The sequence below is a fragment of the Hungatella hominis genome (assembly GCF_014288005.1).
GTDB lineage: Bacteria > Bacillota > Clostridia > Lachnospirales > Lachnospiraceae > Hungatella > Hungatella effluvii.
The window spans coordinates 346,029-403,699 of record NZ_JACOPB010000004.1 but is presented as its reverse complement, the minus strand read 5'-3'; the positions used below and the strand labels follow the sequence as shown (position 1 = coordinate 403,699).

46 protein-coding genes (2 of these 46 cut by a window edge) are annotated in these 57,671 nt (G+C 50.7%); 41 read left to right on the top strand and 5 right to left on the bottom strand.

The features are described 5' to 3' along the window. A protein-coding gene (locus tag H8S75_RS12280) for a glycoside hydrolase family 88 protein (protein ID WP_187021880.1) crosses the window boundary here: on the top strand, window positions 1–110 show its 3' portion. The gene continues 1,054 nt to the left of window position 1, outside the view; only the last 110 of its 1,164 coding nucleotides appear in the window; its start codon lies beyond the left edge, outside the window; its stop codon occupies window positions 108–110. Between the two features lie 13 nt (window positions 111–123). Beyond that, window positions 124–1,143, top strand: coding sequence for a hydroxyacid dehydrogenase (locus H8S75_RS12275; RefSeq protein ID WP_187021879.1), 1,020 nt, complete (start codon window positions 124–126; stop codon window positions 1,141–1,143). Window positions 1,144–1,211: 68 nt separating this feature from the next. Here H8S75_RS12275 and H8S75_RS12270 read toward each other — a convergent pair whose 3' ends face one another. Further along, complete coding sequence (locus tag H8S75_RS12270; protein ID WP_055657366.1) at window positions 1,212–2,006, bottom strand: ABC transporter permease; 795 nt, start codon at window positions 2,004–2,006, stop codon at window positions 1,212–1,214. After that, the gene (locus tag H8S75_RS12265; protein ID WP_002600721.1) at window positions 1,999–2,766 is read right to left on the bottom strand and encodes an ABC transporter ATP-binding protein; all 768 of its coding nucleotides are present in this window, start codon (window positions 2,764–2,766) and stop codon (window positions 1,999–2,001) included. The genes H8S75_RS12270 and H8S75_RS12265 overlap by 8 nt, the downstream gene beginning before the upstream one ends. A 397-nt stretch (window positions 2,767–3,163) precedes the next feature. Between H8S75_RS12265 and H8S75_RS12260 the strand changes: the two genes are divergently transcribed. The 18 genes from H8S75_RS12260 to H8S75_RS12175 all read left to right on the top strand — a co-directional run bounded on the left by H8S75_RS12260 (window position 3,164) and on the right by H8S75_RS12175 (window position 25,484). After that, window positions 3,164–3,943 carry a hypothetical protein gene (locus H8S75_RS12260; protein WP_187021878.1) on the top strand — a complete coding sequence of 260 codons (780 nt, stop codon included), beginning with the start codon at window positions 3,164–3,166 and terminating at the stop codon, window positions 3,941–3,943. 17 nt (window positions 3,944–3,960) lie between these two features. Next, on the top strand, window positions 3,961–8,145 hold the full coding sequence (locus H8S75_RS12255) for a right-handed parallel beta-helix repeat-containing protein (protein ID WP_187021877.1): 4,185 nt from the start codon (window positions 3,961–3,963) through the stop codon (window positions 8,143–8,145). A gap of 187 nt (window positions 8,146–8,332) precedes the next feature. Further along, window positions 8,333–9,019 carry a response regulator transcription factor gene (locus tag H8S75_RS12250; protein ID WP_002600717.1) on the top strand — a complete coding sequence of 229 codons (687 nt, stop codon included), beginning with the start codon at window positions 8,333–8,335 and terminating at the stop codon, window positions 9,017–9,019. Next, complete coding sequence (locus H8S75_RS12245) at window positions 9,012–10,358, top strand: HAMP domain-containing sensor histidine kinase (RefSeq protein WP_187021876.1); 1,347 nt, start codon at window positions 9,012–9,014, stop codon at window positions 10,356–10,358. The genes H8S75_RS12250 and H8S75_RS12245 overlap by 8 nt, the downstream gene beginning before the upstream one ends. Window positions 10,359–10,524: 166 nt before the next feature. After that, window positions 10,525–11,613, top strand: a complete 1,089-nt coding sequence (locus tag H8S75_RS12240) for an S-layer homology domain-containing protein (protein WP_243270249.1) — start codon at window positions 10,525–10,527, stop codon at window positions 11,611–11,613. Window positions 11,614–11,626: 13 nt separating this feature from the next. Beyond that, on the top strand, window positions 11,627–13,255 hold the full coding sequence (locus H8S75_RS12235; protein ID WP_187021874.1) for an efflux RND transporter periplasmic adaptor subunit: 1,629 nt from the start codon (window positions 11,627–11,629) through the stop codon (window positions 13,253–13,255). A gap of 19 nt (window positions 13,256–13,274) precedes the next feature. Continuing rightward, window positions 13,275–13,979 (top strand): ABC transporter ATP-binding protein, encoded by a 705-nt coding sequence (locus tag H8S75_RS12230; RefSeq protein ID WP_243270248.1) that lies wholly within the window; start codon window positions 13,275–13,277, stop codon window positions 13,977–13,979. Beyond that, on the top strand, window positions 13,963–15,141 hold the full coding sequence (locus H8S75_RS12225) for an ABC transporter permease (RefSeq protein WP_187021873.1): 1,179 nt from the start codon (window positions 13,963–13,965) through the stop codon (window positions 15,139–15,141). Before H8S75_RS12230 ends, H8S75_RS12225 begins: the two co-directional genes overlap by 17 nt. 207 nt (window positions 15,142–15,348) lie before the next feature. Beyond that, the gene (rimP, locus tag H8S75_RS12220) at window positions 15,349–15,816 is read left to right on the top strand and encodes a ribosome maturation factor RimP (protein ID WP_002600711.1); all 468 of its coding nucleotides are present in this window, start codon (window positions 15,349–15,351) and stop codon (window positions 15,814–15,816) included. Between the two features lie 34 nt (window positions 15,817–15,850). Next, window positions 15,851–17,071: a transcription termination factor NusA gene (nusA, locus tag H8S75_RS12215; protein WP_002600710.1), complete on the top strand. Its 1,221-nt coding sequence runs from the start codon at window positions 15,851–15,853 to the stop codon at window positions 17,069–17,071. Window positions 17,072–17,090: 19 nt separating this feature from the next. Beyond that, a complete protein-coding gene (rnpM, locus tag H8S75_RS12210) occupies window positions 17,091–17,360 on the top strand; it encodes an RNase P modulator RnpM (protein ID WP_002600709.1) in 270 nt (89 codons plus the stop codon). Then, entirely contained in the window at window positions 17,353–17,688 is a 336-nt protein-coding gene (locus H8S75_RS12205; protein WP_002600708.1) for a L7Ae/L30e/S12e/Gadd45 family ribosomal protein, read from the top strand. The genes rnpM and H8S75_RS12205 overlap by 8 nt, the downstream gene beginning before the upstream one ends. Then, window positions 17,675–21,097, top strand: a complete 3,423-nt coding sequence (gene infB / locus H8S75_RS12200; RefSeq protein WP_187021872.1) for a translation initiation factor IF-2 — start codon at window positions 17,675–17,677, stop codon at window positions 21,095–21,097. Before H8S75_RS12205 ends, infB begins: the two co-directional genes overlap by 14 nt. A 91-nt stretch (window positions 21,098–21,188) precedes the next feature. Continuing rightward, entirely contained in the window at window positions 21,189–21,551 is a 363-nt protein-coding gene (rbfA, locus tag H8S75_RS12195) for a 30S ribosome-binding factor RbfA (protein ID WP_187021871.1), read from the top strand. A gap of 11 nt (window positions 21,552–21,562) precedes the next feature. Then, window positions 21,563–22,522: a DHH family phosphoesterase gene (locus tag H8S75_RS12190; protein WP_002600704.1), complete on the top strand. Its 960-nt coding sequence runs from the start codon at window positions 21,563–21,565 to the stop codon at window positions 22,520–22,522. A gap of 2 nt (window positions 22,523–22,524) precedes the next feature. Then, window positions 22,525–23,430: a tRNA pseudouridine(55) synthase TruB gene (truB, locus tag H8S75_RS12185; RefSeq protein WP_187021870.1), complete on the top strand. Its 906-nt coding sequence runs from the start codon at window positions 22,525–22,527 to the stop codon at window positions 23,428–23,430. Beyond that, the gene (locus tag H8S75_RS12180; protein ID WP_187021924.1) at window positions 23,430–24,386 is read left to right on the top strand and encodes a bifunctional riboflavin kinase/FAD synthetase; all 957 of its coding nucleotides are present in this window, start codon (window positions 23,430–23,432) and stop codon (window positions 24,384–24,386) included. Before truB ends, H8S75_RS12180 begins: the two co-directional genes overlap by 1 nt. Window positions 24,387–24,431: 45 nt before the next feature. After that, window positions 24,432–25,484 carry a C40 family peptidase gene (locus H8S75_RS12175; RefSeq protein WP_187021869.1) on the top strand — a complete coding sequence of 351 codons (1,053 nt, stop codon included), beginning with the start codon at window positions 24,432–24,434 and terminating at the stop codon, window positions 25,482–25,484. 382 nt (window positions 25,485–25,866) lie between these two features. Here the strand turns inward: H8S75_RS12175 and pyrG are convergent, their stop codons facing one another. After that, the gene (gene pyrG / locus H8S75_RS12170) at window positions 25,867–27,507 is read right to left on the bottom strand and encodes a CTP synthase (RefSeq protein ID WP_187021868.1); all 1,641 of its coding nucleotides are present in this window, start codon (window positions 27,505–27,507) and stop codon (window positions 25,867–25,869) included. A 253-nt stretch (window positions 27,508–27,760) separates the two neighbouring features. Here pyrG and ftsH point away from each other — a divergent pair, with 253 nt between their 5' ends. From ftsH to H8S75_RS12110, 12 genes are all read left to right on the top strand, one after another. Then, on the top strand, window positions 27,761–29,821 hold the full coding sequence (ftsH, locus tag H8S75_RS12165; protein WP_187021867.1) for an ATP-dependent zinc metalloprotease FtsH: 2,061 nt from the start codon (window positions 27,761–27,763) through the stop codon (window positions 29,819–29,821). 384 nt (window positions 29,822–30,205) lie between these two features. Next, on the top strand, window positions 30,206–31,879 hold the full coding sequence (locus H8S75_RS12160; protein ID WP_187021866.1) for a sensor histidine kinase: 1,674 nt from the start codon (window positions 30,206–30,208) through the stop codon (window positions 31,877–31,879). A 14-nt stretch (window positions 31,880–31,893) separates the two neighbouring features. Continuing rightward, window positions 31,894–33,471: a helix-turn-helix domain-containing protein gene (locus H8S75_RS12155; protein ID WP_187021865.1), complete on the top strand. Its 1,578-nt coding sequence runs from the start codon at window positions 31,894–31,896 to the stop codon at window positions 33,469–33,471. Between the two features lie 201 nt (window positions 33,472–33,672). Beyond that, on the top strand, window positions 33,673–35,181 hold the full coding sequence (locus H8S75_RS12150; protein ID WP_187021864.1) for a sugar ABC transporter ATP-binding protein: 1,509 nt from the start codon (window positions 33,673–33,675) through the stop codon (window positions 35,179–35,181). Window positions 35,182–35,194: 13 nt separating this feature from the next. Continuing rightward, window positions 35,195–36,199: an ABC transporter permease gene (locus tag H8S75_RS12145; RefSeq protein ID WP_187021863.1), complete on the top strand. Its 1,005-nt coding sequence runs from the start codon at window positions 35,195–35,197 to the stop codon at window positions 36,197–36,199. Window positions 36,200–36,338: 139 nt separating this feature from the next. Next, window positions 36,339–37,649, top strand: coding sequence for an S-layer protein (locus tag H8S75_RS12140; RefSeq protein ID WP_187021862.1), 1,311 nt, complete (start codon window positions 36,339–36,341; stop codon window positions 37,647–37,649). A gap of 21 nt (window positions 37,650–37,670) precedes the next feature. Next, on the top strand, window positions 37,671–38,690 hold the full coding sequence (locus tag H8S75_RS12135; RefSeq protein WP_187021861.1) for an ABC transporter permease subunit: 1,020 nt from the start codon (window positions 37,671–37,673) through the stop codon (window positions 38,688–38,690). A 14-nt stretch (window positions 38,691–38,704) separates the two neighbouring features. Further along, window positions 38,705–40,246, top strand: coding sequence for a sulfatase (locus H8S75_RS12130; RefSeq protein ID WP_187021860.1), 1,542 nt, complete (start codon window positions 38,705–38,707; stop codon window positions 40,244–40,246). Beyond that, a complete protein-coding gene (locus H8S75_RS12125) occupies window positions 40,230–41,627 on the top strand; it encodes a family 43 glycosylhydrolase (protein ID WP_187021859.1) in 1,398 nt (465 codons plus the stop codon). Before H8S75_RS12130 ends, H8S75_RS12125 begins: the two co-directional genes overlap by 17 nt. Window positions 41,628–41,659: 32 nt before the next feature. Continuing rightward, a complete protein-coding gene (locus H8S75_RS12120) occupies window positions 41,660–43,210 on the top strand; it encodes a sulfatase family protein (RefSeq protein WP_187021858.1) in 1,551 nt (516 codons plus the stop codon). Further along, window positions 43,179–44,795 (top strand): sulfatase family protein, encoded by a 1,617-nt coding sequence (locus tag H8S75_RS12115; protein ID WP_187021857.1) that lies wholly within the window; start codon window positions 43,179–43,181, stop codon window positions 44,793–44,795. The genes H8S75_RS12120 and H8S75_RS12115 overlap by 32 nt, the downstream gene beginning before the upstream one ends. 128 nt (window positions 44,796–44,923) lie before the next feature. After that, window positions 44,924–45,781: a class I SAM-dependent methyltransferase gene (locus tag H8S75_RS12110; RefSeq protein ID WP_187021856.1), complete on the top strand. Its 858-nt coding sequence runs from the start codon at window positions 44,924–44,926 to the stop codon at window positions 45,779–45,781. Window positions 45,782–45,911: 130 nt separating this feature from the next. Here H8S75_RS12110 and H8S75_RS12105 read toward each other — a convergent pair whose 3' ends face one another. Further along, entirely contained in the window at window positions 45,912–46,766 is an 855-nt protein-coding gene (locus H8S75_RS12105; protein WP_243270247.1) for a helix-turn-helix domain-containing protein, read from the bottom strand. A gap of 169 nt (window positions 46,767–46,935) precedes the next feature. On the opposite strand from H8S75_RS12105, the gene H8S75_RS12100 reads away from it, so the two are divergent. The 4 genes from H8S75_RS12100 to H8S75_RS12085 are packed head-to-tail and all read left to right on the top strand — an operon-like array spanning window position 46,936 to window position 50,763. Continuing rightward, entirely contained in the window at window positions 46,936–47,694 is a 759-nt protein-coding gene (locus tag H8S75_RS12100) for a sugar phosphate isomerase/epimerase family protein (RefSeq protein WP_187021855.1), read from the top strand. A gap of 15 nt (window positions 47,695–47,709) precedes the next feature. Next, on the top strand, window positions 47,710–48,882 hold the full coding sequence (locus tag H8S75_RS12095; protein WP_187021854.1) for a Gfo/Idh/MocA family protein: 1,173 nt from the start codon (window positions 47,710–47,712) through the stop codon (window positions 48,880–48,882). Window positions 48,883–48,910: 28 nt separating this feature from the next. After that, window positions 48,911–49,924: a Gfo/Idh/MocA family protein gene (locus tag H8S75_RS12090; RefSeq protein ID WP_187021853.1), complete on the top strand. Its 1,014-nt coding sequence runs from the start codon at window positions 48,911–48,913 to the stop codon at window positions 49,922–49,924. Further along, a complete protein-coding gene (locus H8S75_RS12085) occupies window positions 49,918–50,763 on the top strand; it encodes a sugar phosphate isomerase/epimerase family protein (protein WP_187021852.1) in 846 nt (281 codons plus the stop codon). The genes H8S75_RS12090 and H8S75_RS12085 overlap by 7 nt, the downstream gene beginning before the upstream one ends. A 112-nt stretch (window positions 50,764–50,875) precedes the next feature. Here the strand turns inward: H8S75_RS12085 and H8S75_RS12080 are convergent, their stop codons facing one another. Next, window positions 50,876–52,282 (bottom strand): N-acetylmuramoyl-L-alanine amidase family protein, encoded by a 1,407-nt coding sequence (locus H8S75_RS12080; RefSeq protein ID WP_187021851.1) that lies wholly within the window; start codon window positions 52,280–52,282, stop codon window positions 50,876–50,878. 539 nt (window positions 52,283–52,821) lie between these two features. On the opposite strand from H8S75_RS12080, the gene H8S75_RS12075 reads away from it, so the two are divergent. The 5 genes from H8S75_RS12075 to H8S75_RS12055 form a co-directional block, all read left to right on the top strand. Beyond that, window positions 52,822–54,321, top strand: a complete 1,500-nt coding sequence (locus H8S75_RS12075) for a TRM11 family SAM-dependent methyltransferase (protein WP_187021850.1) — start codon at window positions 52,822–52,824, stop codon at window positions 54,319–54,321. A 184-nt stretch (window positions 54,322–54,505) separates the two neighbouring features. After that, a complete protein-coding gene (locus H8S75_RS12070) occupies window positions 54,506–55,522 on the top strand; it encodes a helix-turn-helix domain-containing protein (protein ID WP_187021849.1) in 1,017 nt (338 codons plus the stop codon). Between the two features lie 167 nt (window positions 55,523–55,689). After that, on the top strand, window positions 55,690–56,892 hold the full coding sequence (locus H8S75_RS12065; protein ID WP_187021848.1) for an acetate/propionate family kinase: 1,203 nt from the start codon (window positions 55,690–55,692) through the stop codon (window positions 56,890–56,892). Window positions 56,893–56,912: 20 nt separating this feature from the next. Then, the gene (locus H8S75_RS12060; RefSeq protein ID WP_055657406.1) at window positions 56,913–57,497 is read left to right on the top strand and encodes a sugar O-acetyltransferase; all 585 of its coding nucleotides are present in this window, start codon (window positions 56,913–56,915) and stop codon (window positions 57,495–57,497) included. Between the two features lie 147 nt (window positions 57,498–57,644). Next, a protein-coding gene (locus H8S75_RS12055) for a GGDEF domain-containing protein (protein WP_187021847.1) crosses the window boundary here: on the top strand, window positions 57,645–57,671 show its 5' end (the start). Its footprint extends 1,698 nt past the window's final position; 27 of the gene's 1,725 nt are visible here — the first part of the coding sequence; its start codon is at window positions 57,645–57,647; its stop codon lies beyond the right edge, outside the window.

Genomic DNA, 57,671 nt, shown 5'->3' with positions numbered 1-57,671 from the left:
CCGGTTCCTATCATAATGAAAAGGATCATGAAATGCCGATTATTTACGGGGACTATTTCTTTATAGAGGCAATGCTTAAGCTGAAGGGGCAGGACGTATTTCTGTGGTAGCAGGAGAGACACCATGGCAAACAAATCGGAGCAAATAAAAATTCTGGTCTCCATACCAGACGGAGAGGTGCGGGACAGCTTTTTTTCTGAAGAGCTGAGAGCACGTCTGGAGCGGCTGGGCTGTGTGGAATGGAACGCAAACGCAGAGCAGTACGGTGAAGAAGAACTGGCGGAGAAACTGAGAGGAGTCGATATATGTATCAGCGGCTGGGGGAATACGCCTTTTCATGAGAAGACATTGAAATATGCGGACAAACTGAAGCTGATCGCCCATATTGGCGGATCCGTGCGTCCTATGGTGGGAGACACGGCATTTGAGAGGGGGATCCGGGTCTGCAGCGGCAACCGGGTCTTCGCGGAGAGTGTGGCGGAAGGCGTCCTCGCTTATATGCTCTGCTCCCTAAGAAGAATCGGTGAGTATGAGGCCCGCATGGCTGCCGGTGAATGGCCTTCTCTTATCGGAACGCGGGGCCTTTTGGGCCGCAGCGTAGGGCTGGTGGGATACGGGATGATCGCGGAGTATCTCGTGAAATTTCTAAAGCCGTTCGGATGCAGGATCATGGTCTCATCCCGTCATATTTCTGCGGAAGAACTTGCTGAGGCAGGCATCGAGGCGGCGGCAGCGGAAGAAATCTTCCGAACCTGTGATATCGTTTCGCTTCACAGCAGTCTGACAGCGAGGACGAAGCACAGCATAGGGGCAGACCTTTTAAACAGCATGAAAGACGGCGCGCTGCTGGTCAATACGGCACGCGGCGCGCTGATCGATGAGGAGGCGCTGGTCTTAGTACTGCAGAAGAGACCGGTATGGGCGGCGCTTGACGTATTTGAAACAGAGCCGCTTCCCATGGACTCTCCGCTTCGGGAGTGTGAGAGAGTCCTTTTAATGCCTCATGCGGCGGGGCCTACGGCAGACAGACGGTATGTAGTCACCAGCCATGTGCTTGATGACATTGGGCGTTTCCTGAACGGGGAGCCGCTGGACTGCGAAATCGACTTTGCGAGAGCAGGGACGATGACGACAGTCGTGTAGAGAACGATAGAAGAGGGACTCAGAATCATCTTTTGACAGAGAGGATTCTGAGTCCTGATTTTTATCTTTTATTTCATCCGCTTCTCCAACACCGTAATCCCCTGATACAAAATTGCCGAAACAATACAAAGAATAACGATCGACATGACTACCAAATCCATCTTGAAGACCTGGCTGCCATAAATGATCAAATATCCAAGTCCCTTATTTGCCGCCAAAAATTCGCCGATTATAACGCCGACGAGGCAGAGTCCGATGTTTACCTTCATATTGCTGATAATCAGAGGCACGGAGCCGGGCAGCAGGACCTTAGTGAGTACATCTTTTTTGGTTCCGCCGAGGGAATAGATGAGCTTGATCTTATCCGGGTCTGTCTGCATGAAACCGGTGTGAAGCGTCATGATACAGCCAAAGACGGCCACAGAGATAGCGGCCACGATAATAGTCTTTATGTTGTTGCCCAGCCATACGATCAGGATTGGGGCCAGAGCCGATTTCGGAAGGCTGTTGAGCATGACGAGATAAGGCTCTAAAACCTCGGATACACTGCGGCTGGACCATAACAGAATCGCGGTCGCAAGACCGACCACGACGACGAGAGCAAAGCTTACCAGTGTTTCCATAACTGTGACGCCGGTATGGAGAAAGATTGTGCCATCCTTCACCATGCTTATAAAACAAATGGTCATTCTGGAGGGAGAACTGAAGATGAAATCATTGATAATGCCCAGTCTTGCGCACAGCTCCCACAGAGCGAGAAGGAGCACCAGCAGCATGATGCGCAGAATCCGGACATTCCGGCGGTGTAGCATTTCTTTAGCGATGAATTCCTGTTGTGCCAGTGTTGGATGTGTCTCAATCATGGGTCTGCAGCTCCTTCCATACCTGATTAAAATAAGTGGAGAATTCCGGAGTATTCCGGCGTTCCAACGGCCTTACATAGCCCTCTCCAAAGGAAACAGGGACGATGCCCTTCATTCTTCCCGGCCTGCTTGTCAGAATGATGACCCTGTCGGCGACACTGATGGCCTCCGATAAGTCATGAGTGATCAGAATGGCTGTCTTATGGGTACTTTTTATGATCGAACTGATATCATCGCAGACGGCCAGTCTCGTCTGGTAATCCAGAGCGGAAAATGGTTCGTCTAATAAAAGAAGGTCCGGTTCCAGGGCCAGTGTACGGACGAGAGCCGCACGCTGCCTCATACCTCCGGACAGCTCAGACGGACGGGCGTTTTTAAAAGCCTCAAGTCCGTAAGTATTTAACATCTCGTGTAATTTCTTTTTGGAACTGTCGTTCAGTTTCTTCTGAATCTCCAGCCCTAATTCGGCGTTGCTTAAGATGGTACGCCATTCGAATAAATGGTCCCGCTGCAGCATATATCCGATGCCCGCACCGGAATTTGTACGCGGGACTCCGTCAATGATAATTTCTCCTTCATCCGGTTCGATAAGACCGGATAACATGGACAGCAGGGTGGATTTACCACAGCCGGATGGCCCGACGATGGCAATGAATTCCCCGTTATCTACCGTAAATGATATATTGGAAAGGGCCAGAGTCTCACCCTCGAGGGAATGATAGGAGTAGCTGACCCCACAAACTTCCAGTTTTGGCTTCATGGGTCCTCCTTGTATAACAGATTTATCTGATATAGTGTTATGATATGTACAAAGTCCGGGAAGTTGCAAGTACGGAACAGAAGTTTGGAAGCGGGGTCAAAAAGGATCAGAGCAAAAGAGATGAAAAAGATAATTTAAAATAATAAGTAAATAATGCTAAAAAAGATTCAAAAAACATAGAAAAAGCTAGAAATATCAAAATCAATAAAATAAAAAAGCCTATATTAGTTTTAAAAAATAATTATATGACATACTGGGTCAACAATATAATTGTTCAAAATACACAAAAATACACTTGAAATATTAGGGAAATAAGCAATATCAATTTCATATCCTCTTCTTTATAATAATTATAAAAAATAATTAATTAAAATGAAAAAGAAAAGGGGAGGATGCCTTGTTTAAAAGAAGAACATACCTGGCAGTCTTTGCAGCAGTGGTTATGATATTTATTTTAGCAAAGCAGTTAAACGAAGAAAAGGCACCGCTTACCATAAATGGCGATCCGGTATCCGAAGAGGAGCTGGCTTTCCATGACGGCAGTCTGGAGCGCACAGTGCGGTCCAGGGAAATATGGAGCTGGGCGGCAGAAGGAGGTATGGCTGATGAGTTTTCCTATGATGATTTGATACAGTCATTGGAAAATGAAAATAGAGAGAGAAAGAAGCTTCAGTCTGAAGGCGGGGTCCTGTATGGCCCGGTTGAATATACGCCGCTTCAGTATTACCGCAGACTTACGGGGGAGCGGGAACGGATGCTGCGCACCCGCATTCTGGAGGAAATGGATTCATCTGAGCTGATCCGCTATTACGAAACTCATCAGGAAAATTATATGGACGTGGACACGATCGAAGCAGAATATACCATTCGGCAGGAGGGACGCACCATATACGAAGGAAATGTGGTTCTGGAGGCAGAAAGTATGCGTGGGCTATCGGAATCGGATGAAGAACTGGCAGAACATCTTCTGCAGTTGGAGGAAGGAGGACAGTATCGCTGGACTGGAAAAAATGGGGAAGACAAGCTGTTACATTGTGTCAGGAGAGAAAAGGGAAGAGTCATTCCATTTGAGGAAGTGGCAGGAGCGGTTGCGGATCAGTACGCCGCGGAACGGTTTGAACTGGAATTGACAAAGCGGATTGCGGACTGCAAAGTCAGTGACCGGAGGCAAAAATGAATAGCAGGAGGATGGATATGAGGTATACAGGGAGAAGAGTTTGCTGCGCACTGCTCAGTGCAGTGCTGATCACCGGGGGACTGCCGGGCGGTACAGGCGCCGCTGGATTTCCAGGGCGCATGACGGCCAGGGCGGCAGTTGTAACAGAGCGTCTTAAGGACGGAAAAGCAACTCCGTCAGAAGCGGGAGAAGCCACTCCGTCAGAGGCAGAGAAGGCCACCCCGTCAACAGCCATGAGGGCGGAGGCCATGACGCTTTCCCGAATTCTGATGGAAGAGACGTTTGACAACGGTGATGGCTGGAACGTCAATAACACGGCCGTGGTAACTTTCACCGGAGGGCAGGGTGTGATAAAGGGTGGCGGGCCCAATAACCGTATGGGGTCGAAGATGAAGATCCCGGCGAACGATTTTCTGTTGGAAGCGGATTTGATGATCGGAGGCGGAAATACGAACTGCAATGCGAAATTCGGATTTAAGGCGGCGGAAGGCTATGACGGGGACCGGCTGCAGCTGCGTTTTGATTTCCCGAGGAACCTGGTGTACCTGGAGAAAAATGGAGGAACCGTATATAATTCTGTTCATTTTCCGGCCTTAAATCAGGGAAAGTACCAGCTTGCCATAAAAGTAAGCGGAGGAAAGATTACCGCATACCTGGACGGTGAGGAAATCATTACAGCGGAGAATGATGAAATTGCGGAAATGGAGCAGGGCTATATCGTAATCGCGGGCCAGTATCCGGCCCAGGATTTTGCTGTGGACAATCTCGTGGTTTCCACAGATGAAGCGCCGCAGGGAGAAGAGTATACCGTCACTCTAAAAACAGTGACCGACGGAGTGGATGACCCGGCTGGAACAACCCGCGGCGGAACGCTGACAGCGGACCGGCAGACCGGCTACTCAGGGGATACGATCACACTGCAGGCAAAAGCGAAACACGGGTATGTATTTGATCATTACGCATCCTGGGGACAGGATGGGACACCGACGGACGGGCTGATGCCCATTATTAACCACAAGTTCCAGTTAAATGAAAAGTTTGGAAATGTGACGGTTGCTGCCTATTTTAAGACACGGGAGCCGGGAAAAGACGAGATTTTCTTCGATGACTTCGGAGCGGCGCTGAATGAAGACGGGCAGTATGGTTTCATCAAAGACGCAGATCGCGCAAAAATCACAGATGAGGAACTGATTCTGGATGCTCAGGCTGGAGAAGCCAACTGTGTTCTGGTGGATCCAGGCGTGTTCGATCAGCTGGCGAAAGGCGACGGCTACCGGATTTCCGTGGATGTACGCAGGGCCGGAGCCAACAACGGAACTCTCCAGATCGCCTTTGCAGGAAATGGAAAAGCGTTTGATGAACGTTATGTATTGGCGGTAAATTCCCAGGGAAGCGCCATGTTCCGAAGGTTTCAGGACGGTAAGAACGATGAATTGAAGAAATGTGCATTTCAGCTGACCAGTGCATTTTCCCATGTGGAGATCGAGGTAAATGACGGGAAAGCCGTACTTCTAATTGACGGAACAGAAAAAATGGTGTTGGAAGATAACAGTGGCGAATGGTCAGGCATGGCTCCCGGAGCGGGACTGTTTAATATGAGCGCCGGAGCACCGGTGATTTTTGACAACCTGATGATTGAACGGATTCTTCAGAAAAAAGATGTGGAAGTGGTTTCCGTTTACCAGGGTGAGGTGGATTCTGCATATAAAACAGGAGCGGCATCTGCAAATGTGAGTGAAGCCTCGGAGGGAGAGCAGATTACGCTGTCTTCTGTGGCCAAGGCGGGGTATCGTCTGAAGGAGTATCAGGTAGAGGGGGCCCCGGATGTCGGGGTGATTGGTGATACGCTTACCGTGCCGGCCGGGGATTACCAGACTCTGAGAATTATGGCGGTGTTTGAAGAAGATACGTTAAGGAATCCGCAGACCTTCTATATTGATTCAGAAACGGGAGATGATACCGCTGCAGGAATTTCTGAAGCGGAAGCATGGAAAACCCTCGGAAAAATGAAACAGTACGGCACCTTTGTTCCCGGTGACCAGATCCTTTTAAAACGCGGCAGCGTGTTCCGGGAGCAGCAGCTGGTATTTAACGGCATGGGCAGCGAAGCGGCGCCGATTATAATTGGCGCTTATGGTGAGGGAGAGCTGCCACGCCTTGACGGAGGAGGAGCGGTGGAAAATGTAATCTCTCTGTTTAATCAGGAGTACATAACCATATCTGATTTGGAAATTACCAACCTCTCTGCTGGATATCAGACTGATTTCGGGCTAAACAACAGCAATAACCGGTCAAAGGCTCTGAGGGCTGTAAACGTGTCCATCAAGGATTTCGGAACGGCGTCCGGTATATCGATTACGGACTGCTACATTCACGATATCAACGGCAATATTAACCTTAAATGGAACGGAGGTATTTTCTTCGATGTACAGGCGGATATCCGGGGCGGAAAGCTGACCGGAGTTCCGAGCAGATACGACGATGTGCTGATCGCCGGCTGTACCTTTGAACGTGTGGACAGATCGGGAATCAAGCTTGTCAGCTCTTCCTGGTGTAACCAGTGGGAGAAGAATTCTCCGGGAGTTCCGGTGAATTGGTATCCTTCCACCAATGTGGTGGTGAGAAACAATTATATGGAAAAGATCGGCGGCGACGGAATTACAGTGCGGGATACCGATGGGGCCCTGATTGAACACAATCTGGTGCGCGACTGCCGTTTCCAGAACACGGGCTATAATGTAGGAATCTGGCCATTTGAGGCGGCTAATACGGTGATTCAGTATAATGAAGCCTATGATACGCACAGTGTACAGGACGGCCAGGGGCTGGACTGCGATCACGCCTCCTCCAATTCTATCATGCAGTACAATTACAGCCATAATAATGAAGGCGGTTTTATGCTGATCATGGGAGGTTATCCCCACACGGGGGCTACAATCCGTTACAATATCAGCCAGAATGACAGGGACAAGGCCTTCGAGTTTGCCCAGGGATGTCCGAATGGAACGATGATCTACCAGAACACCATTTACTCGGACCGCACCATACCTAAAGGCGTTTTCTATCTGTCCAACACAGGCGCCGGTTTGGGCGTGAATGAAATCTATGCGTTCAACAATGTCTTCCAATATCCGGAGGGACAGGTATTCTACGGTGAAAGCGGAGATACGGCGAAACTGAAAGACCATTTAAAACTGTATAACAACGCTTATATAGGAGGAATGGAGGCACCGGCCGGAGATTCCAAGGCAATAAAAGCCGATGCGGCCGGGATGAAGGCCCCGGGCACTGCGCCGGAAATCAATCAGACGCAGCAGCCTGTGACAGGAAGTTCAGGCAAACTGGACGGCTATCAGCTGACCGAAGGTTCCATGCTGATTGACGCTGGCGTGACAATGGAAGAAGCGCTGATGTATTTCGGAGGCGGAGAACCGGTAGATGGAAGAGAGTATTCTCCGAGGGAACTATACGAGGAAGCCAAGAGCGGCAGAAGTATTGACTATGTGGTGGGGACGAATTTTCCGAAGATAGACGGCGCGGAATATAACAGGGATTTCTTTGGAAATGAGAACCTTGCCGGGCAGCGGCCGGATATCGGAGCGATGGAGTTTGGCGGAAAGACGCCGGGGAATCCGGATAACCCGGACAACCCAGATAACCCGGATAATCCAAGCAACCCGGATAAACCAGATAACCCAGGCAACCCGGATAATCCAAGCAACCCGGACAGTCCAGGTAACCCGGACAATCCAAGCAACCCGGATAATCCAAGCAACCCAGATAATCCGGACAACCCCAGCCCCCCAGCCCCTCCCTCCTCTGACAACGATTCCACCACCACCTCAGAGACCGGGAAAAATTCATCAAATTCCATTCCGGAATCGACAGGAAGCTGGACAAAATCGGAGCGCGGATGGAGCTTCTGTCACCCGGATGGAACGCCTTACCAGTCGGAGTGGATTTACAAAGGAAAGCAGTGGTACTGGGTCGGTGAAAACGGAATGATGGCGGAAGACTGGAAGTATATCGGCGGCTCGTGGTACTATTTCATGCCCCAGTCCGGGGCCCTGGCAACCGGCTGGATCAAGGCTGGAGAGCAATGGTACTATCTGGATGAAGACGGCCGCATGCTGGCAGACACGGTAACACCGGATGGATACCGTTTGGACAATACAGGAGCCTGGATCACAGAAAGCAGGTAACAGAATAGCAAAACCAGAATAGCAAAACCAAAATAGCAAAATCAATCCCCCAATCCCCGCGTAACGTTACCCGTCCCGCGGGGATTCCTGACAGATTTTATACTGCTTTCTTAAGAATGCTTAAGGATACGTCCGGGTAATGGAAAATAAAAGACAGCCGGGTTATAATTACCTCGGAGGTGCCGTGATGAAGAAAATACTATTTGCAGACGACGATCCTGAGATAAGAGAGGTTGTAAGAATATTACTGACGAGAGAGGGCTATGAGGTGGTGGAGGCCGTCAATGGAATCGAGGCGGTTGAAAAGGCGGATCACACGATTGATTTAATCATTCTGGACGTGATGATGCCGGGATGCTCCGGTGTGGAGGCGTGCGGGGAGATCAGAAAGAAATCATCGGCCCCCATCCTGTTTCTGACGGCCAAATCCAAGGACCGGGACAAGGAAGAGGGATTTGCGGCAGGAGGAGACGACTATCTGGTGAAGCCATTTTCCAGTGTGGAGTTAAAGGCCAGAGTCAATGCCATGCTGCGCCGCTACTGTGTATATAAAGGAAAGAAAGGAACGGAGAGAGAGGTGATCAGCCTGCCGGGGCTGGAAATCTTCGCAGATACGGAGGAGGTCAACAAGAACGGGGAACGGGTTCTGCTGACCGATATCGAGTACCGAATCCTGCTCCTTCTGGCAGAGAATCGAAAGAAGACGTATACCACACAGGACATTTATGAGGCGGTCTGGAATGAGCCGTTTCTATTTTCGTCGAACAACACCGTGATGGTCCATATCCGGAATCTGAGAAAAAAGCTGGAGGATGATCCCCAGAATCCGCGCTGCATCCGGAATGTGTGGGGAAAGGGGTACCGCATTGATTAAACGGCCCGGCAGAAAACAGAAAATATCATGGAAAAACAGACTTTGGGCGGAGCTAATGGCCTCGGTGGCCATCGCCATGGCGGCATCATTTCTTCTCTATATGGGAATACATACGACCGCCTATGACTGGATTGACAGGACGCAGAATACTCAGGAAGCCTATGTGCAGCAGAAGGTGCGGACAGAGGAAGCGCTGCAGCAGTATATTAAGGATAAGAACATCGCTCTCTCCGATTTGAGTCCTTTGGACGAGTGGGTCGAAAGGGAGGCGTATGTGGCGATGGTCATTTACCGTTTCGGGCGTGTAATCTATTCCTCGTATCCCTTCGATGTGGAAGATGTGATCGTTTCAGAAGAGGATGCGGCTGAGACGGAGGTCATGCCGGTGTCGGACGACAGCGCGTATACTTTTACTTTTGCAGACGGAACGGCGTCTGTGCTTTTGATGCCGTTCTATGAATACCGCTATTACCAGTGGGCGGACCGGATCTCTGTGATCTGTGGATTCCTGCTCTTTATTACCGTATTTCTGCATCTGATACAGAAAAAGACTTCCTACATCGAACTCCTGAAGAAGGAGCTTCAGATTCTGGAGGGCGGCCAGATGGAGTACGCTGTCTCCGTCAGGGGAAGCGACGAGCTGGGGGAACTGGCTGAAGGGATCAACCGGATGCGGATTTCCATCCTGGAGCGGGAGCAGAAGGAGGCGGAGGCCAGACAGGCCAATCAGGAACTGGTGACTGCCATGTCTCACGACCTGCGCTCCCCTCTCACGTCTCTGCTGGGATATCTGGAGCTGCTGGATGAGGAGGAGACGGAGGACGCCGCCCAGCAGAAGCATTTCATTGCTACCAGCCGGAAGAAGGCCATGCAGATCAAGGAGATGTCAGACCGTCTGTTTGAATATTTTCTTGTGTACGGCAGGGAGGAAAAACCGGCCATGGAGCCGGTGGACGGGTCGGCACTGTTCCAGCAGACGGTGGGAGAGAGCGCATTTGCACTGGAGGGCCGGGGATTTACGGTGGATTTTCAAATGGAGGAGATGGATGGGATCTACTACGTTTCCGTGGATTTATTCCGCAGGGTAGTGGACAACCTCTTTTCCAACTTGACGAAGTACGCTGCCAGGGAATACCCTGTTACGATTGCCTGTGTGCAGACAAAGGGAGGTGCCCGGCTTACGATCCACAACCGGAAAAGGACGGATGGCGCCCTGGTGGAGAGTTCAGGAATCGGCCTTAAGACGTGCAGAAAGATTATGAAGGAACACGAAGGCTCCTTCGATACAACAGAAGACGAAGACGGGTTTACCGCGACGCTGTTTTTACCAAAAGCTTAGCGCCGAGGAAAGAAAAAACGCCGGCTGAAATGGCTGAAAAGTCATTTCGGCCGGTGCTTTTTTAATTCTGAAGAAAACTGAATAAGAGGCTCAGATTATGGAAAAACGCTGCCTTACACGTTATAATGCAGATGAATTTATTCTGAGAAATGAGGGATTACAATTGATGAACAGACGATTATTTGCAGCTTCGACGGCAGCCTGTATCGTGGTTACAGCGGTATATCCGATGACCTCCCTGGCTGCCGTTAATATGGATTTGAAAAAGAAAGTAGTCGGCATGGCCGGGATCATGAACGTGACTAACACGGAAAAAAATGTTACCAGGGCAGAATATGCAAAGATGGTGGTGCTGGCCTCCCCTTACGGCAGCTCGGTGCCGCCGGAAGGCAGCAGCTCCGTATTCGCGGATGTCGGAAAGGATCACGCCTACGCCTCCTATATCAAAACAGCGGTGGAAAAAGGCTATATGACGGGCTATCTGGGAGGCGTGTTTAAACCGGACCAGAACGTCACACTTCAGGACGCGGTCAGAGGCATTCTGGCACTGCTGGGGTATAAGGATGAAGATTTTGCTGGCAGCCAGGCGGGAGGAAGGATATCCCAGTACCGCTTTTTGAAGCTTGACGAGAACGTGAACCGGGAAGCGGCAGAGCTGCTGGCGAGAGGGGACTGTATCAACCTGTTTTATAATCTGTTAAAGACAAAGCCGAAAGACAGCGGCGATATTTACGGCAAACTGTTCGGATGCGAACTGACCTCCGATGGAGAGATCAATCCTTTAAAGATGGCGGACAACGGTTTGAAGGGCCCCAAACTGGTTCGCAGTAAGAGAAGCTTATCCAGCTATATTCCATTTAAGCTGGATAAGGCCAATGTGTTTATCAACGGCGAGTCCTCCACGGTCTCGGCACTGAAAGACGCAGTGGAGAGCGGCGGCGCGGTGCTGCTTTACTATCACCCGGGATCAAAGAGCATCTGGGCCTACACGGAGGATTCGTCGGACAGCAGGCGCGGAATCGTCCGTGGAACGGTCTCCAACATCTATTATACCTCCGTGGACGTGATGTCACCCAGCGCCGTGATGCTGGAGGAAAGCGGGGAGCAGTATCTGCTTACCAGTTCGGAGATGCAGTTTGCGTTCTCCATGTACGGGAACGTCCGGGTCGGGGATACGGTCACGCTGGTCTATGAAAAGACTGTGAAAGAGGACGGAACAGAAACGTACACGGTATTGGATTATTTAGAAGACTGACAGGAGAACGGCCATGAAAAACAGGAAAAAGAAGAAAACGGTAATCATTGTGGCAGCGGCGTTTGCGCTTTTGGCAGCGGCGGGAACCGCGGCCTTAAGGAATCATGGGCGGAGCGCCGGGGCGGGAAAGGGGACTGAGGCGATGACCGCGCCGGTGACGCGGCAGGACATCAGCTCCAGACTCTCCTCCTCGGGAGTGCTGAAGCCGAGGAATTCCTATCAGGTATCCTCGCTGGTGGAGGGCGAGATCACCAGCGCCGATTTCGAGGTGGGGGATCAGGTGAAAAAGGGCCAGGTGCTTTACCGGATCGATGTGAGCAACATGGAGGAGGAGATGAAGTCCGCGCAGAACTCCGTGGAAAGAGCGGCGAGGAATCTAGAAGACGCCCAGAAGGACTATTCCAGAGCCCAGGGCCGGTTTAACGACGGTGTTTTCCGCTCCGGAGACAGCGGATATATCAAAAAGATATACATAAAAGCAGGCGAGACGGTGACCAGCGGAACGAAGATTGCGGATATTGAGGACGATTCCGTTATGCGGCTGAAGGTTCCTTTCCTTTCCGCGGAAGCGGCGGCCATCGGAGCGGGAAGTGCGGCCCTTGCCACTCTGTCTTCCACGGGAGAACAGATCCCGGGAACCGTGACCGCAGTCAGCGCAAAGGATGAGACGCTGACGGGCGGCCGGATTGTGCGCTATGTGACCATTGAGGCGGCCAATCCGGGCGGTTTAACCACGGAACAGTCGGCGGCCGCGACGGTGGGCGATTACAGCAGCAGCCTGGAAGGAACCTTCAGCCCGGTAGTCGAGACGATACTGAGTGCGGATTTGCCGGACAGCGTGACTGTGGAACAGCTCCTCGTCTTAGAGGGCGATTACGCGGCAAAGGGGACTCCCATCTTCCGTTTCGACCGGGAATCGGCGGATAAGCTGATGAGAAGCTTCCGGGAGAAGCTGGACAGCGCGAAGGATGCCATGGATTCCGCCAATAATAAGATCGAGAGCACGAAGAACAGCATGAATAACTACACCATCACGGCGCCCATATCGGGAACCGTCATCCGCAAGAACATGAAGGCCGGTGACAAGATCACCAGCAAGACAAGCGGCGACGGGGCGATGGCGGTGATTTACGACCTCTCCTCCATCACATTTTCCATGTCCATCGACGAGCTGGATGTATCGAAGGTGAAGGCAGGACAGACGGTGGAAATCACGGCGGAGGCGGCCGGCGATGCGGCCTTCCAGGGGACTGTGGAAAATGTGAGCCTGGAAAGCACCAATAACAACGGAATTACCACGTACCCCGTCTCCGTAGCGGTGAAGGACCCGAAGGGACTTCTGCCGGGAATGAACGTCAACGGAAAGATCCTTCTGGAGGAATCGAAGAATGCGCTGGTCATCCCGGCCGCCAGCCTGATGAGGGGAAATGTGGTCTATGTAAAGGACCCCTCGGTGAAGGAGGCGAAGGGGGAGGTGCCCGCCGGATTCAGAGAGGTGAAGGTGGAAACGGGAATCATGAACGACGAGCAGGTGGAGGTCACATCGGGTCTTTCAGAGGGGGATGAGGTCTACCTGGTTCAGGGCTTCGACAGTGCTCCAGGCAGCGAATATATGGGAGAAGAAATGGCGTTAGAGCCATAACAGGAAAGGAGGAACGGCTATGGGCCCTTTGATTGATTTACAGGATATCTATAAAATATACGAAATGGGGGATGAGGAGGTGCGGGCCAACGACGGCATTTCCCTCTCGATCGAAAAGGGAGAGATGACAGCTATTGTGGGAAAGTCGGGAAGCGGAAAATCCACGCTGATGAACATTATCGGAGCGCTGGATGTGCCCACCAGCGGGACGTACCATCTGGAAGGCGAGAACGTTGGGGAGATGACAGACAACCAGCTGGCAGATATCCGCAACCGCCTGATCGGCTTCATCTTTCAGCAGTACAATCTGCTGACGCGCAGCACGCTTCTGGAAAATGTGGAGCTGCCGCTCATCTACGCCGGAATTGACGGAGAAGAGCGGAGGGAGCGGGCCATGGCGTCACTGAAACGGGTGGGGCTGGCGGATAAGTATAAGAATCTGCCGGGCCAGCTGTCCGGAGGCCAGCAGCAGCGTGTCTCTATCGCCAGGGCGCTGGCGGGCAGTCCCTCCCTGATCCTGGCCGATGAGCCGACCGGAGCCCTGGATTCCAGAACGAGCCGGGAAGTTCTTGACTTTTTAAAGCAGCTGAACGAAGAAGGAAATACCATCGTGATGATTACCCACGACAACTCCATTGCCCTGGAGGCAAAGCGGGTGATCCGGATTCACGACGGCAGGATTAATTTTGATGGGGATGTGAACGACTATGCGGCAGTCATTTAAGATGGCAATCAAAAATATTCTGAGCAACAAGATGCGTTCCTTCCTGACCATGCTGGGAATCATCATTGGGGTTGCTTCGGTCATCATTCTGGTGGGGCTGGTGGAAGGGCAGATGAACTACATCAGAGCCAGCTTCTCAGACATGGGGACCAATCAGCTTCAGGTACAGCTGACCAATACACCTACCAGGTCAGTCTCCCCCCAGGACTTATATGCGTTTTACGATAAAAACAGGGCATATTATAAGGAGATATCTCCGCAGGTCCCTGTGAAGGCGACGATCAAGCATAAGACTGATAAGCTGACGAAAACCAGGATTTCCGGCGTCAGCGAGCAGTTTTACGGCATTGACGCGAAAAAACTGGAGGCGGGCCGGTATATCCAGTATTCGGATATCGCGTCGAGACAGCCGGTCTGTGTGCTGGGGTACTTCACCGCCACGCGCCTGTTTGGAAGCGCTGAGGCGGCGGTAGGGGAGAGCGTGCGGTTTGACGGAAATGTGGTCAAGGTGGTGGGCGTGCTGCAGCGCCGGGACAAAGACGAGCTAAAGCAGGGCGGTCCGGATGACCGTGCTCTTCTTCCGTATACCACGGCGCTCTTAATGAATCAGAATGCCGATGTCTCCGAGTATATCGTAACGGTGGATAAGGTGGAAGAGATTGCAGCGGCCAGAATCCTTCTGACCGTATTTCTTCAGGGGCAGTATAAATCGCCGGACTATTTCTATATCGGTTCCATGAGCGAGATGTTAAAATCCATGGAGTCCACCATGTCCATGATGTCCGCCGCACTTGGAGGAATCGCGGGGATTTCCCTTCTGGTGGCAGGCGTCGGCGTGATGAACATCATGCTGGTATCGGTGACGGAGCGGACGCGGGAAATCGGAATCAGAAAATCCCTGGGAGCGAAAAAATCCGTCATTCTTCAGCAGTTTGTCATTGAGGCGGCGGTCACCAGCTCCATCGGAGGTCTGGTGGGCATCGCACTGGGGTGCGTGATCACTCCGGCCGCGGGGAGTCTGATGCATATGAAGGCGTCCGCCACACTCCCGGCTGTTCTCGTTTCCTTTGGAGTTTCCGCGGCGATCGGCCTGGTCTTTGGGTATATGCCGGCGAGGCGGGCAGCAGGTTTAAATCCTATCGATGCGCTGCGGAGTGATTAATATTAATATAGGAAGAAAAAATTGCACACAGCGGACGCAAAATGAGGCGGAAATGGCATAAATACGCCGGTTTTACGGGGAAAGTTAAAAAAGACCTTGCAATGGCTGGAAAACAGTGCTATAATCGTACCGATAACATGATAGATGACTGATAAAGAGTGGGCGAGAGTCCACTCTTTCAATTTTGTGCAGAAAGGTGGGAAGAACATGACAAAAAAAGAGACCTATGAAAAGAAAACGGAAGACTATCTGCTTCCATTGATGGAAGAATATCATTTTGAACTGGTTGATGTGGAATATGTAAAAGAGGCGGGAAACTGGTATCTGCGTGCTTATATAGATAAAGAAGGCGGAATTACGGTTGATGACTGTGAGGTCGTCAGCAGAAGGCTGGGAGAATGGCTGGACGAGAAGGATTTTATCGAGGACAGCTATATTCTGGAAGTGAGTTCACCGGGGCTGGGAAGGCCGCTTAAGAAAGATAAGGACTTCGACAGAAGCATCGGAGAAGATGTGGATATTAAATTGTACAAACCGATGAATAAACAGAAGGATTATACGGGTACTTTAAAAGCATATGATAAAAATACCGTGACTGTCACGGTGGAAGACGGGACCGAGCTTGTATTTAACCGCCCGGAGATCGCATTAATCCGGCTGGCATTTGATTTCTAAACAGTATGATGGATGAGAGTAGGAGGATAAAAAAATGAATAAGGAACTGTTAGAAGCACTGAATATTCTGGAAAAAGAGAATAATATCAGCAAAGATACCCTGCTGGAGGCGATCGAGAATTCTCTTCTTACGGCGTGCAAGAACCACTTTGGCAAGGCAGACAATGTCAAGGTGAGCATGAACCGCGATACATGCGACTTTTCCGTTTACGCGGAGAAGGAAGTTGTGGAGGAAGTGGAAGACCCGCTGCTTCAGATCAGCCTCGCGGAAGCCAAGATGACGGATCCGAAATATGACGTGGGAGATATCGTACAGTGTCCGATCGATTCCAAGAAGTTTGGACGTATTGCCACACAGAATGCGAAGAATGTGATCCTCCAGAAGATCCGTGAGGAAGGAAGAAAAGCCCTGTATAACGACTGGTACTGCCAGGAGAAGGAAGTGGTTACCGGTATTGTACAGAGATATTTAGGGAAGAATGTCAGCATTAACTTAGGTAAGGTCGATGCCATTTTAAATGAGGCGGAGATGGTGAAGGGCGAGGTATTCAAGGCCACGGAGAGAATCAAGGTGTACGTTCTGGAGGTAAAGGATACTCCGAAGGGACCGAGGATTTCCGTATCGAGAACCCATCCGGATCTGGTAAAACGCTTATTTGAATCAGAAGTGGCAGAGGTAAAAGACGGAACGGTTGAGATGAAAGCCATTGCCAGAGAGGCAGGCTCCAGAACGAAGATTGCCGTTAAATCCAACGACCAGAATGTGGATCCGGTAGGCGCATGTGTCGGCTTGAACGGCGCGAGGGTGAATGCCATCGTGAATGAACTTCGCGGCGAAAAGATCGACATCATCAACTGGGACGACAACCCGGCATACTTAATTGAGAATGCATTAAGCCCGGCAAAGGTTATCTGCGTGGTGGCTGACGAGGATTCAAAGGAAGCTCAGGTTATCGTACCGGATTACCAGCTTTCCCTGGCAATCGGTAAAGAAGGCCAGAACGCGAGACTGGCAGCAAGGCTGACAGGATATAAGATTGATATCAAGAGTGAGACGCAGGCCAGAGAGATGGGATTATTCGAAGAGCTGGGTCTGGATTATCAGGAAGACGGAGGGTACGAGGATTACGAAAGCGATTATCAGGAAGATGGAGACACAGAATACCAGGAGGATTACCAGGAAGACGATCAGGAAGATTACCAGGACGGCGGCTTAGAGGAAGACAGCTTAGAGGAAGACAGCCAGGAAAAATAAAACGGGAAGTGATTGAAACGTGAGTACAAAGAAGATACCGCTCAGACAGTGTATCGGCTGTGGTGAGATGAAAAGTAAAAAAGAGATGATTCGTGTGCTTAAGACGGCGGAGGACGAGATTGTGCTGGATGCGACCGGACGGAAGAACGGGCGCGGCGCATATCTGTGTCCCTCCATGGACTGTTTTAAGAAAGCAGTTAAGAACAAGGGTCTGGAACGCTCCTTTAAGACGGCGATTCCAAAGGAAGTATACGAAACGTTGGAAAAGGAGATGGAGCAGCTTGGATGACAGACAGAAAGTTCTTAATCTGATTGGTCTGGCTACAAAGGCCGGGAAGACTGCAAGCGGAGAATTTATGACGGAGAAATCCGTGAAGAGTGGAAAGGCATTCCTGGTGATCGTGTCGGAGGAAGCATCTGACAATACCAGAAAAATGTTCACCAATATGTGTACTTACTATGAAGTTCCAATCTACTTTTTCGGTAAAAAGAGCGAGATCGGTCATGCAATGGGAAAGGAAATGAGAGCTTCCCTTGTCATTCTGGACGCGGGGTTCGCAAAAGCAGTCGTGAAACTATTGAATACAAATGGAGGTAGTAAGTATGAGAGTATATGATCTGGCAAAAGAACTGGGAAAAGACAGCAGTAAAGAGATACTGGATATCCTGGAAAAGCACGATATAAATTTAAAGAGTTCATCCAATATATCGGATGACCAGGCGTCTATCGTGAGAAAAGCGATGGGCGGAGCTGGAAAAAGCAGCGAAGGAAGGCAGAACACACCGGCGACCGAGAAAACGGCGGGTGATGACCCGGCCAGAACTGAAGCAGGCGCGGGTGAGCCGCACAAGAAGAAAATAGCAGCAGTTTTCCGTCCGCAGAACGCACAGATGAAGCCGCAGCGTCAGCAGGGCCAGGGAAACCGCGATGGAAGACCACAGGGACAGGGCTATCAGGGAAACCGCGACGGAAGACCACAGGGCCAGGGCTATCAGGGAAACCGCGACGGAAGACCGCAGGGCCAGGGCTATCAGGGAAACCGTGACGGAAGACCGCAGAATCAGGGCGGCAGCTATGAGCAGAGAACCGCTGGAAACACCACGGTATCCGGTCAGAGTGTCCAGCCACGTGAAGCAGCAGATAACACAGTAAATACGCAGCAGGCACCGCAGAGCCAGACAGCGCCGGTTCAGCCGGCTCAGACTCAGGCTCCGCAGACACAGGCACCCGCAGGCCAGTCACCGCAGGCGCAGCAGACCGATGCGCGTTCCGACCAGAATTCATCTGCAAGACCGCAGGGTCAGGGCTACCAGGGAAACCGCGACGGAAGACCGCAGGGCCAGGGCTACCAGGGAAACCGTGACGGAAGACCGCAGGGCCAGGGCTACCAGGGAAACCGTGACGGAAGACCGCAGGGCCAGGGCTACCAGGGCAATCGAGACGGAAGACCGCAGGGCCAGGGAGGCTACCAGGGCAATCGTGATGGAAGACCGCAGGGCCAGGGAGGTTACCAGGGCAACCGCGACGGAAGACCGCAGGGCCAGGGCTATCAGGGCAACCGAGACGGAAGACCGCAGGGCCAGGGAGGCTACCAGGGCAATCGCGACGGAAGACCGCAGGGCCAGGGAGGTTACCAGGGCAACCGAGACGGAAGACCGCAGGGCCAGGGAGGCTACCAGGGCAATCGCGACGGAAGACCGCAGGGCCAGGGAGGCTACCAGGGCAACCGAGACGGAAGACCGCAGGGCCAGGGAGGCTATCAGGGCAACCGAGACGGAAGACCGCAGGGCCAGGGAGGCTATCAGGGCAACCGAGACGGAAGACCGCAGGGCCAGGGAGGCTATCAGGGCAACCGAGACGGAAGACCGCAGGGCCAGGGAGGCTATCAGGGCAACCGAGACGGAAGACCGCAGGGCCAGGGAGGCTATCAGGGCAACCGAGACGGAAGACCGCAGGGCCAGGGAGGCTATCAGGGCAACCGTGATGGAAGACCGCAGGGCCAGGGAGGCTATCAGGGCAACCGCGATAATCGCGGAGGCAGACCGCAGGGACCGGGCGGACGTCCGGGAACGGGCAGAGACGGCGGAGCAAAATCCTTTGATACACCGATCCAGGCAAAACCAACGAGCAACAGAGGCAATAAAAACGCCTATAAGAACGATAGATTCGACAAGAGAGACAAGGACGACGACGCAAAGAAGAATCTGGGCAAAGGCGGCAAGTTTAAAGCGCCGATCCAGCCGCCGGCACATGAAGAGCCTAAGGTAGAGGTCGTTAAGACGATCATTCTTCCTGAGATCCTGACAATAAAGGAATTAGCGGAGAAGATGAAGCTTCAGCCGTCAGCAATCGTTAAAAAGCTGTTCCTGCAGGGCAAGATTGTAACCCTGAACCAGGAGATCGACTTCGATCAGGCGGAAGAGATCGCTATGGAATACGAAGTTCTCTGCGAAAAAGAAGTAAAAGTGGATGTCATCGAAGAGCTCTTAAAAGAGGATGAGGAGAACGAGGCGGATATGGTTGCCAGACCGCCGGTCGTATGCGTTATGGGCCACGTAGACCACGGTAAAACCTCTCTTCTTGATGCGATTCGTCAGACAAATGTTACCTCCAGAGAGGCCGGTGGTATCACACAGCATATCGGCGCCTACATGGTGGAAATTAACGGACAGAAGATCACCTTCTTAGACACACCAGGCCACGAGGCATTTACGGCCATGCGTATGAGAGGCGCTCAGTCCACAGATATCGCAATTCTGGTAGTCGCAGCGGACGACGGCGTGATGCCGCAGACCGTGGAGGCGATCAACCATGCGAAGGCGGCAGGTGTAGAGATTATTGTGGCAATCAATAAGATCGATAAGCCGAGTGCCAATGTTGACAAAGTAAAACAGGAATTATCCGAATACGAACTGATTCCGGAAGACTGGGGCGGCAGCACGGTTTTCGTACCGGTATCTGCTCACTCCAAGGAAGGGATTCCGGAGCTTCTGGAGATGATCCTTTTAACTGCGGAGGTGAAGGAGCTGAAGGCCAATCCGAACAGAACTGCCAGAGGTTTAATCATCGAGGCAGAGCTCGACAAGGGAAAAGGCCCGGTTGCCACCGTTCTGGTACAGAAGGGGGTTCTCCATGTAGGAGATACCGTTGCCGCAGGTTCCTGCTACGGAAAAGTCCGCGCCATGATGGATGACAAGGGCCGCAGAGTCAAAGAGGCCGGTCCATCCACTCCTGTGGAAATCCTGGGACTGAACGACGTTCCAAACGCAGGCGAGGTACTGGTAGGAACTGTAAACGAGAAGGAAGCGAGAAACTTCGCAGAGACATTTATCTCTGAAGGCAAGAATAAATTACTGGAAGATACAAAAGCTAAGTTATCACTGGATGACTTGTTCAGCCAGATCAAGGCCGGCAATATCAAGGAACTGCCGATCATCGTCAAGGCTGACGTACAGGGTTCTGTGGAAGCAGTGAAGCAGAGTCTTGTGAAGCTGTCCAATGAAGAAGTTATGGTAAAGGTAATCCACGGCGGCGTTGGCGCCATCAACGAATCCGACGTATCTCTGGCATCTGCTTCCAACGCCATCATCATCGGCTTTAACGTAAGACCGGATGTGACGGCGAAGTCCATAGCAGAGCGCGAGAAAGTGGATATGAGACTGTACAAGGTAATCTATCAGGCAATCGAGGATGTGGAAGCGGCCATGAAGGGCATGCTGGATCCGATCTTTGAAGAGCAGGTTATCGGCCACGCCATTGTGCGTCAGACATTCAAGGCTTCCGGCGTCGGTACGATCGCAGGTTCCTATGTCATGGACGGTAAGTTCCAGAGAGGCTGCAGCGTACGTATTACACGTGCAGGAGAGCAGCTTTACGATGGCCCGCTGGCATCCTTAAAGAGATTTAAGGATGATGTGAAGGAAGTTGCGACAGGTTACGAATGTGGTCTTGTATTTGAGAAGTTCAATGACATCCAGGAAGATGACATGATTGAAGCTTACGCTATGGTAGAGGTTCCCCGCTAGTACTACATTGCACTGGTACTGCATTACCAGGACTTAAGTGAAAGCCGGGGAATCCTGCCGGAAGGCGGAGCGGCAAAACGAAAGGAAGAACATGCGTAAAAACAGTATAAAGAATACAAGAATCAATATGGAGGTTCAGAGAGAACTGAGCGAGATTATCCGCCTTGAGATCAAGGACCCGAGAATCCATCCCATGACGACGGTGGTTGCAGTCTCTGTGACTCCGGACTTAAAATTCTGCAAGGCATATATCAGTGTTTTAGGTGACGAGGAAGCCGGCAATGCAACCATCGAAGGACTGAAGAGCGCGGAGGGCTATATCCGCCGCGAGCTGGCCAGAAGAGTGAATTTACGGAATACTCCGGAGATCAAATTTATTCTGGACCAGTCCATCGAATATGGGGTAAATATGTCGAAACTGATTGACGAGGTAACGAAAGATACCAAAGAGTAGGAGGTGTTTCCATGAGCTTTTTTGATACTATGCTTGAGGATGTAGAGACGATGGCGATCATCGGCCATATCCGCCCGGACGGAGACTGTATCGGATCCTGTCTGGCAGCGTACAACTACCTGGAAGAACATTATCCTGATGTCCGAGTGACCGTCTTTTTAGAGGAACCATCCATAAAATTCGGTTATTTAAAGAATATTGGGCGTATCTGCAGCGATTTTTCAGTGGAGGCGGAGTTTGATCTCTGCCTCTGCCTGGACTGCAGCGACATGCTCCGCTTCGGTGAGGCGGTGCGGTACTTAAACAGCGCCAAAAAGAGTATCTGCGTGGACCACCACGTGACCAATACCGGGTTTGCGGGACAGAATATCGTAGAAGCGAAAGCCAGCTCCACCTGCGAGGTCCTCTTCGGCCTTCTGGAGGAAGAGAAGATAAGCAAAGCGGTGGCGGAATGCATTTACACCGGTATTATCCACGACACAGGGGTGTTTAAATACGACTGCACCTCTGCGAAGACCATGGAGATCGCGGGAAAGATGATGGCAAAGGGAATCGATTTCCCCCACATCATCGACAACAGCTTTTACCGGAAAACGTATATTCAGAACCAGATTCTGGGACGTGCGCTTCTGGAGAGCATTACCTTCCTGGATGGGCGCTGTATTTTCAGCGTGATTCATAAGAGGGACATGGATTTCTACGGCGTGACCAGCGCCGACATGGATGGAATCATTGACCAGCTGAGGATTACGGAGGGCGTGGAGTGTGCGATTTTCATGTACGAGACGGCCTGCCGCGAGTATAAAGTGAGCCTGCGTTCCACCAATGATCTGGATGTGAGTAAGATCGCCGTGTATTTCGGCGGCGGCGGCCACGTGAAGGCGGCGGGATGTACCATGGCCGGCAGTGTTCACGACGTCGTCAACAACTTATCCGCACGGATCTCAGTACAAATTAATGGAGATACTTAAAGATGGCAGACGGTATCATCAATGTATACAAAGAAAAAGGCTATACCTCTCATGACGTTGTTGCGAAAATGAGAGGTATTTTAAAACAGAAAAAAATTGGACATACCGGCACGCTGGACCCCATGGCGGAGGGCGTGCTTCCCGTGTGTCTCGGAAACGGCACGAAGCTCTGCGATCTGCTGGCAGACCGGACGAAGACTTACCGCGCCGTGCTTTTGCTGGGCCTCGAGACTGATACGCAGGATACGACTGGTGTGACGCTCGCCGAATATCCGGTGGCAGTGACGGAGGAAGAGGTGAGAGCGGCGGTCATAAGCTTTCTGGGCGATTACGACCAGGTGCCGCCCATGTATTCTGCGCTGAAGGTGGATGGGAAGAAGCTCTATGAGCTGGCCCGTGCCGGCAGGGAAGTGGAACGGAAGGCGAGACCGGTGATGATCCTGGATATCTGTGTGGAGGAGATCGTCCTGCCCCGAGTGACCATGACGGTGTCATGCACAAAGGGGACTTATATCCGGACGCTCTGCTACGATATCGGACGAAAGCTGGGATGCGGCGGCTGTATGGAATCGCTTTTGAGGACAAGAGTCGGCCAGTTTGAACTGAAGGACAGCCTGACGCTCTCCGAGATTGAAAAGCAGAGGGATGACGGCGGACTTGCGGATCATATTCTTGCCGTTGACGCCGTATTTTTAGAGTATCCGGCTCTTACGATGAAGGAAGAGTTTGATAAGCTGGTCCATAACGGCAATCCGTTCTACCGCAATCAGGCGGAGGGAGACTCCCCAGCGCAGGACAGCCCGGTCAGGGTCTACGACAGCCAGGGACGGTTTATCGGGATATACGCCCTGGACCGGGAGAAGAACGTACTGAAGCCTCAGAAGGTTTTTCTGGGAGGAAACAAATGATGGAATATATAACCGAAACAACAGATTTTCAGATTGAGGAGCCTGCGGTCGTGACCATCGGCAAGTTTGACGGACGCCACAGGGGCCATCAGAAGCTGCTGAAGCAGATGCTGGAGGTGAAGGCGGAGCGCGGCCTTAAGACGGCTGTATTTACCTTTGATATGACGCCGGGAAGCCTGGTAGAGGGAAAGAAACAGACGGTTATCACTACCAATCTGGAGAGAAGGAATAATCTGGAAAGAATCGGCATAGACTATTTAGTGGAGTATCCGTTTACGAAGGAGACGGCACGTATGGCGCCGGAGGACTTCGTGCGGGATATCCTGGTTTCGCGCATGCACGCCAGGGTGATCGTCGTCGGAACGGACTGCTCCTTTGGCTATAAGGGGGCCGGCAATGCGGACCGCCTCGAAGAATGGAAGGCGAAATACGGGTACGAGCTCATCGTCATCCACAAGGAACAGGATGACAACCGGGATATCAGCAGTACGTATGTGCGGGAAGAGCTGGATGCCGGAAATATCGAGAAGGCGAACGAGCTTCTCGGCGAGCCGTATGCCATCCACGGAACCGTGGTGCACGGAAATCATATCGGGGGAAGCGTCCTGGGATTTCCAACGGCCAACATTCTGCCGCCGCCTGAAAAACATCTGCCGACATTTGGCGTTTACGTGTCAAAGGTCTATGTAGAAGGTACTTATTACGGGGGAGTGACGAACATCGGAAGGAAGCCGACCGTAAGCGGGGAATCCCCTGTGGGAGCGGAGACATTTCTGTTTGGTATAGATGAGGATATTTATGGGAAGAATATAGAAGTACAGCTGCTTATCTTTATTCGCCCGGAGAAGAAATTTGACGGACTTGAGCAGCTGAAGGCGCAGATAGGAAGAGACAGGGATTACGCTCTGGCGTATTTAAAGAACCTGTCAGATCAGCAGATAACTCATTTATCATAACAGCTACAACAAATCTGAATAATAACTTGCGAAGGAATGTGCATAATGACTGACAAAGCATGGAAAATGCTGGGATTTTGCCTGGCCTGCGGCAGCGCCGTGGTCCTGGGCACAGCAGATGTACAGGCGGCGAAGCCGGAACCTTCCTTCACGTCCGGAAACTCCATAGCGGGATTCGGGACGGCCATGGACAAGCATTTGGAGTCTGTGGAGGAAACGGAGAGCCAGGCGGTATCCGCCGGTCTTACGCAAGAAAAAGTGGTGTTCGGAACCTTTCGTGATATTTTCAAAAACCTAGGCGTAGCCATGGTGGAGGATTCCCTGAACATCAGAAAAGAACCAAAGAATGACGCGGATATAGTAGGAAAAATGGACAGCCATGCCGGATGCAGCGTGCTGGGTATGGAACATGGCTGGTATAAGATAAAGTCGGGTCAGGTGACCGGCTACGTCTCGGGTAAGTATCTCGCCGTGGGACAGGCTGCCAGGGCATCGGCCTATTACGATATGAAACTCATGCTCCGCGTAAACACGGATACCCTCAGGGTCCGCAGCGCTCCGGATACGGATTCGGAGATTCTGGGCCGGATCCACGAGGGAGAGACGTATGATTTTCTCTCCAGAGCGGGAGGCGGCTGGATTAAGATCCGATACGGTGAAAAAGACGGCTACGCCTACGTGCCGGGCAACGCGGTGGTGGCTTATACCATTCCGGAGGCGGAAAAAGTGGAGAATTCCCTTCGCCAGCAGGTAGTGAACTACGCCGTGCGTTTCGTCGGCAATCCATACCAGTGGGGCGGAACAAACCCGAATACGGGAGCCGACTGCTCCGGTTTCGTGCAGTATGTCATGGAACACGCCGCCGGCATTCATCTGGACAGAACCTCCAGGGAACAGTCCGCGGAGGGACTGGCGGTTTCTTCCACGGCCATGCAGCCGGGAGATTTACTGTTTTATGCCAGCGGAAGCACGATCGATCATGTCGCCATGTATATCGGAGGCGGAAAGATCGTCCATGCGGCCAACCGGAGAAGCGGCATCAAGATTTCAACCTGGAATTACCGGAAGCCGGTGACAATACGGAGAGTGATTCCATAGGCTTTAGTACCCCATGGATGAGATCGGGCCGATAAGGAGAACGCCTCCATGAATGCGGCAGAATACGGACAGGAGAAAGCTGTTTGCCAGCTTTTTTCTGTCCGTTCTTTTAGTTCAGAGGAACGCGGTTAAACGCGCTGCTCTCCTTCGGACTCCGTATTTAAATGATGTAATGCCTGAAGCACAAGCTCCTCTGTCCAGCCGGAACACTTCCCCTGAAATGGACAGTCGGAGCAATTTTCACTCAGCATGCAGGCGGCGTATGCCCTTAAAAGTATAACTGCTTTTTCCGTAGTCACGATCGTGTCTGCCCCCATTTTCAATGATATTGATAGTATAACCAATATTCTTATTTTATGTGGGCGACAGGATAACTGGGGAATTATTTATCCTGATTTTTAAGCGCAGCCTCGATAAAGCCGGCAAACAGCGGATGCGGACGGTTTGGCCGCGATTTAAATTCCGGATGGGCCTGTGTGGCGACGAACCAGGGATGCTCCGGAAGCTCAATCATCTCGACAATCCGTCCATCCGGGGAAATGCCGGACAGTTTCATGCCGTTTTCGGTCAGGGTCTGGCGGTAGTCGTTGTTGACCTCATACCGGTGGCGGTGGCGCTCGTGAATCGTTTCCTGGCCGTATAGGGCGTAGGCTCTGGAGGTTTTGTCAAGCACACAGGGATAGGAGCCGAGACGCAGGGTTCCTCCGATGTCTTCAACGCCGTTCTGGTCCGGCATCAGATGGATGACCGGATGGCCGGTGTCAGGGTCTAACTCAGCCGTGTGGGCGTCGCTGTAGCCGACGACGTCGCGGGCGAATTCCACGATGGCCATCTGCATTCCGAGACAGAGACCGAGGAACGGGATCCCATGGGTGCGCGCCCAGCGGATGGCAGAGATTTTCCCTTCGATTCCCCTGCTTCCAAAGCCTCCAGGCACGAGGAGGCCGTTCACACCGTCAAAGATCTCGGCGGCATTACCATCGTTTACCTCCTCGGAGTCGACCCAGCGGATGGATACGCTGGCGTGGTTGGCCACACCGCCGTGTTTTAATGCTTCCACAACGGAGATATAGGCGTCATGTAAGGAGATGTATTTGCCGACCAGAGCCACCGTCACCTGCTTCTGCGGGTGTTTCCAGCTCTCGATCATGGAACTCCACTCGGATAAATCCGGTTCGGGACAAGGGATACGCAGACTCTCACAGGCCACCTCGGCCAGATGCTCCTGTTCCATTACCAGCGGGAGTTCGTAGAGTACCTCCACATCGAGATTCTGGAGCACGTGATTTTTCGGGACGTTGCAGAACTGGGCGATCTTGCCGCGGATTCCGTCGTCGAGGGGAAGTTCGGAGCGGCAGACGATGATGTCCGGCTGGATTCCCATACCCTGCAAATCCTTGACACTGGCCTGGGTGGGCTTTGTCTTTAATTCCTCGGACACTTTTAGATAGGGAACTAAGGTTACGTGGATCAGAATTGCATTTTCACGGCCGACATCGTGCTGGAACTGGCGGATTGCCTCCAAAAACGGCTGGCTCTCGATGTCTCCGACGGTGCCGCCGACCTCGATGATGGCAATCTCCATGTCATCGGATTGCAGGGAGTCAGAGATGCCGGACGCGGTCTGTTCTCCGCTGCGGTGAAAACGGCTTTTGATTTCATCGGTGATGTGGGGGATCACCTGAACCGTGCCTCCGCCGAAGTCTCCGCGGCGTTCCTTTGTCAGAACGGTCCAGTAGACCTTGCCGGTGGTGACATTGGAATTTTTCGTCAGATTTTCGTCGATAAATCGCTCATAGTGGCCTAAATCCAGATCCGTCTCCACGCCGTCCTCGGTGACAAATACCTCACCGTGCTGGACCGGATTCATGGTGCCGGGGTCGATGTTGATGTAGGGATCGAATTTCTGCATGGTGACGTGATAGCCGCGCGCCTTTAACAGACGGCCAAGGGATGCTGCGGTGATGCCTTTGCCAAGACCGGACACGACGCCACCGGTGACAAATACGTATTTCACTGGCATAAAAATGGTACCTCCTTAAGGTTTTTTGGGGATGTGTCATTCAATAAAAACGATATTATACAACTAATTATTTCAGAAATCCACATTTTCATGAAAAAACTTTCGATTATTAAGTGTAAAATTTGTCTTAAAATACCATGGAATGAAAATCTCTTTATAAGGATTTTATAATTCTTTTCTTGATTTATGGAGAGACTGACACTATAATGATATAGAATGGGTATAGAATATCCGGATTGGAGAATTTACACATATGGATAACAACAACAATCAGAATAATAACAGTAAGATGCCAAAGAACGCACAGGTAATTATTGCATGGGTAGTTACCTTTTTAATTGCGGTGGCAGGGCTGTCCTATCTGCACAACGCACTCTCAGCGAGGACCACAGAAGAGCTCAGCTATGATACATTTATGAACATGGTGGATGAGAAGCAGGTAGAGGCCGTAAGCGTCGAGGACTCCAGAATTACAATCGAGCCGAAGAGCACCTGGGAAGGATACATGCCCGGGAAAACATATTATACCGTGCGAATGGATAATGATTTAACACTCGCGGAGAGACTTCGGACAGCCGGCGTGGATACGCACAGGATCCGTAAGGATGGCAACTTCATTATCCAGACCATTGTCAGCTATCTGCTGCTGTTTGGTCTGATGGGAATTCTACTTAACTTTATGATGCGCCGTGTCGGCGGAGGCGGCGGTATCATGGGCGTGGGCAAGAGCAACGCCAAGGTATACGTACAGAAAGAGACCGGAGTTACATTCCGCGATGTAGCCGGTGAAGACGAGGCGAAGGAGTCGCTGACGGAGATCGTAGATTTCCTTCACAATCCGGGTAAATACACGAAGATCGGCGCCAAGCTGCCGAAAGGAGCCCTGCTTGTGGGTCCTCCTGGTACAGGTAAGACCCTGCTTGCCAAGGCGGTAGCCGGAGAAGCGCATGTCCCATTCTATTCGCTGTCCGGTTCTGATTTCGTAGAGATGTTCGTGGGTGTCGGCGCCTCCCGTGTGCGTGACTTATTCAAGCAGGCCCAGGAGTCTGCTCCCTGTATCATTTTCATCGATGAGGTGGATGCCATCGGTAAGAGCCGTGATTCCAGATTTGGCGGCGGCAATGACGAGCGTGAACAGACATTAAACCAGCTGTTGTCCGAGATGGACGGATTCGATTCCTCCAAGGGACTTCTGGTTCTGGCTGCGACAAACCGTCCGGAGATATTAGACCCGGCGCTGCTGCGTCCAGGCCGTTTCGACCGCCGGATCATCGTGGATAAGCCTGATTTAAAGGGCCGTGTGGATATCTTAAAGGTTCATTCCAGAGACGTATTGATGGATGAGAGCGTCGATCTCGACGCGATTGCGCTGGCGACTTCCGGCGCGGTTGGATCGGATCTTGCCAATATGATTAACGAGGCAGCCATTCTGGCGGTTAAGAGCGGCAGACAGGCCGTCGCCCAGAAAGACTTATTTGAAGCGGTTGAAGTCGTGCTTGTGGGTAAAGAGAAGAAAGACAGAATCATGAATAAGGAAGAGCGCCGCATCGTGTCTTACCACGAGGTTGGCCATGCTCTCGTAAGCGCCCTCCAGAAGGACGCGGAGCCGGTTCAGAAGATAACCATCGTTCCGAGAACCATGGGTGCCCTTGGCTACGTTATGCACGTGCCGGAGGAAGAAAAATATTTAAATACGAAGAAAGAACTTCACGCCATGCTGGTCGGGGCCCTGGCCGGACGAGCAGCGGAGGAGCTTGTGTTTGATACTGTGACCACGGGAGCAGCCAACGATATTGAGCAGGCGACCAGAATGGCCCGGGCCATGATTACTCAGTACGGTATGTCTGATAAGTTTGGTCTGATGGGCTTAGCGACTCAGGAAGACCAGTACTTAACCGGCCGTACGGTCATGAACTGCGGCGATGCCACGGCTGCCGAAGTCGATAACGAGGTCATGAAGATGCTGAAGGAAGCTTACGAGGAAGCCAAGGCTCTGTTGTCTGAGAACCGCGATGTGATGGATAAGATCGCAGAGTTCTTAATCGAGAAGGAGACCATCACCGGCAAGGAATTCATGAAGATTTTCAGAGAGATGAAGGGAATACCGGAGCCGGAGGAGAAGGATAAGACCGATGCTGATAAGATGGACGACGTGGTAAGCCATAAGGACACGTTCGACGATAAGAAGGAAGAAGCAGTCCTGAGCAGTCCCGCAGCGGAAGAGAATGCGCCAAAGGAACCGTCCCAGGAGACAACGGATACGGAAGAGAAATCCGGATCTGATGAGATGTTCCATATGGGAGTAAAGAGATAAGAATTGAAGAGATAAGAAGTGAGACATGTCCCCTGATTTCGTATGAAGTCAGGGGACTTCTTTATCAGAGGAATGTTTAAGATTCACATTTCTTTCACATTTAGGGCAAATATTTTTCACATTTATTGGTTATAGTAATACTCGTAAACGTTTTTAATAATATAAAACTTTTTTTCATACTCAAAGCCGGTAGGATCCCCTCTTACCGGCTTCCTCCCTTTTATAGGGGATTTTTTTGATTGGAGATAGATTTTATCGGGGGCAAGTCTGCCTGGCAGCGCGGAATCAGAATCCGTTTACTTTTCTCATTGAAGAAGACCGGATGTTTGGCTATAATGTAAGATACCAGATTACAGTTGCTTTCTATTTAACATGGGGGGAAGTATGAAAGATAAAATTCTACTGAAACACAAGATTTTAATTTCTATATTCGGCGTCATTATTCTCTTTTCGCTGGTATTCGGAACCGGAATGAGGATGGCAATAAAGCAGATAGAGCAGCAGATTGCCAAATCGAACAATGCCAGCCTGCAGGTTTATTATAATACGCTCCAGAGCGAAATCGAGCGTTCAGAGGTATTTATCACAAATACGGTGTATCATAACGATGCATTTGATCAGTTTCTCGCTCTGCGGGGGGATCCGGGCTGCAGCCCGTTTGTGGGGGAGATTATGGACCGCTTTTCGGAGGAACTGAAGGACAACCAGGACGTTGCGGCGTATCTGCTGTACGATACCGATACAGACGTCAGAGGCAGCGTATTTAACTCGATTGTCGGTTATGGCTCTGTGAAGGAAGAAATAACAGATTCCTTGGGAACGTTTCTGGAAGAGGAGGAAGTGCCTCTGGGCTGGTTTATAAAAAGGATCGGAAGCCGGACATTTCTGTGTAGAGTCATGGAGCGGGACAACGCTTTTGTAGTGGGAATATACGATCTGCCTCAGGCCTCCAAGAATGCAAAACTCTTTTATTCCTATGAGGGCGAAATCGTATTTTTTAATAACCAGGAGGTCTTTTCTAACGAAGACTTCATTCAGAAGAATGGTATTTATCTGAATTATCTGAACGATTCGGACTACTATTTCTCCAACAGTAAGAACTATATGGTGGTGCAGAAGCAGCTGATCCATTTTAAGGTCGCGCTCATATCAGAATTCTATAACAGCAGTGTGGTGTTAAAATTTCTGTATATGAGCCCGTATCTGTATATTGCCCTGGGATTTGTGATGGTCTGGATTCTGATCGGGTATTTAAAGAGTATTCTGTTTCGTCCGATGGATTCTCTGGTACAGGCCATGCAGAAGATAGAAGAGGGCGATTTAAATGTGCGGGTGGAAGAACAGGGCGGCCGCGAATTCCAGAAGGTACAGCAGGCGTTTAACCATATGATCTCGGAGATCACCACACTGAAGATTAAGAGCTACGAGCAGCAGATTGCCAGGGAAAAGGCGCAGCTGTACGCGTTGAAGATGCAGATCCGGCCTCATTTTTTCCTGAACTGTCTCAAGAGCATTTTTGGACTGGCGCAGTCGGAAAAGATCGGGCAGATTCAGAAAGCCGTGGTGTATTTAGGCACTCATTTGCGGTATGTGTTCGATCAGCAGAGCGATCTGATCCCGTTGGAAAAAGAGATGCAGATGTGCGAGAACTATATTGAACTGCATCGGAGCATAGAAAGCGGCCGGGCGGAGATTCATATCAGCATGGATGAGGGCGTCAGGATGATGATGGTACCGCCGGTCAGCTGTCTGACTCTGATTGAAAATTGTATGAAACACGGTATGGCACAGGACGGAACACTGCAGATCAGGATCGATGCACGGTCCCTGGAGATGGATGGCCGGCACCTGGCGGATATTGTGATACGCGACAATGGACCCGGTTTTCCAGAGGAACTGCTCAGCGAACTGAACCACCATCTGGATGAGACTGCTGCCCTGACGGGGGTGGGGATTCGCAATGTCATCCAGAGATTCCGCCTGATTTACGGAGAAGATTTCGCTGTTCAGTTCTCCAACCAGGGCGGAGCGAAAATTAACCTGATGATACAGATATGAGGAGAGGGGAACGAATGATGAAACTGCTGATTGTCGATGACCAGCCTTCGGTCAGCGAGGGCCTTAAAAAAGGGATCGCATGGGAGGAACTGCAGATTGACGAAGTATTTGCAGCCTATAATGCCCTGGAGGCGAGAGAAATCTTAAACAGCCGGCCCATTGATATTATGCTGTGCGATATCGAGATGCCGGTGGAAAACGGCTTACAGCTCCTGGCCTGGGTTAAGGAAAAGAAGATGAAAACCCTGTGTATCCTGTTGACGAGCCATGCGGAATTTGATTACGCAAGGGAGGGGATCCGCCTGGGAGCGTTTGATTATGTAGTGCAGCCGGCTCTGTATCCTACCATTGCGGCCACTGTGAAGAAGGCGATGGAAGCGGTAAAACAGAAGCAGATGAACGAGAACGCCATCTATAAGGGAAAGGCGTTCACGCGCCAGCAGAAAAATATTACGTCCAATGCACTCCGCAATTACCTGTACGGAGACAGCAACTACCTGGACATTGAAAATCTGTCCGGCCTGGGTATTCTGCCTGACTTTACGGGACAGGGGCATGCGGTGCTGATTCAGATCGTGAAGTGGGTGGGAAAGAAAGAGGACTGGGACAATTACCTGCTGGAACAGAGCCTTCATAACATTCTCAATGAGATATTTCTGCCAAATGACCAGAAGGTGGCGTTATCCTGTATCGAGGAAAATGTATTTCTGCTGGTGATTCAGTCCACCTCGGATGAAGAAATTACCCAGGACAGCCTAAGCCGGCAGTTTATGTTTTTAAGCAGTGTATGCAGACAGTTTTTCCGGTGTCAGATCGCCTGCTATCTATCGGAGCTTAAGCCGCTCTCGGATTTGAGCGAAGTCTGGCGGCAGTTAAAAGAACGGAAAGAGAACAATGTATCACTGAAGCAGGGGGTATTTCCTGAATCCGGTAAGGAGGAGAAAAAGGAGTATGTATTCCGTCTGGTATCAGTCAAACAGTGGGAGACCCTGTATGAGGAGGGATATCCGCAGGCAGTCGAAGAGCAGGCGTTTCAGCTTTTGGATGACCTGGCGGACCGGGGGATTCTGGATAAGAAGACGCTGCTCTATTTTTACCAGGATTATATGCAGCTGATGTATACCGTATTTGGGAAACAGGGCGTAAACGTATGCGAGCTTTTTCAAACAGCAGAAGAACTGGAGCTCTACCGCAATGGGATGAAATCCGTAGATGCCATGAAACGCCTGCTTTCCTTTGTCACCTCCTGCTGTCATCCGGAGCAGGAGGTGGATGACGCCCAGGCGCTGGTGCAGACGGTGATGGCCTATGTGGCAGAAAATCTGGAGCAGGAGCTAAGGCGGGGAACCATCGCGGAACTGGTGCATTTAAATCCGGACTATTTAACCCGGACATTCAAGAAGGAAACGGGAATGACGCTGAAGGAGTACATAATTGAACAGAAGATTAAGGCGGCCCAGTCGCTTCTGCGTACCACCAGCCTTCCGGTCAGCTTCGTGGCGGCCAAGGTGGGATATTCCAACTTCAGCCATTTTTCCAAAGCATATAAGAAAGTGATGGGACACACGCCGCAGGAAGAGCGCGACAGGTGAAAAAGTCTGAAAAAGAACAACAGCCGAAGTTTTTTGCAAAACCGGCTGTTCTTTTTTTACGCAGAAGTCGTTTTTTGACTATAAACGGCCGTTAATTGTGCGGCAGAAGGGAATAAATTCCGATATAATGAGGACTATCAAAGATCCGGTGGGGTGCTCCGGGCAGGAGTGCTCATAGCGGGGGAGGAAGGAGAAGGAAATATGCACGAGAAAGGCGAAGTGCTGGTGGAAGTAAAGGACATGTGCAAAAACTTCGGAGTAACCGTGGCTTTAAATCATGTGGATATCACCATCAGACGCGGTGAGATTCGGGGGCTGATTGGGGAAAACGGCTCGGGAAAATCTACAGTTTCTTCCATTATCGCAGGCATTCAGCCGGCTACCAGCGGGGAAATGTTTTATAAAGGAAAGCCGTGGAAACCGTCTACCAGCCTGGAAGCGGTGAAACAGGGAATCGGCATGATAGTGCAGGAAGCAGGGACGATTGAGAACATTACCGTGGCAGAGAATATCTTTCTGGGAAATTATGAGGCGTTTAAGAACGGCATCTTCATGAACAAGGCGAAAATGAACGCGGAGGCGGCCAAAGCACTGGAGAAAATAGGGGTGACGACCATAAATCCGGCGCTGCCGACCAGAGTGTATGACATGCAGGACAGGAAGCTGATCGAGATTGCCGGGACCATGTACAATAATCCGGACCTGTTTGTGGTAGACGAGACGACCACGGCGCTGTCGCAGAGCGGAAGAACCATTCTTTATAATCTGATGCACCGGGCGGCAAACGAGAACCGGGCGGTCGTCTTCATCAGCCATGATCTGGAAGAGCTTATGGAACACTGCGATACGCTGACAATTCTGCGGGATGGCGTGATCATTGACAACATGGAGAAGAAGGATTTTGACAGCAATGACATCAAACACAAGATGGTGGGACGGGAAATCAAAGGAAACTACTACCGGGTAGACAAGGATGAATACAGCAGCGAAGTGGTGCTGAAGGCAGACTGTATCACCACCATGAATGCGCTGCTCTGTTTCGACTTAGAGCTTCATCAGGGAGAGATTCTGGGCATTGGAGGTCTGTCGGAATGTGGTATGCACGAACTTGGAAAGGCGCTTTACGGACTGGAAGAGGTGGTAGATGGACAGGTAGTTCTCACGAAGACAGGGACTGTGGTGAAAAACGCGCAGACGGCCTTTAAGAACAAGATGGGATACGTGTCAAAGAACAGAGATACGGAGTCCCTGGAACTTAACGCATCCATAGCGGCCAATATACAAAGCACGGGTCTCGATAAGAACCGGCTGTTCGGACCGTTTCTTTCCTTCCGGAAGGAAAGACGGTATGCGAAGCTCCAGGTTGATTCGCTGGCAATCAAGTGTGTCAATATGCTGCAGCCGGTGAAGGCGCTTTCCGGAGGAAACAAGCAGAAGGTGGTATTCGGAAAATGGATAGCGGATGAAGCGGATATCCTGATTCTGGACTGCCCCACCAGAGGCGTAGATATTGGAGTGAAGGCGGCCATGTATCAGTTGATTTACCAGATGAAGCAGAAAGGAAAATCCATTATCATGATCAGCGAGGAGATGCCGGAGCTGATCGGCATGTCAGACCGGCTGCTGGTTATCAGAGATGGAAAGGTCAACGGAGAATTTTATCGAAAAGACGGCTACGATCAGCACAAACTGATCGGGTGCATGATTTAGGGAGGTGGAAGAGATGGCTGAACTTGCTGTTCAAAAGGATGTTCCGAAGCTGAAGGCGGGGGACAGGATTTCAATAATTAAAAACAAACCTTCCTTTTCTCTGGTGTTTTCTGTTATCATCCTGGTGCTGATCGTCGCCTTATTCGGGGGCGTCACGAAGGGGGCCTTTTTTGGCAGAAACGTGTTGATAGGAATTTTTAATCAGGCACTCATCATCGGTACGATGGCCACCGCGGTGTCCTTTATCTATACGACGGGGAACCTGGATATTTCCGTGGGGAACTCCATGGCGCTGGCGGCTACCATCGGCGCGCTGATTTATAACAGGACGGGAAATATCGCCCTTATGGTGGTAACCGCTGTTGCCGTCGGCATTATTCTGATGGTATTTAATTGTACGCTCAGCGTGGTGTTTCAGATAAAAACGGTTACAGTAGCCATTGTGATGATCCAGCTGTACAGTGCGATTGTCAGCGAAATACTGGGACCGGATTCCCTGAAAGTAGATTACAGTGTCTGTAAAATGCTGGAAAATGCCGGATTCCGGTATGCAATGTTTCTGGGATATTTTATACTCTGTATTATCGTATACCATTTCACTCCGGTTGGAAGGCGGCTGCGTTTCGTAGGCGGAAATCCAAACTGTGCGGATCAGACGGGAATCAGCGCGAAGAGATCGACCTATGTCAGCTTCTTCATGGCGGGCATCGGAGTCGGTGTGGCCTCGATCTTTACGATCATCCGGACCGGATCAGTCAGTACGGAGGTGGGAAGCGGTATGGGCATGGATGTGATGCTGGCTACAGTCCTTGGAGGCATGTCTATCTTTGGCGGAGCAAGGTCCAACGCCTACGCGGGGCTGATGGGGGCGCTCACGGTATCGGCTTTAAATAAGGGACTTCTCATGACAGGCGTATCTTCGACAGCCATACAGGGAGTCCGGGGGATCGTATTTTTGCTTCTTGTATTTTTAAACTCTGAACGGCCGTCCACACTGCCGACCAGACAGCAGGTATAAAAAACAGTAAGGCTCGAAAGGACCGCGCCAACTGTTTTACATGTATCGCACGTAAGCGCCTAAAAAGACAGGCGCCAAGTGCTCGTAACGATAAAAAAACGCGAGTCCAGGATTCGCGAAATGGAGAAGGAGAAGAAAGATGAAAAAGAGATTAACAGCAGTATTACTTTGTGCGGCGATGGTGTTAGGGCTTACCGCATGTTCCGGGAAGGAAAGCTCCGTGGAGACGGCAGCACAGACAACGGCGCCTGCGACAGGAGCCTCTTTGGCAGAAGGCGGAGCAAAGACTCCTCAGGACTTCAAGAAGTTTAAGATCGGTGTATGTGAACCGCAGGCCATCGATGAGGTCGTGATCCGCCGCGATTATTATGAAAATTATCTGGCGTCGCGCTATAACGTGGAATTCGTATTTTCAGAGCAGTGTAAGGACACGGATGATGAGCTGACCTTTATCGAGGGCTGTGCAGACGCGGGCTGCGACGCCATCATTTCCTACCGTTCGGTGGACGCCAATCAGATGGCGCAGGTCTGTGAGGAGTACGGAATGCAGTATGTGATTAACACGGCGAGAATACCAGAGGTTGACGGTGCGTTTGAAGGCGGCTATGAGACCTTCCAGGGAAGCTTCGGCGCCGACAATGAGCATGTCGGACAACTCTTCCGGGACTGGCTCTCAAGCAATGCTTCTGACGATGGGAGCGAGGGCTTTATGATTACCTCTTCACTGGCATTTTCCGGGAATATTCAGCATCTCGAGACGGCGATTGCTGCATTGTCGGCTCTGCAGAGCAAATATAATCTGACCTTTGAAGATACGGTGGAAAACCTGGCAAAGACGTCTGCTCCGATCGAGGTTGCCAACGACAAGGGAATCAACATTTACATCTATCCGGGAAGCCCCAGCGGCATGGAAGGATGGCTGGAAGGAGTCAGCGCGGCGCTTCAGACCGGCAAATACGGCGTATTGATCCATTCCGGACAGAGCTATGCGCAGACCGCGGTTGTAGTGGACGAGGTGGAAAAGAACTTTGACAAGGATATTAAGGTGGCTTCGATCGCGTCGATGTCTGAATCGCTGATCAATGCGTTTAACACACAGGATAAGTTCGGGAATTCTTCTCTGAATATGGCTGCTTTGAAATCCACCAGTCTCACAAGCAGCATGGGATTTATATCCGTCTATAATGCATTGACCGGCTATGCCGCTTTAAATGACAGCAGTGAAAATGAAAAGAGGACTTTAAGCTTCCGCATGTGGTCCCTTGACACGCTCGATCAGATCAATACTTGCGCCAATTGGGACGTAAAGGGCGGAGATAAATGGATCATGGATGAGAGCATGATTAATCAGTGTCTGGGCATCATGAATCCGGACCTGACTGCGGACGATGTACAGGCGGTTTATAATGGCATGACGTATGAGAGTACGCTGGAGCGCCTGGGTAAATAATGGGGATTGAAGGAGAGTAGGATGAAACAGAAGACTCTGGAATATCGGATAAAAAATATAATACAGCTGATCAGTCTTCCACTTATTGTGTTTGTTGTTATGAATGTGCTGGACTTAAGCATCGCCGGTACCAGGACGGTCAGTACAATCACGGATTTAAAGACACTGCTTCGGACGGGACTCACATGCTATTGCTTCGCCCTGGCCTTAAACTGCAATCTTCTGTCCGGCCGCATGGATTTATCAGCGGGAGCACAGATGTATATGGGGTGCGTATTCGGCGGTAATCTGGCGCTGCAGCTTCATTTGGGCGGAGTCGGGATCCTCGTGCTCAGTATGGCGGTGGGCGCTCTGTGCGGACTTCTGGTGGGACTGTTATTTGTAAATTTAAGAATTCTTCCCATGGTACTGGGAATCGGCATGACTCTGATTTTCGAATGCTTTTCCTTTGGCGCTTACAATCAGCAGGGTCTGATGATATACGGAAAATCGGGGGTATCCATACTGTCAAATGTAACCTTTATTCTGACGGTTGCTGCGGCACTGCTGCTCATTATGACATTTCTGTTTCAGTACAGCAGCTTTGGCTATAAGAGACGGGCAATTCAGGGCGACCAGAAGCTGGCGTCGGATGCGGGAATCAATATCTTTGTGAACTGCGTCATCTGCTATACGCTGGCAGGCGCGCTGGTAGCCTGCGCCGGAGTTTTTGATACGGCGTACAAGGGGTCTCTGACACCGGTACTGGGTATGAGCAGCAATGGTAGTGTATTCAGCAATATGTTCCCGCTGTTCCTCGGCGTGTTCATCGGAACTTACGTCGGCAACCCAATTCTCGGCGTGCTGTCGGGGGCAGTCAGTGTAAGGCTGCTGATTCTGGGACTGTCGAAGCTTTCCATGGAAGGAAGCGTGCAGAATATCATTGTCTATTCCCTTTTTCTGATCTTCATGATTTACCGGATGAACGTGGATAAGTTCTCCTATGCGAAGAAGAAGCGGGAACGGATCAGGCTGGCGCAGCAGACCAGACAGGCGGTTTAATAGGAGACATTATCATGAGAGCGATTATGGTTATGTATGATTCTCTGAGGCGGGACATAATTCCCTGTTTTGGAGAGAAAAAGGTTTCGATGCCGAATTTTGAAAGGCTGGCCCGGCATACGGTCATGTTTGACAACAGCTACGTGTGCAGTCTGCCCTGTATGCCGGCCAGAAGAGAGCTGCACACTGGAAGGGCCAATTTCCTGCACAGAAGCTGGGGACCAATGGAGCCGTTTGATGATTCCATGCCGGAGATGCTTAAAAAGGCGGGGATTCACTCCCATCTTTCCACAGACCATTACCATTATATGGAGGATGGGGGCGCTACCTATCACCCGCGTTTTTCTACATGGGAATGCTACAGAGGACAGGAATCCGATGCATGGGTGGGATATTGTTCGAAGCAAGAACCGGAATTTGCACCGGTTCTTTTAAGCCCGGAGTCTCAGCCGAAACGGCTTCAGAATATCAGAAAGATAAGCGGCTGGCAGAATATGGCCAACCGGACCCGGATGAGAAATGAGGAGGAGTATCCCCAGACACTGACGTTTGACGGAGGAATCCGTTTCATTGAGGATAACATCAATTGTGACAACTGGTATGTCCAGATTGAAACCTTTGATCCCCATGAACCGTTCGACTCCCCGGAACCGTATCAGGCCGCCTTGTTCGATCCGGACCGTCCGTTTGTTCCGGACTGGCCTCCCTATGCTGAGGCGCATGAAGACCCGGAAACCATAAAACAGATGCAGAAAAAGTATTACGCACTTGCTCAGTTCTGTGACAGGAGTCTGGGCCGGATTTTAGATCGGATGGATCGATACGATATGTGGAAGGATACCATGCTCATCGTGAATACTGACCACGGTTTTCTTCTGGGAGAGCATGGCTGGTGGGCGAAAAACAACACGCTGGAATACAACGAAGTGGTGCATACTCCGCTGTTTATCTGGGATCCGCGGTATAAAACGGCGGGGAAGCACAGAACGTCATTGGTGCAGACCATTGATCTGGCGCCGACAATCCTGGAATTTTTCGGACTGCCTGTTCCGGAGCGGATGAAGGGGAAGGCGCTGGGCCCGGTGATAGAATTGGATGCAGCGGTTCGCCAATACGGAATGTACGGGGTACATGGAGGTCCGGTCTGTGTAACAGATGGAAAGACCGTTTATATGCGGGCTGTGAGAAATCCGGAGGAGAAAGCTCTGGAATATACCCTGATGCCGGCCCATATGGTGGGCATGTTCAGCCACGACGAGCTGCGGGAAATGCGCCTGCACGAAGGCTTTTCCTTTACCAGAGGCTGCAGGGTCATGGAGATACCGGTTATGCCAACCCGCAATCCGGGGAAGCTGGAACACGATATTCTGTTCGATCTGCAGTCAGATCCCGGCCAGCAGAAGCCGTTTCGGGACGCAGAGACAGAAGGAAGAATGGAAAGGGCGCTGATCGGTCTGTTAAAGGACAACGACGCGCCGAAGTATTTATACAAACGGTTCGGACTGGATTATATTCCGGGGAAGAAGGAGGAAGCAGTCTATGAAACAGATTTGTAATCCGTATTTGCCTCTATGTGAGTATATACCAGATGGAGAACCTCACGTATTCGGCGGCCGGATGTACCTATATGGCTCTCATGACCGGGAAAATGGCGATGAATTCTGCGAACTGGACTATGTCTGCTACTCCGCCGATGCCTGTGACCTTACGGAGTGGCGGTATGAGGGCGTTATTTACAAAAAGGACCAGGATCCGGATAATCCGGATGGCAGTTTATGCCTTTATGCGCCGGATGTCTGTATGGGACCGGATGGAAGGTATTATCTCTATTACTGCCTGAAATTCTGTGACTTCATCTCCGTAGCAGTCTGCGATACACCGGCGGGGCGGTATGAATACTACGGGAAGGCAGCATACCCCGATGGCAGGCAGTTAAGTGAGAATCTTCCTTACGATCCCGCCGTTCTGGTTGAGGACGGTAAGGTGTATCTTTATTATGGCTTTGCGCCGACAACCCTGCATATTCCAAAATACAGGGGAGCAGAGATGCCGGGAGGGAGCGTCGTCGAGCTGGAGGCCGACATGCGGACCGTGAAGCGGGGACCGTATGTAGTGCTTCCCAGTTCCGAATATGGAATCGGAACCTCATTCGAGGGACACGAGTATTTTGAAGCGCCCTCCATTCGGAAAATCGGAGAGCTCTACTATCTGGTCTATTCCTCGGTCCACGCACATGAACTCTGTTATGCGGTAAGCAGAGATCCCATGGGAGGCTTTCTGTTCGGCGGAGTCATCGTCAGCAATGGGGATATCGGCTATGAGGGACGAAAAACGGAAGACCGGCTGATGGCGATAGGAAATAACCACGGAGGACTGGTCTGTGTAAAGGATCAATGGTATATCTTCTATCACCGCCACACCCATACCAATGCCTATAACCGGCAGGGCTGTGCGGAGCCGGTATTCTTAGATGAAAATGGGCGGATTGAGCAGGTTACCATCACAAGCAGCGGATTAAACAACGGTCCTCTGGCAGGACAGGGGACGTATCCGGCAGTGATCTGCTGCAATCTGACGGACGGCCATATGCCGATGATGCCGTCTAGGGGAAGGGGAAATGAGGCAGCGGATTTTCCCAATATTACGGACATGGGCGGCGAGCACTTTCTTACAGGCATAAAGGACGGGACACGGATCGGATATAAGTATATCGAGTTAAGAACTGCAGCGGGTATCCGTGTCACATATCGCGGCCATGCGACGGGAACGCTTCTGATTGGCACGGAAAGAGAACAGAAATTCAGCATTTCGATCCTTCCTGCGGAGGACTGGACGGATGCGGAAACAGAGGTCCGGTTTACAGAGGAACGTGAACTGTACTTCGTATATCAGGGGGCGGGGCACATGGAGATGCTCTCTTTTACATTTTTCCAGTGAAGTCGCACAGAGCTGTGAAAGGAGACCGGACTATGAACCAATCAACACAACCGGATATTCTGATTTATTTAAGCGATCAGCACGACGGCAGAGTCATGGGATGTGCGGGACATCCGGTGGTGGAGACTCCCAATCTGGATGCACTGGCATCTGAGGGAACGATGTTTAAAAATGCCTATACGTCGTGTCCGCTCTGTGTTCCTGCGCGCATGTCTTTTCTGACAGGGCGGCTTCCCGTTCACACCGGCGTTTATACGAACCGCGGTTCGATCCCTTCGGAAATGCCTACGTTTCTTCACCTCCTGGCTCTGGCCGGCTATGAAACCGTTCTGTGCGGGAGAATGCATTTTGAAGGGGAGGACCAGCGCCACGGATTCACGAAGCGGATTGCAGGGGACATCACACCTGTCTCGATAGGGCCAATGGCTCCGTATTGGGAACGAATGGGGCCGATGGCTCCAGTCATGACGGAGGGCGGCTGTATTCACGCCGTCGGAGGGGGCAATTCTCCGGTGCAGGAATACGACCGTTATGTGATAAGGGAAGCGGAAACCTACTTATCCCAGCCTCACAAAAAACCGCAGTGTGTTGTTGTGGGAACGTATGCCCCTCATTTTCCCTATATTGCACCTACAGAGCTGTACGATAAGTACAGAATGCGTACGGATTTGCCGCCAACACTGGATATTATGGCCTCTGCGCAGGATGCCGGGCGTCTTCGCGATACAACGCCGGAGCTGGTTAAGGGCGTCCGTGCTGCTTACTGGGGCCTGATAGAATTCGAAGATCACTGCCTGGGACAGGTTAAATCGGCATGGGACACTTATCTCTCCCGGCATGGGAAACGGGGAATCTTCTTTTATCTGTCAGATCATGGCGATCATGCCGGTGACCGGGGATTTTATGGGAAACAGTCTCTGTATGAGGCGGCGGTACGGATCCCTATGATCGTGTCAGGAGACGGGATCTTAGCTGGAAATCGGTTGCGGTCTCCGGTCAGTCTCCTGGACGCAGCACCGACCGTGTGTCAGCTGGCCGGTGCACGGGAGCTTCCGTTTCAGGATGGGGTCAGCCTGATTCCGGAACTGGAAAGAGGGGAAGAACGTGAGGATCGCGCGGTGACTGCCGAATGGATTAATCTCCCTTATGGCAGGGGAACGGATTATGGGCGTATGATTCGTCAGGGAAAGTGGAAACTGATCTCCTATGTCAGCCATCCGGAGGAGGAACTGCTTATCTGCCCGGACAGTGATCCGTGGGAACTTTATAACCGGATTACAGAGTTCCCGGAGGCTGCTGACGAACTTCGCGAAGCTGCCTTCCATAACGTCTGCGCCGTCAGGATCGTGGAAGAGAAGAATATTCGTGAGGACGGATATCAGATTGTAGCGCAGTTTCAGGGACAAGAATCGTGGGTTTCCAGCGAAACATGGATACCGCCGCGCTCCGTTACGCAGCTTCCAAAGCAGTATCTTTCCACGAATCAGCCCATGCCGGAGAAATTCAGACGGTATTGGGAAATGAAAAATGCAGAAGAAGGAGGAAAGGAACGTGAAAAAGCGGCCGAACATAGTCATCTTTAATCCCGACCAGATGCGTTATGATGCATTGGGCCATATGGGGGTAAATCCTGGTGCGGAAACGCCCTTTCTGGATGAAATGATCAGAGAAGACGCTGTGAGCTATCGCTATGCCTTTTGTCAGAATCCGGTGTGCACGCCGAGCAGATGCAGTTTTTTTACCGGATTGTATCCCCATGTACACGGACACAGGACCATGCGTCATATGCTGCACCGCCACGAGAGTTCTCTGCTCAGCGAGTTGAAGGAGGCCGGCTATTACGTCTGGATGAACACCAGAAACGATCTGCTTCCTGGGCAGGATGATGATATCTTTTCCAGGCACGCCACCGAAATCTTTTATGGAGGTAATGTTCCTCCCGCACCAGGGCCGGTAAACCCGGGACTTCGGGGAAAACCGGGAAGTAAGTATTTTTATTCCCATTATAAGGGGGAACTGGCGACCGATGAGCGTGGGCTTAACTATACCCCTGATGACGAGGCGGTAGATGCGGCCATCGACCGTTTGAAATCACCGGCAGATGACCGGCCGCTCTGCATATTTCTGGGACTTATCTATCCCCATCCGCCCTACCGGGTGGAGGAACCCTATTATTCACGGATCGACAGAGAGAAGGTTATGCCAAGAATTGCAGAGGTGGTTCCCGGGGATAAAAAGCCGTTATTTTACAGGAGAATCCGTGAGGAACTGGGAATGCAGGATTTTACGGAAGAAGACTATAAGGAACTGCGAGGCGTGTATTACGGCATGTGCAGTAAGATAGATGCACAGTTTAAGCGGCTGTGTGATGGGCTGAAGGAGGCGGGAATCTATGAGGACACGGCCATTTTTTTCCTGAGTGACCACGGGGATTACACAGGAGATTACGGGATCGTGGAAAAGGCTCAGAATATGATGGAAGACTGTCTCGTCAGGGTGCCGCTGTTAATCAAGCCTCCAAAGGACTTCGGCGTGGATGCAGGAATCAGTGACCAGATGGTGGAATTGGTGGATTTCTACCGGACCGCCATGGCGTTTGCCGATGTAGCTCCGGATCACAGCCAGTTCGGAAGAAAGCTTCAGAGTAATCTGGCGGACCGCAGCGTGAAGGTCCGGGACTACGTGTGCAGCGAGGGAGGCAGAAATGAGGACGAGATACACTGTGACGAATTTCATGATGATATAAATCTGCCGACCGTGATGGGGGAATACTATCCAAGGCAAAAGCTGCAGACGGATTCTGTCATTCATGGAAAAGCCGCGATGATACGGACTGAGCAGTATAAATATATACGCCGTATTTACGAGGATGACGAATTCTATGATCTGCGGCTGGATCCGCAGGAGAGGATGAACCGGATTCATGTGAAGGAGTATGCAGAAATAATCATGGAAATGAAAGAACTGCTGCTGGACTGGTACCAGAAGACCTGCGATGTGGTTCCATTCGAAAAGGACGACCGCCATTCCAAAGAAATGATCAGGCAGGCGGTTAAGAATATCTGTCCGCCGGAGTATAAGGCGGAAGTGGAACGGATGATAGAGAACCGGGAAGGGACCCTGTTCGAGATTAGAAAATACTGTGAGGAGGCGGCCAGAAGAACCTGATCAGTCACTAAAACCGCAGCGAAAGAATGGTTCTGCCTTCAACATAGGGTTGCTTCCTCCACAGGAAAAAAGGTATACTAAAAAAGTATCTATCATAACAGAAAATGACAACCTACACGGAGGTTCCTATGTACAGCAAATTCATCAACTATTTAAAGGAAAAACCATCTCTCTATGCGCCCAGCTCCGCTCCGTTCTGGGATGACGAACATATTTCGGAGTATATGCTGAAGGCGCATCTCGATCCGGAGATCGACGCGGCTTCCAGGCACCATGATTTTATAGAACAGTCAGCGAAATGGATCGCACAATATTGTAAGGCCAGGCCGGATATGAGGCTGCTGGACTTAGGCTGCGGCCCCGGCCTCTATGCGGAGAGATTCTGTAAAGAGGGCTTCCGGGTCACAGCGCTGGACTATTCCAGGCGGTCCATCGAATATGCCAGGGAACACGCGGAGGCGGAGAGGCTTCCGATCGGATATCATTATAAAAATTATCTGGAAATGGATTACCGGGAGGAATTCGATGCAGCCGTTCTGATATACTGCGATTATGGCGTGCTTCCCCCGGATAACAGGAAAGTACTTTTAAAGAACGTATATGGAGCCCTGAAGAAAGACGGAATTTTCATTCTGGATGGGGATTCAGAGAAGTACAGGGAAAAACTGAGGGAAATGGAATCCATAGAGTATCTGGAGCAGGGATTCTGGTCCGGAAAGCCCCATGTCTGTATCCAGCGGAATTATCAGTATCCGGAGACGAATAACTATGTTGAACAGTATGTGATCGTAACGGAAGACGCGTGTCAGTGCTATAATAACTGGAATCAGATCTATACCGTGGAGTCCATGGAGAAAGAACTGCGGGATGCTGGCTTTGAAGATATTGTATTTTTTGATGATGCAGCAGGCAGACCATACACGGGAAATGCGGATACCATCTGTGCGGTATCTGTGAAGCGGAGGGAGGGAACCATACAACCATGAAAATAACCATACTCTACCCGGCCGACTATTTTGACATCAAAAAAGTGGATGCGGATAAGATGGAAGCTGTGCGGGAACGAATAGAAGAAAGTGCAGAGGACCGGTTAAATATCGGTTCCCTGCACTTTTTTCACTGTTTCATGGGGATTCGGGGACGTTTTCCGGTCCTGTCCGCTCCGGGGCGGCATCCCATCACCTTTTTATAGGCACGGTAAAAGGTTGAATAGTCTCCAAAGCCCGTCTCATTGGCCGCGTCAGCCGCCGTGAAGCCGTTGAGCATAAGCTGTCTGGCCATGACGACGCGCTTGTAGATTAAGTAATCCATGACTGTGGTGCCGGTAGCCTTTTTAAATGCGCGATTCATATAGTATTTGCTGATGAAAAAGCGGCCGGACAGTTCGTCGAGCGTGACGGGCTCGGTTAAGTGCTCATTTAAATAGCGTATGATATCTGTTATGGTGCCGGAGGCGCTGCTGTCAGGCGTAGAGGGGCGCAGGGTCTGGCACATCAAGGAAATCTCAGCCAGGAGCGCTTCTAAGAACATGGCATAATAGGCGCCGCTTAAGGCAGCAGGCTGTTTCTGGGACCAGATTAAGTGTTCAAAATAGGCGTGAAGACCATATTCTTCCGTATGCTCGTAGAACACTTCTCCTGGTCCGCTTTTTTTATTTCCCGGAAATGAGGACAGCAGAAGGACACGCCGCTCTGCAATGACCGATTCCGGCGAAAAATGGACCGAACAGCGGACGTAATCCGTCGTGGAATTCACCCTCACTCCGTGAAAAACGTAGGGGGACAGCAGAATCAGACTGTGGGGAGTCAGATGGTACTCACGGCCCTCCACCACATAATCGGCGTCTCCCTTTAGAAAATAGTAGATCTCATAGCAGGAGTGGTAATGGACTTCAAAGGTATCGCTTTTCATATGACTGGTGGTAAAATTTACTTTTCCCGACACGGGGGCCGGGGCGGATTCGTAGATCATGAAGCAGTTCCTCCTAAATGTGCGCATAAGCAAAAACGATGCAGGCTGCTTCTATTGTATATCAGGGAGGGCTATATTTGCAAACTTTATTTCATCATTACCAATCCATTTTTTACGGGAAGAGCGCTATGATAGAGGTAACAGAAATGAATGCAGGAGGTAATGATTTATGAAGACAGGAGCACAGCTTTATACGGTCAGGCTGTTTACACAGACGGCGCCGGATTTTCGGGAGACCATGAGACGGGTTGCGGAGATCGGATATGAGACGGTACAGCTGTCGGCCACAGGCAGCGAGATCACCCCGCAGATTGCAAGGGAAATTGCCGACGAGATGGGACTGAAGATCGTGCTGACCCACAGCGATTTAAACAGGATACAGAAGGATACGGAGCAGCTGATCCGCGACCACGAGGTGATGGGATGTAAGTATATCGGTATCGGATCGATGCCGGAGAAATACCGGAACCCGGACTGGATCAGACGTTTTGCAGTTGATTTTAAGGAACCGGCCCGTATGATTAAGGAGGCGGGAATGCGCCTCATGTACCACAATCATGCGTTTGAGTTTGAGAAGACAGGGGGAACGTATCTGATGGATTATCTGCTGGACGCATTTGCCCCTGATGAGCTTGGAATTACGCTGGATACGTACTGGGTACAGACGGCGGGCGGTGATGTGTGCCAGTGGATCGGGCGTCTGGCCGACCGGATTCCCTGCGTTCACTTAAAGGACAGAGGTATCGTGAACGGGCAGGAGGTCATGGCTCCGGTGATGGAAGGAAACATGAATTTCCCCGCTATTTTAGAGGCGCTTAAGAAGACTGACTGTGAATACGCATTGGTGGAACAGGATACGTGTCTGGAGAATCCATTTGTCTGCCTCGAAAAGAGTTATCGGAATCTTGCGGAATTGGGATACAGGTAGAAGGAGGATAGGATCATGAATAAAGTAAGGCTGGGAATAATCGGGATTGGTAACATGGGAAGCGGCCATGTGGAGAGTATTTTAGATGGGAAAGTGCCGGAGATAGAGCTGGCGGCGGTTGCTGACCTGCGGGAATCAAGACGTCAATGGGCAGAGGAGACTCTTCCGGAGAATGTGAAGATTTTTGTAACGGCGGAGGAGCTGTTGGATTATCCGGACATGGACGCCGTTCTGGTGGCGATTCCACACTACGACCATCCGAAGTATGTGATGGAAGCTTTAAAACGGGGATTTCATGCCATGTGTGAAAAACCGGCGGGCGTGTATACGAAGCAGGTGCGGGAGATGAACGAGGAAGCTGCAAAGCACGATCTGGTATTTGGAATGATGTTCAATCAGAGGACGAACCACATCTACCGGAAGATGCATGAGCTGGTGAACGGCGGCCAGTACGGGGCTATCAAGCGTGTCAACTGGATCATCACAGACTGGTACAGAACCCAGGCGTACTACAATTCCGGCGGATGGCGCGCTACCTGGGACGGCGAGGGCGGCGGTGTCCTTTTAAACCAGTGTCCTCACAATCTGGATTTGATTCAGTGGATCTGCGGCATGCCGAAGTCGGTTCAGGCCTTCTGCCACGAGGGCAAATGGCATGATATCGAGGTGGAAGACGATGTGACGGCGTATCTGGAGTATCCGAACGGAGCAACCGGCGTATTTGTGACGACAACGGGAGATGCGCCCGGAACCAACCGGTTTGAGGTGGATTTAGAAAAGGCAAAGATCGTCTGCGAAAATGAGGAGATTAAGGTTTACGAACTGGATGTCAATGAGAGAGAATACTGCTATACCGCCACGGAAGGCTTTAAGAAGCCTGAGGGAAGATGGATCGACGTGGAGACAGACGGAGAAAATCTTCAGCATGTGGGAGTCCTGAGGGCATTTGCAGGAACCATTTTAAGAGGAGAACCGCTGATTGCGGGGGGAGAGGAAGGAATTAACGGATTAACACTCTCTAATGCCATGCATTTATCCAGCTGGCTGAAACGCCCGGTGGAGATTCCCTTCGACGAAGAGCTGTTCCTGGAGGAACTGAATAAGAAGAGAGCCGCTTCCCGGAAAAAGGAACATGTGAATGAGATAACCTTCAATACAAAGGGGTCCTATGGGAGTGGAAAGGCTTAAAAGAGGGAAGATAAAGAGGAAAGTATAAATGAAGAGTGCGATCATCGGATGCGGCAGCATTGCCGCAGTACACGCGAAATCGATCATGAAAATGGAAGGCTGCAAACTGGCTGCCGTGGCAGATATAATTCCGGAACGCGCGGAGTCTATGGCCCGGGAGTACGGCGCAGTCCCCTATACCGACTGGAAACAGATGCTGGAGAAGGAGGAGATCGACGTCCTCCATATCTGTACGCCTCATTATCTTCACACGCCCATGGCAGCGGAGGCGTTAAGGCGGGGAATTCATACATTTATGGAGAAGCCCCCGGTCATCAGCCAGGAGCAGTGGGAGACGCTTCAGCGTGCGGAAAAAGAGGCGAACAACGGGGCAGCCCTGGGCGTCTGCTTTCAGAACCGGTTTAATCCCAGCGTTGCGGCGGTGAAGGAACGGCTTGAGAACGGTGAGTTCGGCAGGATCCTGGGAGCCAGGGGCCTGGTCACCTGGTGCAGAAAGGAACGCTACTATACGGAGAGCGGCTGGCGCGGAACGGTTGAAAAGGAAGGCGGCGGCGCTCTGATCAATCAGTCCATCCATACGCTTGACCTGATCCAGTATCTGATCGGAAAGATGCCTCTGACCATGGAAGCATCCACCTCCAATCACCATTTAAAGGGCATTATTGAGGTGGAGGACACGATGGAGGCCTACATCTCTTACGGGGAAGAAAAGGCATGCTTCTATGCTACTACCAGCTATGTGGCGGATGTTCCGCCCATGATCGAGCTGGAATGCGAGAAGGCCAGGGTTCGGATCGAGGAGTTGAAGGTCACCATTGCGGGCAGCGATGGGGAGACGAAAACGATCGATTACTCGGGCCGGGAACATCTCGGCAAGAGCTACTGGGGGGCTGGACATATGGACTGTATTCACAGCTTTTATGAAAGCGTGGAGCAGGGAAAACCATTTTCCGTTGGCCTGGAACAGATTAAGGACACCGTCTGGCTCATGCTGAAGGCTTATGAGACAGCAGGAAAAATTGAAGAGGTGAAAAAATGTTAAGTGACTGCAGAATTTCAGGATTTGCAGATGAAATCAATAAGGATTTTGATATGCAGCTAAGTGTTTTAAAGGAACTGGGACAGGAGTATGTAGAACTTCGAAGCGCCGATGGAACCGGCGTGGCAGACTTAAGTCTTGAGATGGCTTCCGAACTGGGAGAGCGGATGAAAGCGGCTGGTATCAGTGTTTCTTCTGTGGGATCACCGATCGGAAAGATTAAGATTACCGATGACTTTGAACCGCATTTCGAGACATACCGGCATGTTGTGGAATTGGCAAAGCTGTGGGGAGTACGGTATATCCGCATGTTCAGCTTTTACATACTGGAAGGGGAAGATCCTGCGCAGTATAAGGAAGAGGTATTTTCCAGAATGAAGCGTATGGTGGATTATGCTGTGGAACAGGATGTCGTTCTTCTCCATGAAAATGAAAAGGAGATTTACGGCGACATAGCCAGCCGGTGCCTGGAGCTTATGGAGACATTTTATGGAGATCATTTTAAAGGTGTCTTTGACTTTGCGAATTTTGTCCAGTGCGGCCAGGATACGCTGGAGGCATATGAGATGCTGAAACCCTATATCTTCTATATACATATTAAGGATGCCCTTCAGGAAGACGGCGAGGTCGTGCTTCCTGGGGATGGTGACGGCAATGTGAAGGATATTCTGTCCATGCTGGATTCTTCAGGCTATAAAGGATTTTTAAGTCTGGAACCGCATCTCGTGTCATTCGACGGCCTGGATAAACTGGAGCAGGGGGCAAGGGAGCGCAGGGAGCAGGATGGCGTGTCAGCTTATAAGAAGGCGCATGGCAGGCTGATCGAACTGCTGGGCCGATGAGCACAGCTCTTTCGATATAAGCAGGAGTACAGAGGGTGCCGCAAAATCATGATTTTGCGGCACCCTTTTGGTTATATAATCTTATAGAACCGGAAGTGTATTAATACGGATTTTATGGAATCCAGACACCATCTTCATTAACATGGTAGCCGTCAGGTGTGGTGATGTCCTTTAACATAGCGCCCTGATTGCCCTCTTTGTCTGTACAGAAATAATACCAGGTTCCATTTAGTTGCTGCCAACCGGTCATCATCTCGCCGGTTATGGGGTTTAAGTAAAAGACCTGATCGCCAATGGCAGTAAGACCAGTTATCATATAGGTATCCTTACCCATATAGTACCATTTGCCGCTGAGATAGGCCCAGGCCTCCGTCAGATAGGAGCCGTCTGGTTTCTTAAGTCTCCATTTGCCGCCATCCTCCTCCCAGGTACCGGATACAGTATAATGCCTGGCCACTGCGTCTAAGTATTGCTGCGCCTGGCTTACGGAACGGCTTCCTGAGGAAGAACCGCTTCCCGAGGAAGAACTGCCTCCCGAACTGCTGGAATGGTAAGGGGTGGCTTTGATCGTAAGAGTCAGGAGTTTGGTCATCCCTTCGATCTCCCCTTCATCGGTATCGAGAGTAATAAGAAACTTAAATCTGAATTTGCCGTCAGTGCCTGTTTTTTTGGAGCTTGTACCTGCCACTGCCGGCGTACAGTTGCTCGGGCTGGCTTTGATATAGATACTGTCGCTGCCGGGTATCTGATCCAGATATTCCTGGGCGTAGCTCTGTACATAATCGATGCATTCGTCCTCACTGTTGGCATCTTCCTGATCAACATTGTACGTCAGGCTTTCCAGCGCCTGTCTGGCTGTCGCGACACTGGGAGTTGCAAATTCCATAAGTTTTCCTTCGCTGTCAAATGAATACTTAACTCCGCCGATAGTCACTCCATTTTTGTTTTTATAGGCCCTGAAGTCTTCTCCAAAATAATAACAGTCACTGCCAATCGTTAACCAGCCTTTCCAGGCAGTATAATCTTCTCCAAAATAATAGGTATCGCTGTCAAACTGCAGCAGTCCCTGGAAAGCTTTCGCATCTTCTCCGAAAAAGTAGAGTTTTTGATTAATCGTTTTAAGGCCTTTGACAGCCTTCATGTCACTTCCGAAAAAGTACCAGTTGCCGCTGCCAATTTCTATCCATTGCTTCGACACCAGCGCGCCCGCTATCCGCTTGTCATTTGAATCATCCGGGTCCGGCGCTTCGCTGGCATAATAGAGATCGTCACCATCTTCGATCAGCTCTCCTGTGACCATCACACCATCTTCATTGAGATAGAACCATGAATTACCTGATTTCTTAAATTCATCGCAAACCATAACCCCGTCCTTGTCATAAAAATGCCAAAGGCCATCCTCCTGCTGCCATCCTGGTTCGCCTGCCATGGCAATCATACTCCACGCCAGGCTCATCATTAAAACCAGTGTGACAAGCAATCGCCTGTGAGTTGTCTTTATTTTTTCTTTTTTTTCCATATCCGATACCTCCTTGTCATCTTATAAATCATTTATATGTGCTTTGGATATAACGACTTAAGCAGATAATGATAATTATGAGTACAAAAAACAGGTGTGGCTGCAGCTGTTTTTTCAAAACTATAGGGAAAAGGAGGCGCAGGGTACAAGCTCTCAGAAGTATAATATAAAAAATAGTAAAAAATATATGGAAAATATACAATATATTCTCATAATTATCATTATAAGAATTAAATAGTATCCAAAACATACCAAAATTATACAACATTATCTGACTGAATACAAGAGAAAAAGAAATGACAGGCTATTGAATGCGCTAGAAGTGGTAAGAAAAAGAAGAGGGCCCCACCTGCCTATGATGTATAGAAAAAATAAGGAAAGGGCAGCACGATGTGGAAAAATAAATTTTAAAGAATAGGTATCGAATGACCTGATTAAAAAAAAGCGCCTTTCGGCGCTGATATTTCCGGCTGATTCATGACAAGAGAGGAAAATTATAGTATACTGATAGGAAAGCAAGCGCTTACAGAAGGAGAAATATGATAAAAGAGACTTGGAATCAGATCACAGAGGGTCAGGACGTTCGGCAGAATTTAAGTAAATTGAGACAGGATATGAAAGAAGGAAGAGGCAGGGAGGCGGCACTTACCTGCATATCAGGGGAGGAAGAGCGTCTTATTCTGCTGCTGCAGGACGGGGATGCCAAAATAAGAAAGAACGCTGCACTGCTCATGGGTGATTTGGGCAGTCAGGAGTATTTGGTTCCCATTTTGCATGCATACAGGATAGAGGAGCAGTTGTTTGTCAAGAGTTCCTATCTGAATGCAGTTAAGAATTTCGATTATGGGCAGTACCTTGCATTTTTTAAGGAACGGTTGGACGAGCTGGCGGAAATGAAGCTGACTCCGGAGAACGAAAAACATATAACGGAAGAAATCCGCGAGTTATCTTCCATGATAATCAGCAGGGAAGGCGTGTTGCTGCACCCGTTTTGCGGACAGGATGAGACATTCGACATTGTGCTTTTGACCAACCGCAATTTTCAGGAGATTACCAGAGAAGAACTGCGGCGGCTGGAACCCCATGCGAAAACAAAGGTATTTGGAGCCGGGGTAATGGCCAGAGTCCCGAATTTGAACTGGCTGGCTGAGATCAGGACGTATCAGGAGCTTTTATTCAGCATAAAGGGGCTTCCAACCTGCCCCATGGATGCGGAAAAAGCGGCGGAAATGATTGTAAAATCTGACCTTCTGAAGCTTTTGGCAAGGAGCCATGAGGGAAATCCGCCGTACTATTTCAGGGTTGAGCTTAAGTGCAGGATGGATCACAGCAAAAAGAGCGCGTTTACACGGAGACTTTCTTCGAAAATAGAAAAGTTGTCCGGCCGTAAGCTAATCAATACAACCTCCAATTATGAGTTTGAGTTACGGCTTATTGAAAATAAAGAAGGAAACTGCAATGTCCTGCTTAAACTTTTTACCCTGAAGGATGAGCGCTTTTCATACCGGAAGGAAGTGATTCCAACCAGCTTAAAGGCGGTCAATGCGGCGCTGACGGTTAAGCTGGCAGAACGCTATATGAAAGAGGGCGCACAGGTGCTGGACCCGTTTTGCGGTGTGGGAACAATGCTGATCGAACGCCACAAGGCAGTGAAGAGCAATACCATGTATGGCCTGGATATTTTAGACGAGGCCGTAGAAAAGGCCAGGAAGAATACGGAGGCAGCAGGCCAGATTATCCACTATATTAACCGGGATTTTTTCGATTTTAAACATGAGTATCTGTTTGATGAGATCATAACAAATATGCCTTTTAAGATTGGACGGAAAACGGAGGAGGAGATCGGGAACCTGTATGCGGAATTTTTTTCTTCCGTAAAGCGTGTTTTAAAAGATGATGGTGTCATGATTCTGTATTCCCATAACGCGGGGTATGTAAGGCAAATGGCGCCGGCCAACGGATTTGTTTTGGCTGAAACGTTCGAGATTTCTTTAAAGGAAGGGACTTATGTGTTTGTTTTGAAACGGAAAATAAATTAAGCTCTACAGATAAAAGTGTGATATACTGGTTTTAGATACTCAACCAGCGGTTGTTTTTGCTGATTTTTGCAGATAACAACCGCTGGTTGCTTGATTTTTGAGGTGGATTAAGGATATCTTAAAATTGTACAGCGCAACAGACCGCGGTGAAAATCAGACGCTGAGACGGAAGGAGAATCGTGTGATGCAGGATCGAAGAGAATTTGTCCCGGGTACTATGGGAGAAAGAATTGCTTATTTAAGAAAACGGAAAAAAATGACCCAGGCACAGCTTGCGGAACAGCTGGGAATATCGGCACAGGCTGTGAGTAAATGGGAATCGGGGATTTCCTGTCCGGATATTATGACACTGGTTCCATTATCACAGATATTAGGAGTGAGTACGGACGAACTTTTGGGCATACAGAGTGGCAGTGTACATGACACGGACGGTTTGCGTGATGCAGAACCGGAGGTGAATTTTACGATGGGACCGGATGATTCTGAGAAACGGGAATCGGAGCGGGGGCGGGAAGCCGAGAGGACCAGATTCCAGAGCCTGCTTATGATACCGTCCAGGAATGATGGCATGCACAGTATCAGTGAGCTGATTGTCGGAGCTGGAGCGTGTGCTGCGGTTATTAGGACCGGCAGCGACTTCAGCCTGGAAACAGAGGGGTATCAGGAGGGCGATATTATCAGCGAGGTGTCGGGCGGGACCTGGACGGTTCGTGACATCGCTGACAAGAATATTCTGCGCATCGGAAGAAATACATTTTCGAAGAGAAAGATGATCATTACGATTCCCCAGGGGTATCATTTTGATAAGGTGAAGCTGAATATTGGAGCGGGAACGCTGACCGGGGCGGGAATTACCGCCGGTGAGAGTACCTTGAGCGTGGGAGCGGGCCAGGTGACCATGAAGGACTTTATCAGCTACGCGTCAAAGATTACATGTGGAATGGGAGAGATTGTAGTACGGGGCGAGCTGTATGGAAAGTGCTACGTGGACTGCGGAATGGGATCGGTCCGCTTATACATCAAAGAACCTGAGCACTACGGCTACCGTACCTCCGTGGGAATGGGCGAGGTCAGAATCGGGGACAACAGACTGAGCGGAATCGGCGGAAGTCAGACCATGAACGCCGGGGATTCCAATTTCTATAAGGTTTCATGCAGCATGGGGATGGTCAGCGTTGCTTTTACCGACTGGGACGCATAAGCGGACACGGTTTAAAAGGGAGAAATGACGGCACCTTCGGGCAGGCAGATAAGCTGCGGCTCCGAAGGTGCCGTTTTGTACAGCGTCCTATTTTTCGTTGCCAACAGGGAGCAAGTCAAGTATAATAAACAGTGACAGATACGGCTGAAAGGGGGCGCACAGCGGATATGACAATTTTGGTAATTAACAGCGGCAGTTCCTCGCTGAAATTCCAGGTGATAGATTCGGAGAACGAGGAGGTACTGGCGAAGGGGGTATGTGAGCGGATCGGAATAGACGGACGGTTTACATACCGGACCCGCACCGGTATTTCCTTAAAAGAGGCGGTGCCGATGAAAAACCATACGCAGGCGGTTCATACGCTGCTTGACACGCTGGCGGACCCGGAAAAAGGCGTGATAAAGGATTTTCGGGAAATCGATGTGATAGGACACAGGCTCGTGCATGGCGGAGAAAAGTTTACGGGTTCCGTGGTGATCACGGACGAGGTGACCCAGGCCATGACGGAGTGCAACGACCTTGCGCCGCTTCATAATCCTGCGAATCTGGTTGGCGTGGAGGCCTGCCGGAAACTGATGCCGGACACGCTGATGGTGGGGGTATTTGATACGGCGTTCAACCAGACGATGGAGCCGAAGGCATTTCTCTATGGGCTTCCGTACCGGTATTATGAGAGGCACAGGATCCGCCGCTACGGTTTTCATGGGATCAGTCATAAGTATGTCTCACGGAGGGCTGCGGAATTTATGGGACAGGACCCGGGCCGGGTGAAGACCATCGTCTGCCACCTCGGAAACGGAGCGAGCATTTGTGCGGTGAAATACGGGCAGGTAGTGGACAATTCCATGGGATTTACACCGTTAGAGGGGCTGGTCATGGGAACGAGATGCGGAGATGTCGATCCGGGAGCGCTGGAATTTCTGGCGAAGAAGGAAAATTTGGATTTTGCACAGGTACTGGATATTCTCAATCAGGAATCAGGCGTCCTGGGCATTTCAAGGAATTTTTCCAGTGATTTCCGGGAACTGAAGGACGCGGAGATCAAGTATAACGGTCAGGCGGCTCTGGCGAGGGAGATCTTTGCCTACCGGGTGGCTAAATATGTGGGCAGCTATGCGGCTGCGATGAACGGCGTAGATAATATAGTATTTACCGCGGGTGTCGGGGAAAATGATTCCGATATCCGCATGGAGATATGCAGTTATCTGGAATATCTGGGGATTACCATAGACGAGGTAAAGAACAGGGATGAGGCGGAGGCGTTCCTGATCTCAGACGGGACGTCACGGGTAAATGTACTGGTCATTAAGACCAATGAGGAACTGGAGATCGCCAGAGAGGCGGCGGAAGTGGCGCGGATGTACCGCTGACGCGAAGAAAGGAGATTAGTGTGACAGAACGGGAAAAAATGCTGGCGGGACAGCTGTATGACTGCGGTGACAGCGAGCTGCTGAACCGATGGCACGAGGCTAAGAATCTGGTCCGCGATTACAACCGGACAGATTCGGAAGACTTCGTCGAAAAGGACCGGATCTTAGAACGGATGCTGGGAGGACGCGGGGCCAACCTCTGGATAACGGCGCCATTTTATGTGGATTACGGAAATAACATCTATTTCGGCAATAACTGCGAAGTGAATATGAACTGTACTTTTTTGGATGATAATCTGATTATCATTGGTGACAATGCCCTCATTGCACCTAATGTGCAGATCTATACAGCCTTTCATCCCACGAACGCCGGAGAGCGGTTCGGCGAGATGAAGGAGGATGGTTCCTTTGCGTTCTGCAAGACGCAGACGGCGCCTGTCAGGATCGGCAGCAACGTGTGGATCGGCGGCGGTGCGATTATCATGCCGGGAGTGACGATCGGCGATAATGTCGTGATCGGGGCGGGAAGTGTCGTGACAAGGGATATTCCCTCGGATAAGATTGCCTATGGGAATCCGTGCAGGGTGATGAGAGATAATCTCTGACCTGTGGTTACCGCCCCGGCGGTCTGCAGCCACTTATAAAACCAGATATGGGTTCAGTCACGGATTGAAAAAAGAATTCGATTGTCACAAGTCCGTGTTCTTGTTATAATATTCCTGTAACCTTTGAACGAAATGAGGTGTGCGGGCATGGAAAAGAAGCGAGCGGGAAGTGAC

Coding starts and splice junctions, on each gene's coding strand:
- H8S75_RS12275 (WP_187021879.1), top strand. CDS start 124: ATGGCAAACAAATCGGAGCAAATAAAAATTCTGGTCTCCATACCAGAC.
- H8S75_RS12270 (WP_055657366.1), bottom strand. CDS start 2,006: ATGATTGAGACACATCCAACACTGGCACAACAGGAATTCATCGCTAAA.
- H8S75_RS12265 (WP_002600721.1), bottom strand. CDS start 2,766: ATGAAGCCAAAACTGGAAGTTTGTGGGGTCAGCTACTCCTATCATTCC.
- H8S75_RS12255 (WP_187021877.1), top strand. CDS start 3,961: ATGAGGTATACAGGGAGAAGAGTTTGCTGCGCACTGCTCAGTGCAGTG.
- H8S75_RS12250 (WP_002600717.1), top strand. CDS start 8,333: ATGAAGAAAATACTATTTGCAGACGACGATCCTGAGATAAGAGAGGTT.
- H8S75_RS12240 (WP_243270249.1), top strand. CDS start 10,525: ATGAACAGACGATTATTTGCAGCTTCGACGGCAGCCTGTATCGTGGTT.
- H8S75_RS12235 (WP_187021874.1), top strand. CDS start 11,627: ATGAAAAACAGGAAAAAGAAGAAAACGGTAATCATTGTGGCAGCGGCG.
- H8S75_RS12230 (WP_243270248.1), top strand. CDS start 13,275: ATGGGCCCTTTGATTGATTTACAGGATATCTATAAAATATACGAAATG.
- H8S75_RS12225 (WP_187021873.1), top strand. CDS start 13,963: ATGCGGCAGTCATTTAAGATGGCAATCAAAAATATTCTGAGCAACAAG.
- rimP (WP_002600711.1), top strand. CDS start 15,349: ATGACAAAAAAAGAGACCTATGAAAAGAAAACGGAAGACTATCTGCTT.
- nusA (WP_002600710.1), top strand. CDS start 15,851: ATGAATAAGGAACTGTTAGAAGCACTGAATATTCTGGAAAAAGAGAAT.
- infB (WP_187021872.1), top strand. CDS start 17,675: ATGAGAGTATATGATCTGGCAAAAGAACTGGGAAAAGACAGCAGTAAA.
- rbfA (WP_187021871.1), top strand. CDS start 21,189: ATGCGTAAAAACAGTATAAAGAATACAAGAATCAATATGGAGGTTCAG.
- H8S75_RS12190 (WP_002600704.1), top strand. CDS start 21,563: ATGAGCTTTTTTGATACTATGCTTGAGGATGTAGAGACGATGGCGATC.
- truB (WP_187021870.1), top strand. CDS start 22,525: ATGGCAGACGGTATCATCAATGTATACAAAGAAAAAGGCTATACCTCT.
- H8S75_RS12180 (WP_187021924.1), top strand. CDS start 23,430: ATGGAATATATAACCGAAACAACAGATTTTCAGATTGAGGAGCCTGCG.
- H8S75_RS12175 (WP_187021869.1), top strand. CDS start 24,432: ATGACTGACAAAGCATGGAAAATGCTGGGATTTTGCCTGGCCTGCGGC.
- pyrG (WP_187021868.1), bottom strand. CDS start 27,507: ATGCCAGTGAAATACGTATTTGTCACCGGTGGCGTCGTGTCCGGTCTT.
- ftsH (WP_187021867.1), top strand. CDS start 27,761: ATGGATAACAACAACAATCAGAATAATAACAGTAAGATGCCAAAGAAC.
- H8S75_RS12160 (WP_187021866.1), top strand. CDS start 30,206: ATGAAAGATAAAATTCTACTGAAACACAAGATTTTAATTTCTATATTC.
- H8S75_RS12155 (WP_187021865.1), top strand. CDS start 31,894: ATGATGAAACTGCTGATTGTCGATGACCAGCCTTCGGTCAGCGAGGGC.
- H8S75_RS12150 (WP_187021864.1), top strand. CDS start 33,673: ATGCACGAGAAAGGCGAAGTGCTGGTGGAAGTAAAGGACATGTGCAAA.
- H8S75_RS12145 (WP_187021863.1), top strand. CDS start 35,195: ATGGCTGAACTTGCTGTTCAAAAGGATGTTCCGAAGCTGAAGGCGGGG.
- H8S75_RS12140 (WP_187021862.1), top strand. CDS start 36,339: ATGAAAAAGAGATTAACAGCAGTATTACTTTGTGCGGCGATGGTGTTA.
- H8S75_RS12135 (WP_187021861.1), top strand. CDS start 37,671: ATGAAACAGAAGACTCTGGAATATCGGATAAAAAATATAATACAGCTG.
- H8S75_RS12130 (WP_187021860.1), top strand. CDS start 38,705: ATGAGAGCGATTATGGTTATGTATGATTCTCTGAGGCGGGACATAATT.
- H8S75_RS12125 (WP_187021859.1), top strand. CDS start 40,230: ATGAAACAGATTTGTAATCCGTATTTGCCTCTATGTGAGTATATACCA.
- H8S75_RS12120 (WP_187021858.1), top strand. CDS start 41,660: ATGAACCAATCAACACAACCGGATATTCTGATTTATTTAAGCGATCAG.
- H8S75_RS12110 (WP_187021856.1), top strand. CDS start 44,924: ATGTACAGCAAATTCATCAACTATTTAAAGGAAAAACCATCTCTCTAT.
- H8S75_RS12105 (WP_243270247.1), bottom strand. CDS start 46,766: ATGATCTACGAATCCGCCCCGGCCCCCGTGTCGGGAAAAGTAAATTTT.
- H8S75_RS12100 (WP_187021855.1), top strand. CDS start 46,936: ATGAAGACAGGAGCACAGCTTTATACGGTCAGGCTGTTTACACAGACG.
- H8S75_RS12095 (WP_187021854.1), top strand. CDS start 47,710: ATGAATAAAGTAAGGCTGGGAATAATCGGGATTGGTAACATGGGAAGC.
- H8S75_RS12090 (WP_187021853.1), top strand. CDS start 48,911: ATGAAGAGTGCGATCATCGGATGCGGCAGCATTGCCGCAGTACACGCG.
- H8S75_RS12085 (WP_187021852.1), top strand. CDS start 49,918: ATGTTAAGTGACTGCAGAATTTCAGGATTTGCAGATGAAATCAATAAG.
- H8S75_RS12080 (WP_187021851.1), bottom strand. CDS start 52,282: ATGGAAAAAAAAGAAAAAATAAAGACAACTCACAGGCGATTGCTTGTC.
- H8S75_RS12075 (WP_187021850.1), top strand. CDS start 52,822: ATGATAAAAGAGACTTGGAATCAGATCACAGAGGGTCAGGACGTTCGG.
- H8S75_RS12070 (WP_187021849.1), top strand. CDS start 54,506: ATGCAGGATCGAAGAGAATTTGTCCCGGGTACTATGGGAGAAAGAATT.
- H8S75_RS12065 (WP_187021848.1), top strand. CDS start 55,690: ATGACAATTTTGGTAATTAACAGCGGCAGTTCCTCGCTGAAATTCCAG.